We start from the raw sequence: 55690 nt of genomic DNA on the forward strand, positions 1-55690 counted from the left end.
AGGTGGAACTCGTGCAGGACGGCGTAACCGGCCTGACGGTCCCCGCCCAGCCGGACGTGCTGGCTCGAGCGTTGCACGCCCTCGCGGCGCACCCCGATCGCACGCGGGAACTCGGGCGGGCCGCCCGTGAATTCGTGTTGAGCCGACACACGCTGGAACACACCGTCGCCAAGGTGCGGGACGTGCTGCTGAACGCCCCGGTGCCCCATGCCTGAACCGCTGCGGCTGGCGGTCCTGACCGACGCGCCGCGCGTGGCCGGTAGTGAACTGTGGCTGCTGTACGTCCTGCCGCGCCTCCTGCCGGGCGGCGTGCAGCCCACCATGTTCCTGCGGGTGGGGGAGAGCCTGGACCGACTGGCCGCGCAGTTCGGGGAGGCCGGGATTCCGGTGCGGCGCTACGCGGACCCGTCGAGGCTGCCGGAGCTGACCGGTGAATTCGACCTGCGCCTGCTTCAGGCCTGGGACCCCGGCACGTACCTGCGCGTGCTGCCGGGGCTGGCCGCGCCGACGCTGGTCGTGTCGCACGATCAGCTGGACTACCACTACGCGCCGCCACTGCGGGCGCTGTACCGCGAGACGTACCGTTTCACGAAGGCGATCCCCCTGCGCCGCGCGGGGCACCTGCTGACCGTGTCCCGCTGGGGCGCGGACTTCCTGCGCGGCCCGATGGGCCTGCGGGACACGACCTTCGTCACGAACGGCGTGGACCCCAAGCAGTTCCGGCCCGCCAACCCTGAGGACCGCGCCGCGCTGCGTGAAGCGTTGGGCTTTACGCGCTTCACGGTCCTGATTCCGGGTCGGTTCACGCCCGAGAAGAACCAGTGGATGAGCGTCCGCGCCGCGCGGCACGCCCCGGACCTGGATTTCGTGTTCGTCGGGGACATGGATTCCAGCGTCGGGAAGCTGGTCCAGGGTTACGCGGCGCGGCTGGGGCTGCGGAACGTCCGGTTCCTGGGTCGCCGCTGGGACATGCCGGAGCTGTACCGCGCGGCGGACGCACTGCTGCAACCCACGCTGGCGGAGAACCAGTCCTTGGTCACTCTGGAGGCGATGGCGTCCGGCCTCCCGGTCGTCACCACGGACATTCCGGCGCAGGCGGAACTCGTGCAGGACAGCGTGACCGGCCTGACGGTCCCCGCGCAGCCGGACGTGCTGGCGCGCGCGCTCCGGGCCCTCGCGGCGCACCCGGAGCGCACGGCGGCGTTCGGGCAGGCTGCGCGGCAGTTCGTGCTCGACCACCACACCACCGACCACACCGCCGCGCTCGTCCTGGCCCAACTGCGCCGAATTGTTCCCACCCCCTCACCTGCGGCGCACGCCGCGAAGGAGTAAACCTCATGCCTGAAGCTGTCATCGTCTCCACGGCCCGCACCCCCATCGGCAAGGCCTACCGCGGCTTCCTGAACGACACGCACGGCAGTGACCTGGGCGCGCACGCCGTCACGCACGCCATCGCCCGCGCGGGCGTGGACCCCGCCGAGATCGAGGACGTCATCATGGGTGCCGGGAACCCCGAGGGGGCCACCGGCAGCAACATCGCCCGGCAGATCGCCCTGCGCGCCGGACTGCCGGTCAGCGTGGCGGGGCAGACCGTGAACCGCTTCTGCTCCAGCGGCCTGCAGACCATCGCCACCGCCGCGAACAGCGTCATGGCCGGCCAGGGCGACGTGTACGTCGCGGGCGGTCTGGAAAGCATCACGCTGACGCAGAACGAACACGCGAACAAGTACCGCCTGCGCGGCGAGTGGCTGCAATCGAACAAGCCTGCCATCTACATGCCCATGCTGGAAACCGCCGAGATCGTCGCCAAACGCTACGGCATCACGCGCGAGCAGCAGGACGAGTACGCGTACCACTCGCAGATGCGCACCGCCCGCGCCCAGCAGGCCGGACTGTTCGAGCACGAGATCGTCCCCATGACCGCCACCATGAAGGTGCAGGACAAGGCCACCGGCGAGATCAGCGACCAGACCGTCACCCGCACCCTGGACGAGGGGAACCGCGCCGACACCACCCTGGAGGGCCTGGGCAAATTGAAACCCGTGTTCGAGGGCGGCGTGATCACCGCCGGGAACGCCAGCCAGCTCAGCGACGGCGCGGCCGCCGTGGTCGTCATGAACGCCGACGTCGCCCGCGAACGCGGCCTCGCCCCGCTGGGCCTGTTCAAGGGCTTCGCCATCGCCGGGTGCGAACCCGACGAGATGGGCATCGGCCCGGTGTTCGCCGTGCCGAAACTCCTCAAGCGGCACGGCCTCAGCGTGGACGACATCGACCTGTGGGAACTGAACGAGGCGTTCGCCGTGCAGGCCCTGTACTGCCGCGATCACCTGGGGATCGACCCGGATAAGTACAACGTGAACGGCGGCTCCATCAGCATCGGGCACCCGTACGGCATGAGCGGCGCGCGCCTGACCGGGCACGCCCTGCTGGAAGGTAAACGCCGCGGCGCGAAGCATGTCGTGGTGACCATGTGCATCGGCGGCGGCATGGGCGCGGCGGGCCTGTTCGAGGTGCTGTAACGGCGTTCAGGGCCGCGCCCTGAACGAGTGGAACGAGCAGTCGTCAGGGGCGGTGGTTGGAAGTGGAGGTCGCGGGAGTGCGGTTCTCCCGTGACCGGAACTGAACACCATCGCCAGGGAAGTCGGCAGTCGGGAGTGGGGCGTGGGGGTGATCCTGCGGCCCGCTCTCCTGTTGTGCTGTTGTGGGGTGGGTAGAGTGCGGTATGGATCTGCTGGAGCGGCTGCTGGGGCACGACGCGTGGACGACGGGGCGGCTGCTGGATCAGGCCCGCGTGCTGGACGAGGCGGGGCTGGATCAGCCGTTCGACCTGGGCTGGCGGACGGTGCGGGCGACCCTGGCCCATATCGTGGGGAACATGGAGGTCTGGACGGACCTTATGAGCGGCGTCCCGCCCCGCGAGGGGCCGGGGGACCGGGTGGGTCTGGATGAGCTGGCGCGGCGGCTGGGAGTGGTGGGACCGCAACTGGCGGCGCTGGCGTGTCGGATGCAGGCGGAGGGGCGGCTGGACGACACCTGGGTGGATGTACTGGACGTTCCGCCCCGTCGGAAGTCGTTCGGGGGCGGGATCGCGCATGTGATCACGCATTCCATGCATCACCGGGCGCAGCTGATTCACATGTTGCGGGTGCTGGGCGTGCCGGACGTCGAGGAGGGGGACGTGCTGGGCTGGGAGCGTCGGGTGGTGCGGGGCGGCGCGTGGGACGTGGGCGGGGAGGCGTGACGGCTGTCGGCTCGTTACAATCGCTTAACATCAAACGAATTAGAGTGTGGGCATGACCACCACGCCCCTCACCCCGCACGGCCTGCACCACGTCACCGCCGTCACCGCCGACGCCCGCGCCAACCTCGGGTACTACACCCAGACGCTCGGCCTGCGCCTGGTGAAGAAGACCGTCAACCAGGACGACGTCACCGCCTACCACCTCTTCTACGCCGACCGGGACGGCACCCCCGGCAGCGACCTGACCTTCTTCCAGTGGGACGTGCCCCGCGAACAGCCCGGCAACAACAGCGTCAGCCGCACCAGCCTGCGCGTCCCCACCGGCACCCTCGACTGGTGGCAGGCGCACCTGACCGCCAGCGGCACCCCCGCCACCCCCGTGACCCGCCACGGTCGCCCCCACCTGGACTTCAGCGACCCCGAGGGCCAGCGCCTCAGCCTCGTCGAGGGCGGCCCCGACGGCACCCCCTGGGACGCCAGCCCCATCCCCACCGAGAAGCAGATCCTGGGGCTGGGACCTGCCGAACTGACCCTCCCGAACCTGTTCCCCACCACCCGCGTCCTCGAACGCGCCTACCACCTCACGCCCGCAGGCACGTACCCCGACCCCGAACAACCAGGGCGCACCATTCACGTGTACGCCATGAACGGCGGCGGCCCGCACGCGGAACTGCACCTCCGCATCGACCCGACCATCCCACCCGCCCGGCCTGGCGCGGGCGGCGTGCACCACATCGCCCTGCGCGTCCACGACGACCAGTACCACGACTGGAACACCCACCTGAGCAGCCTGGGCCTGCGCACCAGCGGCGAGGTGGACCGCCACTGGTTCCACAGCATCTACTACCGCGAACCGCAGGGCGTCCTGATCGAACTCGCCACCGACGGCCCCGGCTTCGCCGTCGACGAGCACCCCGACCACCTGGGCGAGACGCTGATCCTCGCACCCTTCCTGGAACCGCACCGCGCGCAGATAGAGGCGGGCCTCACCCCCCTGAGCTGAACGCACAACGAGACGCGCCGCCCCGGTGGCCTGGGGCGGCGCGTCCTGCTGTGGTTCGATCAGAGGGTGCAGTCGGCGACAGGCAGCGCCTGAACGCTCTGAACCATGTTGGATTTCGTGCCGTCAGACGATTGCGCCTGGAGATCCACGAAGGTCGCTCCCTTGACCGTGAACGTGTTCACGGGCGTCACGACGATAGCCTGGCTGCTCAGGCGCTTGCTCTCCACGCTGAGGGGAGCGGTGTTCGGGCCCACCACGAACTCGAAGGTCGTGGGGCGGCTGGAGTACAGGTCACCCAGTGCCGAGGAGTACACCGTGCGGGTCTGGCCAGTGTCCCGCCCGACCAGTCGCGCCCCGATCATGTTGATCGAGCCGTCCCAGGTCAGGTCAACACTCAGGCGGGTGTTGAGGTTGTCGCAGATGATGGACGTCCCCTTGGAATATGTGGTGCCCGTCGCCGTGTCGGTGTAGTCCGCCGGCAGCGTGTACTGACTCTGATAGGCGCTCAGTTTCAGGTTCCGGACCGGGTCCGTCGTGCCGACCACCACCGTACTGCCACAACTTGCCAGAAGTCCCACGAGCCCCAGACCGATCAGAACACTGTTTTTCATGCCTCTCACTCTGCCCTCCCAACCTGATGCTCTCGTGATGTCTGCCTGATCTGACGTGAGAAAAAAGCCAACCCTCGCTGATGGACGCGGGTCGGCTCAGTGGGAAGGTCAGCGGCTCAGCGGCTGGGCAGTCGCGCTGTAACAGCTGGAATACACGTCTACTGTGCCCAGGCCCCGGCTGGAGATGGCGATGCTGGACGTATCCGTCTTGACGAGCAGGTCCGCGTAGAACGCCCCGACCCTGTCAGCGGCATTCACGGTGACGGTCTTCACCGGCCGGATCGCAGGCTGCGTGGGCGTGACCACGATGGACGCCGGAAGCACCTTCCCGCTGCTCGAATCGAAATCGAAGACGGCGCTGTAGTTGCCGTCCTGATCCTTGGTCAACTGAGACGACGGGATGGTCACGGCATCGTTGTTCGCCGCGCTGGTCACGCCACGCAGCGTGACCTGCACGTTCTGAATACTGCCCGCCGCCGCGAACTTCACCACGACCTGCGTCACGCTGCTCTCGCTGGTGGCGTTCTTCACCAGGTCGCAGCCCACGTACCGCGCGGGGCTGGAACCCTGCACCGTGTACTCCGTCCGCACCTCGACCACCCGGGCGCTGCCGCTGCCGTCCGGCGCCACGCCGGATGACCCACAACTCGCCAGGAATCCCGTCAGTCCGACTGCCGCCAGCATCAACTTCTTCATGCCTCTCACTGTGTCGCCCGCACCGCGCCCGATCATGACGGGCAGCTTGACCCTCCCTGCACAAATGAAGGAACGGCCGTCAGCGACTCTCACCGCAGCGACCGACTCCTGGCCGCAGGGAACAGGACGGCCGCTGGTACATGGGGACCTCCGGCTGAAGAGACACTCCGGCGGACCACCGTTACCCGGTCACGGCGCACCCCAGCGGAGCCGGTACAGCCTGTCGGATGACCAGAACGGCAGACCCCCCGCAGCACGCGGGGGATCAGAGGAGCGGGATTTACTTCGCGCAGGAGGCGTACACCGGCAGGGTGACCGTGCTGGCGAGCGGCACGGCGCTGCGGCTGCGGTTGATCACGATGTCGGTCTTCAGCGTGCCGACGGGCGCGCCGCTGACCGTGACCGCCGACGTCGAGGCCACCGCCTTGTCGACCGTGAGGGTGCCCGTCGCCTTGCGCGTCACGGGCAGGAGGTACTCGCCGTCCTTGGCGCCCTTGATCAGGTAGCTGCCGGCCACGTCAGTGGTGCTGACGACCTTCCCGGCGTCATCCTTCAGGGTCACGCGAACGTTCTGAATCGTGCCGCCCGCCGCGAGCCCGATCACGATCTGCGTGCCGCTGTCCGCGCCGTTCACGGCGTTGCACAGTACCGGGGCGCCCGCGGCCGTGGCGCTGCTGGTGAGGGTCAGGAACTTTTCACTGCCGTCGGTGCCGCCCAGCGCGGTGCCGCAGGAGGCGAGGACGAGAGGGGTGGCGAGCGCGGCGAGGATCACTTTCTTCATGCGGTTCACTTTCGCGTCTGAGCGCAGCTTTAACATGATGGTTCCCTGAGAACTGGCCCCATGTGCCCCGTTCGCAGGTGCCGTTCCACCTGATCCCATGAGGCAGCAAGCACGGCTCAGGCCATCGCCAGTGGCGACGTCAACGCGGCGGCCTCCGGGTTCAGTTTCGGCAGTTCCGGCAGGTCGTTCCCGTGGGCGTCCACGAGTTTCGCGTACATCATGTGCGGCGTCGCGTGCTCGATCCGTGCCAGATGCACGCCGGGACCGGTCACGCCGACCGCCTTGGGTACCACGGTAGGGTGGTTCCCGCGCGTGTGGCCTTCCAGGAAACCACTGTCGTGCGCCTCGCCGCGCAGCAGCAGCTCCTGGATGGTGCCGACCTTCGCGGCGTTCTTCCGGGCGCTCCACTCCTTCTGCCGCGCGATCAGCCGCTCCAGCCGCTCGGTCTTCACCTCGCGCGGCAGGTCATCGAAGTGCTTGTAACTGGGCGTGCCGGGGCGGGGCGAGTACGCGAACATGTACGCACTGTCGAACCCCACCTCGTCGTACAGGCTCAGCGTGTCTTGGAAGTCCTCCTCGGTCTCGCCGGGGAACCCCACGATGATGTCCGTCGCCAGGACCGCGTGCGGCAGGTGCTTGCGGATGTCCGCCACGTGCCGCAGGTAATCCTCGCGCGTGTACTCGCGCGCCATGCGCCGCAGCACCCGGTTACTGCCGCTCTGCACCGGCAGGTGCACGTACTCGCAGATCGCCGGGGTCTCGGCCATGGCCGCCGCGACGTCCTCCGTGAAGTTCATCGGGTGACTCGTCGTGAACTTCACGCGCCGCACCCCACTGCGCCCCACCAGCCGCAACAGGTTCGCGAAACTCGGGTACCCGCCCACCCGCGCGCCCTGATCCACGCCGTACGCGTTCACGTTCTGACCCAGCAGCGTCACCTCCTGCACCCCCGTCACCAGCAGCGAATCCAGTTCCCGCAGGATGTCGTCCGGATGACGGCTCACCTGCGGCCCGCGCGTCGTCGGCACGATGCAGTACGTGCAGTGATGATCACACCCCCGCATGATCGTCAGGTGCGCCTGCAACTGCCCCGCCGGAGCAGGCGGCACGTGATCGTGCAGCTCATCCCGGAACGCCAGACCCCAGAAACGCTCGTTGCTCTCCAGCGCCTTCCCGATATCCAGCAGGCTGCCCGGCCCCAGCAGGATGTCCACGCCAAACTTGCGCGCCATCTGCTGCCCTTCCTCCAGCTGCGCCAGGCAGCCCATCATGCCGATCACCAGGGGGCGGCGGGCCCTGATCTTGCGCAGGTCGCCCAGCAGACTGCGGACCTTCTCGACGGGCTTCCCGCGAATGGCGCAGGTGTTCAGCAGCACGAAATCGGCCACGTCCACGCTGTCCACGATGTCCGCCCCGAAACTCACGAGCTGCGACTGCACCAGATGCGTGTCGTACTCGTTCATCTGACACCCGTAGGTGACGATCATTGCCTTCATGTGTGTCTCTCCTCTCAGCCTGACGGATGGATTCCGGGGCCTTCCCCACGCCCCCGCGCAGGCAGGGGCAGCGACAGGGATTCTAGCCGGTCGGGGAGGAGGCGCAGCAGGTGAGGTCCCGTGCCGACGCCGTGCGAGGCACACTGGAGGCGTGACCAGCCTGAACGCTGCCCCCGCCGAACCCGCCCTGACGGCCAGTCCGTTCTGGCGGCGGCTGATGTTCACCTTCCCCGCGTCGTACGTGTTCCTGTCGCTGGGTGTCGGCACGCAACCGATCCTGCATCTGGAAGGTCTGCCCGCCTTACGGCAGCTCGCGGACGTGGTCAGCCGCGCGGTCTTTCAGGTGCCGGTGCCGCCCATTCCCCAACCGACAGGCAGTGGGGATACGGCGTTCGACTGGGCGTGGACGCTGTGCCTGCTGCTGCTGGCGGTGGCCGCCGGGCTGATCTGGGCCGCGCGGCAGCGGACCGCGCCCACGGCAGGCCAGCGGGCGGCCCTGCGGACGTTCCTGCGGGCGGTGCTGATCTGGTGGCTGACCATGTACGGCCTGAGAAAGTTCGCGTTCTCGCAGTTCGGACTGCTGAACAGCTGGCAGCTGGCGGGCACGCACGGCGAGTCCAGTCCGATGGGTCTGCTGTGGCGGATCATGGCGGCCAGCCCCGGGTATCAGCTCGTGGCGGGCGTGGCCGAGGTGCTGCCCGCGCTGCTGCTCCTGCACCGCCGCACCGTGACGGCAGGCGCACTGGTCGCGGCGATCACCATGACGAACGTGTTCGCGCTGAACCTCTTCTACGACGTGCCCGTGAAACTGTTCAGTGGTCACCTGCTGCTGGCGGCGCTGCTGCTCCTGGCGCTGGACGCGCGTCGGCTGCTGGCCGCGTTCACCGGAGGTGCGGTGGCGGCGGCTCCGTGGGCGCCGCGTCCGGTGTGGCGGCGGGTGCTGCCGTGGCTGCTCACGGCGCTGGTCACGGTGCAGGTGGGGCTCAGCCTCCGTACGGGCCTCCAGACGCTGCGGGAGGACCGGATGTTCACCCAGTTCAGTCCGGCTCCGCTCAAGTCCCGTGGGTTCAATCTCATTCAGGAGAAGCCGTTCAACCGGTAGGCAGGGTCAGGGCTGCGCGGGGACGGGGCGCAGGCTGACGCCATAGCTGAGGGCTTCGCGGCCCAGCAGGACGGTCCGCAGGTGCCCGTCCAGGCTGACCTGCCCGTTCGTGTCGTGGCGGACGACGTACAGGTTCGCGCGGTGAGCACCGTTCTCGAACAGCTGCAGGGTGATCTCGGTGCCGTCCACGAAGCGTTTGAAGGTGCCGCTTCCGGCGTACACCTTGCGGCTTTCCAGGTTCACGAGGCTGCCGCTGGCGCGCCCGTCGCGTTCCACGAGGCCCAGCGTCAGGCGGTACGGGACGCGTCCGGTGGGGCCGTTGCCTTCACCCTCGTACACGCCGTTGACCTGCCGTTCCAGGGGCGTGATGGCGGGGAAGTACGCGCCCCAGGCGCAGCCGCTCAGGGCGGGTGTCAGCAGGAGCAGGGCGGCGGTCAGCGCGGGGCGGGCGTGCGGGAGGGGGCGCATGGGGGGAGGGTACGCGCGCCTCATGAAGCGCGGCTGACGGGTTCAGCGCACGCGGTTCAGGGTGACGGGGTAGCTGAGGCCGTTCACGCGCAGGGTGCCGATCAGGCGGGTGGCGGTGACGGTGGCGGACAGGGTGCCGCTGGCCTTCAGGGGCACGTTGCTGATCCCGAAGCCCAGCAGGCTGGCGTTCAGGCGCGGGGTGTCGCCGGGGTCGATCTTCGCGGTGAGCGTCTCGCCGTCCGGGCCAGTCAGTTGCGTGCCGGTCAGGGTGAAGGTGTCGCGGCTGCTGAGGTTGCGGTACTCGCCTCTGACCTCGTGCGTGCCTGGGTTCACGGTGTACGTGACGCGCAGCTTCTGCGGGAGGAGCAGGAAGCGGGCCTCGCCCTCGTAGGTGGAGGTGGGCTGGGTCTGGGTGGCGGGCGCGCACGCGCTCAGCAGCGCCAGGACAGGGAGGAGGTGAAGAGGTTTCATGCGAGTCCCAGGGTACGTTCCAGCGTGCGGGCCAGTCCCAGCAGGCGGTCGTCCTGTCCGTGCGGGGCGATCAGCTGCGCACCTATGAGCGCGGTGCGGGTCGGCAGGGCCACCACGGGCGCGCCCAGCAGACTGAACGGCGCGGTGAGGCGCAGCACCGCGCGGCGCAGCGGGGTGGGGCCGTCCGGCAGCAGGACCTCGTCCTGGCCCTGCGCGGGGGGCGGGGTGGGCACCGCCGGGGCGAGGATCAGATCGAAACGCGTGAACAGGTCGTCCAGCTGCGCGCGGTACGCGGCGCGGCGCTCCTGCGCGGCCCTCACCTCTGTGTCCGTCAGGGCCGCGCCCTGCCGCAGCGAGGCCAGCGTGAACGGCAGGAAGCCCGGGTCGTCGTGGCGCAGCGCATCGCGGTGAACGTGCGCCGCCTCGCTCAGCACGATCGGGGAGTACGCGTCGAGCACCTCGGGGAAGTCCATGTCCTCCACGGTCGCGCCCGCGCCGGTCAGGGTACCCGCCACATCTCGCAGCGCCACGCGGACGTCCTCCGTGACCCAGCCGCCCGGCAGCCACAGCCCCACCCGCAGGCCACCCAGGGCCACCTCCGACACCGCCCGCCCGGTCAGGGCCTCGTGGACGCGCGTGACGGTCGCCACGTCCCGCGCCAGCGGCCCCGCGTGATCACACGTCACGGACAGCGGCAGCACGCCGCCCGTCGGCCACGCAGGGTGCCCCTTGGTGGGTTTGAAGCCCACCACGCCGCACCACGCGGCGGGCACGCGGATGCTGCCGCCCGTGTCCGTCCCCAGCGCGAAGTCCACCTGCCCCAGCGCCACGCTGACCGCCGCGCCGCTGCTGCTCCCGCCCGGCACGCGGCCCGGCAGGAACGGATGGTCCGTGCCGCTGAAGCCGTTCACGCCCGTGATGCCCAGCGCGATCTCATGCAGGTGCGTCTTCCCGACCGCGGACGCGCCCAGCGCCAGCAGCCGCGTGACCAGCGGACTCGGGCCGGGGTCCGGTACGGGCGCGCGGGTACTGGCCCGCAGCGGCCAGCCCGTCACGCCGAACAGGTCCTTCACGCTGAACGTCAATCCCGACAGCGGCCCACCGGGCGCGCCGGGCAGGGGAGAGGCCGGACGGAACGCCCAGGCCCGCTGCGGGTCCGGAACGGCAGAAGTGGCGTCGGTCACGCCCGCAGGGTAGCGCGCAGCCCGCAGCAGCCTTCAGCAGTTCTGTCGGGAGGTCTGAACACCTCTGGACGGGTGGGGTGAATCCATGAACGGGACAGCGGTGGGCAGTGAAGCCCTCAGGAGTGCCGGTTGCTCCGGGGCGCACCTGAAGATCGCGGTCAGAACGGCACGATGGGATTCTGCTTCCACTGGCCCTGCGACAGCGTGAACGGCCCGAACTGCTGCAGGCCCAGCGGACCGAAGTCCGCCGTGAACCCCCCGTCCACCCGGTACGTGACCAGCTGCCCCCGCGCGACCTTCAGGAACGACGCGGCCGTGTTCAGGGTGACGGGCACGCTGACCTGCGCCAGCTGCTCCGAGCTGCCCCGCGCGGGAATCGCCACGTTCGGGAAGTTCACGTCCCCCACGTTCGCCCCATCGATGATCAGCGAGCCCGCCAGGTTCGCCACGCGCAGCGGCAGCGGATTCGGGTTCGTGACCCACAGGTTCATGGTCAGGTTCGCCACGGGGGCGCTGCCGAAGCCGCCGGGGAGGGTCAGGCTGGTCAGGCGCACGCCCTGCACCTCCACCTGCGGAACCTGCACGATCTGTTGCAGGGGCGCGCAGGCTCCCAGGGCCAGGGCGGGCAGCACGGCGGTCACGGCCAGAAGGGGTCGCATACCGCGCAGGGTACGCCCCGCACCTCACGCGAAGCTGACCGGTTCGTGAAGGCGGGGTGCGCCGGCGCCGGGGAGCCTGCTACGCTGCCCGGTATGCCGCTCCGCCTGACCCTGCGTGCCGCCCTGCTGGGCACGCTGCTCGCCGCCCCAGCCCTGAGCGCCGCGCAGGCCACCAGCGTGAACTTCGGCGTGGCCTACGTACGCCCCGCCGACCCGTGGACCTGGCCCGCCTGGGCGCAGCTGGGCGTGGACGACGTGAGCCTGGGCGGCGGCACCCTGAGTGCCAGCGTCTCCACCCGCACCCTGAGTGTCGGGTACCGACAGGGCCTGAGCCTGCCCCCCCTGGCGACCGTCACCGCCCGCACCGACCTAACCGTCACCGTGAACCGCGAATTCCGCGTGAGCAGCCGCGCCAGCGGCAGCGCCGGGCCGGTGGCCGTGACGGCCGGGGGCGCGTACTTCACCCTGCCGGCCACGGGCAGTGATCCGCTGGCCGCGTACGCGGAGGCCCCCGCCGACCTGCGCCTGCGCGGCTGGACGGCCGACCTGAGTGTCCGCTACCGCGTGAACCGCGATCTGGTGGCTGTGCTGGGCGGCGAGTTCGGGCCGCAGCAGCACGCGGCACTGGGAGTGGAGGGCCGCCGCGCCCTGACCCGCGTGCTGCCGCCCGACCCGGCCGACGTGCCCGGGGACAGCGGGGACGGCAGCGACCCCGCGCCCATGCCCGAACCGGAAACCGAGGTGACCGGCACCGTGACCTGGCGCGCGGGCGTGCGCGGCGGGCCGGACCTGCTGGCCGTGACCGGCGGCGTCGGGTACGCCACTCCGGCCGGCGTCACGCTGAACCTGGACGCTCTGGCCGGCGTGACCGACTGGCGCAGCCGCCCGAACACCGCCTCCGCCCACATGACCTGGGGCCTGACCGGCAGTGTCGGTGCCCCCGACCTGCTGGGCGAGGGCAGCACCCTGCGCGCCTACGCGGCCTACGAGCCGTGGCGGGCGGTCTCGTCGCCCCTGCGGGCGGGCGTGAACGCCACGGTGCCCGCCGGGCCCGGTACGCTGAACCTGGATCTGGCCGGTGGCCGCGGGCTGGACGGCACCATGGGCTTTGGGGTGCGCATGGGGTACCGCCTGGACCTGAGCCGGCCCTGAACGCCTGACGCGATTGTGACGGTAGATCCCGTCCTGGCGCGACATTAAACCTGCCGTCAGCCGCGCACCCTCCTTCTCATGAGGGTGCGCGGGATACTGCTGCCCATGAGCAAACGCCTGACCCTGACCCTCCTCGCGGGCCTCCTGAGCGTCGTGGGTGCACAGACCGCGCAGGACATCGTAAGTAAAGTCGACGCCGCGCAGAAGGCCGCGAAGGACGTCTCGTTCCGCCTGAGCGGCAACGCCAGTTTCGACAGCGCCGCGCAGAAGATCGACCTGACCGTCAAGGCCATCCCCGCCCAGAGCCTCGCCCGCGTGCAGTTCATGGCGCCCGACGCGCTGGCCGACAACGTGATCGTGGCCGACAAGACCGAAATCCGCCAGTACATGTACCTCACCAACCAGATCACCGTGACCAGCGCGCAGAAAGCCGCCGAGCAGGCCGGGCTGGGCCTGGACTTCACGCAGCTGACCAACACGGCCAGCATGCTCGCCCGGTACAACGTCAAGCTCCTGGGCACCACCGGCACCGCTGGGAAGCGCGTGTACCAGCTGGAAGCCACCCCCAAGACCGGCGGCAGCGACAGCAGCCGCGTGTGGATCACCGAGGCCGGCTGGCGTCCCACCCGCATCCAGCTGCTCAGCGGCGGTAAGACCATCGCCGACCTGACCGTCAGCAGCTACAAGGTCAACAGCGGCCTGACCGCCACCGCGATCCGTCAACTGCCCAAGGACGCGCAGATCATCAAGCAGTAACCCGCATCAGTCCCCGCCGCCCGCGCCTCGTGCCGGGCGGCGCCTGCATGCCGTCACGCGAAATCCGGCGCCTCGTCCGTGAACTGCCCGTCCAGCAGATGCAGCGTCCGGTCCGCGTACCGGGTCAGGCGGTCGTCGTGCGTGACCAGCAGCACCCCCGCCCCTTCCTCCCGCGCGAGGTTCACGAGCAGCTGCGCGACCGCCTGCGCATTCGCCCGGTCCAGACTCCCGGTCGGTTCATCCGCCAGCACCGCCGCCGGGTGCGCCGCCAGGGCCCGCGCCACCGCCACCCGCTGCCGCTCCCCGCCACTCAGGACCGCCGGGTACGCCGACTCACGGCCCGTCAGGCCCACCCGGCCCAGCAGCGCGCGCGCCCGGCTCTCGTCTCCCCGGCCCGACAGACGCGTGGGAATCAGCACGTTCTCCAGCACCGTCAGGTCCTCCAGCAGGTAATGATGCTGGAACACCAGCCCCAGCTGCGCCGCGCGCCGCTGCGCGCGCACCTGCGTCCCCAGGACGTCCACGCGCTCGCCCGCCCAGTGCACCTCACCGCTCTGCGGAGCGTCCAGTCCCCCCAGCAGGTGCAGCAGCGTACTCTTCCCGCTGCCCGACGGCCCCGTCACGGCCACCACCTCGCCCGGCTGGACGGCCACGGACACGCCGCGCAGCACGACCTGCGGCCCGAACGCCTGCATCAGGTCTCGGCCCTCCAGGGCAGCGGGGCGGGCAGGCAGGCTCGTCACGCGGGGCATGCTACAGCGGAACGCCCCCCCTGTCGCGCGCCGCCGCCCGCCTGGTCAGGTCGGTGACTGTTCAGGCGTGCCAGGACAGGCTAGGATGGGCAGGCGATGGCCCGGCTGGACGACCTCAAACTCTCCCCACTCTTTCAGAACGTGCCCCAGGAGGCGCTGCTGGAAGCGTCCCAGGTCACCACGGAACGCCACTTCCGGGCCGGGCAGGTCATCCTGGAACAGGACGCCGAAGGGGAAGCCCTTCACCTGCTCACCCGCGGCGTGGTGCGCGTCTCCCGCGTCAGCCTGGGCAGCCGCGAACGCGTCATGGGTGACGTGTACGCCCCCGCCGTCGTCGGCGAGACCGCCGTGCTCGGCGGCGGCGAACGCAGCGCCACCGTCCGCGCCCTGAGCGACGTGACCACCCTGATGCTGTACCGCACGCACTTCCAGCAGATCCTGCGCCGCTACCCCGACGTCCTGTGGAACCTCAGCGCCATGCTCGTCCGGCGCGTCACATTCCTGAACGACGAACTCATCGCCTTCGGCCTGAACACCGAAGCGGCCCTGAGCCACGTCTTCACGAACCTCTACCAGCAGCGCGTCCGCGCCGGCGTGCCCGACCCCGAAGTGCTGCCCCTGACCACCCAGGACATCATGGCCCGCATCTCCTCCAGTCGCGAAACCGTCTCACGCGTCATGCGGCGCCTGCAGCAGGCGAACCTCGTGAAGAGCAACGGCCAGCAGGTCATGCTGCTCGACGTCGACGGCCTGCTGGGCATCACGCTCGAAGAAGCCGAGCAGTTCGAATAACACCGCCCCCACCCACAGGGTACGCTGCGGCATGCAACGGCGGTCGGTCGGAACGAGACCTGATCGCCGGCGACCACGTCCTGCACCTGACCATGATCAGCCGGGACTGGCGCAGCAACGTCGGCCCGACCGACGCGACCTGGACCGACCTCACCGGACGCCCCACCACCGGCCCCTACGGCCAGGCCACTGACCTGTTGCTGGGGCCGCTGTATGCCATCGACTTCGTGATCAGCGGCGGCGTGCGCTGGGCGGTGGACTTCAACACCAGCCCTGGCGCCACCGACGCGCCCGTTTACCAGTTGCCCGGCGGAAGCATCATGGGAGCCGTGCAGAACTGGCGCGGCTGGACCGCCTGACGGACGCGCAGTCCCGCCGGGGTCAGGCGGGCCGCCGCTGCATCAGCGCGGTCCGTTTGCACTTCGCGACGACCTCGCCCCGCTGGTTCAGCGCGCGGTGCTCCACGATGACGATCCCCGCGTCGGGGCGGCTGCGGCTCTCGCGGACCTCCAGCACCTCCGACTCCGCGCGGATGGTATCCCCGTGGAACACCGGTTTCGGGAACACCACGTCCGTCAGTCCCAGGTTCGCGACCAGCGTGCCCAGCGTCAGCTCATGCACGCTCAGGCCCACCAGCAGACTCAGGGTCAGCAGGCTGTTCACCAGCGGCCGCCCGAACTCGGACGCGGCCGCGTACTCGTGATCCAGGTGCAGCGGCTGCGGATTCATCGTCATGGTCGTGAAGAACACGTTGTCCGCCTCCGTGACCGTGCGCGTCACGCGGTGCCGGATCACGGTGCCGGGCGTCAGTTCCTCCAGGTAACGCCCCTGCGGGCGGTTCAGATCCTCATTCATGCGTGCCTCCAGTGTGCGGGAGTCCGGCGTGATCCTGCGCCAGGATGGCGCGCGCGGCGGCGAGCATGGGTTCGTCCACCATCTGGCCCTCGAAGCTGAACGCGCCGTGGCCCTGCGTGGCGGCGTCGTGCGCGGCGGCGAGCAGGGCGCGGGCGCGGGCGGTCTCGGCGGGCGTCGCGCCGAACAGCTCGTGCGCCAGTTCGACCTGCGCAGGGTGGATGCACAGCTTTCCGGCGTAGCCCAGCGCGCGGCCCAGTCGGGCGTCCTCGCGGAAGCGTTCCGGGTCGTTCAGGGCGGTCACGACGATGTCCAGCGCGGGCACGCCGGTCAGGCGCGCGGCGAGCGCCACCTGAGAGCGGGCGTACAGGACCTCCAGACCCCCGGGCGTGCGGCGCCCGCCCAGGTCGGTGGTGTAGTCCTCCGCGCCGAAGTACGCCCACTTCACGGCGTCCTCGCGCAGGATCTCGTGCGCGTGCCATACCCCGGCGCCGGTCTCCAGGCCCGCCAGGATCGGCAGGGTCAGGCCGAAGGTCGCCAGGGCGTTCACGACCTGCCGCACGTCATCCGCACGCTCCAGTTTCGGGACGACCACCCCCGCCAGTTCGGGCGTCAGGACATGCAGGTCATCCGCGAAGTACGGCGAGTGCACGGCGTTCACGCGCAGGAACACCGGCAGGTGCGGCGCGGCGGCGATCAGGTCCCGCGCGGCGTCCCGCGCGACCGGGCGGGCCGCGGCCTTCGCCTCGGGCGTGCCGGGAATGGCGTCCTCCAGGTCGATCACGACCGCGTCGGGCGCACTGCGGGGCAGTTTGGCGATCAGGTCGGCGCGGTTCCCCGGCGCGAACAGCAGGCTGCGGGGCCGCGCCAGCCCAGCGGGACGCCCGGCCAAACGAACGTTCGTTGACATGAGCAGCAGGATAGCGGCTGAGCGTCCCGCGTACCTACCCGGCCTGGGACGCCTCGCCGGATGGGGGACCGACCGGCGCGTCCAGGCGGCGCAGGGCCGGGGACAGGAAACCCGCCAGAGCCGCCGCGCCGCTCAGGACGCCGCCCACCACGAACACGCCCCGCACGCCGATCCACTCGCCCAGCGGGGCTGCCAGCGCCAGCCCCACCGGCCCGGCCAGCCCCATGACCATGTTCAGCAGGGACAGCGCGCGGCCCTGCAACTCGTTCGGGATGACCCGCTGAAGCAGCGCCGTCATGGGTGCGTTCCCGAACGAGAACGTCACGCCACTCACGACCCACCACACGACCGCCAGCCAGAACGCATCCCCGGGCGCCAGGGCCGTCAGGGCCACCGTCAGGCACGACGCGGCGAACGACAGGAGGATCGTCACCACCGGACGGCGCGGATTCAGGGCCGCGACGAGCACGCCACCCGCGATCATGCCCACCCCCGACAGGCCCTCCATGAGGGCCACCTGCCCCGCCCCTCCGGCGAAGTGGGTCTTGACCAGCAGCGGCGTGAGCGTGAAGGTCGGCATGACGGCCAGCACCACCGCGCCCAGCAGCAGGTACAGGCGGCGCAGGCCCGCGTCGCGCCACACCACGTTCACGCCCGCCCGGAAGTCCGAGAGGACACCCGCCCCGGCCAGCCGGGTCACGCGGGGTTGCGGCACCGCGTAGCGCAGCAGCGGCGCGACTCCCAGCAGCGCGGTGGCCACATCGATCCCCAGGGCCGCGCCCAGCGGCAGCACACTGATCGCCAGGGCGCCCAGCGGCGCGGCGGCCACCGTCATGATGCCCTGGAGGGTCTGGTTCAGGCCCGCCGCGCGCGGCAGGAAACTGGCAGGCACCAGCATGGCGGTACTCGCCCCCGCTGCCGGAGTCTGGAAGGCCTGCATGGCGCTGCGCACCGCCATCATGGTGTAGACGTGCCACAGCTGCACGCCGCCGCTGGCGAACAGGCTGATCAGCACGAGCATGCACGCGGCGCTGATCACGTCGGCCGTGATCATGATCGCGCGTCGGCTGTAGCGGTCGGCGAGAATCCCGCCCAGCGGGGACAGCAGCGCCTGCGGCAGCAGCGCCGCCACGCCCGCCACGCCCAGCGCGGCGGCGCTGCCGGTCGTATCGGTGATCCACCACAGCAGTACGAACTGCGTCATGGCCGACCCGATCAGCGACAGCGCCTGCCCGCCGAAGATGCTCCAGAAGCGCCGCTGCCAGCCGGCGCCCGGATCGTCCCCGTGGGCCGGGGGGCTGAGCTGGTCCCCTGAGTTCAGCGGGTCCATGCGCTGAGCGTCTCCCGCAGGGACTGCGCCTGCGTGTCGTTCAGGCGCGGCAGGCCGGTCAGGTCACCCATCCAGTAGCCGTCGCAGGCGAGCCGGATGGCGTGCGCGGTGCCGGGCGGCACGCCGTCCGCCTCGGCGTCGGTCAGCAGGAACGCCTGTGCCTCGCTCAGTCCGGCCAGCAGCGCCGGGTGCCCGGCCAGTGGCACTAGGGCCGCGTGCAGCGCCTCGCCGTCCTGGTCGGGGGTGAAGGTCAGGCTGATGTACGCGCGCAGCCACGCGCCGCGCGCCGGACCGTGCGCGGCCAGTTCGGCGGCGTGTGCTGCGTCCAGCTTGTGGCGGAAATCGTCGATCAGCGCGAATCCCAGGGCCCGCAACAGCGCGTCGCGGGTGGGGTAGTGATGCAGCAGGCCGCCCTTGCTGACCCCGGCGGCGCGGGCGACGGCATCCAGTGAGAGGGCGGCGCCGTGGTCACGCAGGACGGCCAGGGCCGCGTCGAGCAGGGCGGCGCGTGTGAGTTCGGGCTGACGGGTACGGGCCATACTCAGAGCATACCGTCTGGTCGGTCGGTAAATGTGGGTCGCTGTGTCACGCGCGCCTGCCTAGCCGCCCGCGTTGACCACCCCCGCCGGGCGCGCGTACACTGCCCCGCATGATCGCGGCGAACAACAACGTGAATGATGATCCCTGCTAGGGGACGTCACGCCGCATACCGCGCCCCCGACCCCACACACGGAGTCGGGGGCTTTTCAATGAACAAGGAGCCCGCATGACCACCCCAGCCACCCCCGAACAGCCCGCCCAGCAACGCCTGCCCCGCACCCTCACCCGCGACCTCAGCAACCACGACGGTCAGACCGTGCGCCTCCAGGGCTTCGTGCACGCCCGGCGCGACCTGGGCGGCGTGCAGTTCCTGGTGCTGCGCGACGTGAGCGGCGTCACCCAGTGCGTCGGCAGCGGCCTGACCCTGCCCCTGGCCGAGAGCAGCGTCGAGGTCACCGGGAAGGTCAAGGCGCACCCCAAAGCCCCCGGCGGGTTCGAGGTGCAGGTCGAGGACTTCCGCGTCATCAGCGCCGCCGTGGAACCCGCCCCGGTCGAGATTCCCAAGATGGAATGGAACGTCAACCCGGAAACCATGCTCGACTACCGCGTCGTCACCGTCCGCGGCCTGAAGGAACGCGCCGCGCTGAAAGTCCAGGCGGAACTCGTCGCCGCGTTCCGCGACCACCTGATGACCGAGGGCTTCACCGAGATCAGCACCCCCAAGATCGTCTCGGCAGGCGCTGAGGGCGGCGCGAACCTGTTCCCCATCGACTACTTCGGGCACCCCGCGTACCTCGCGCAGAGCCCGCAGCTGTACAAGCAGATCATGGTCGGCGTCTTCGAGCGGGTCTTCGAGGTCGCGCCCGTCTACCGCGCCGAGGAACACGCCACCAGCCGCCACCTCAACGAGTACCTGAGCCTGGACGTCGAGATGGGCTTCATCGAGGACGAGGAAGACGTCATGAGCCTGGAAAACCGCCTCCTGGCCGCCATCATGACCCGCCTGAAGACCACCGCGCAGGCCGAGTTCGACCTGCTCGGCGCCCACATCCCCGACGTGCCCGCCCACATCCCCCGCATCACCCTGATGGACGCCCGCGCGCTGGTCACCGAGAAGTACGGGCACGCGGTGGGCGGCAAGGACCTCGACCCGGAAGCGGAACGCCTGCTGTGCCAGCACTACGCGGAAACCGAGGGCAGCGACTTTGTGTTCGTCACCAAGTACCCCCGCGCCGCCCGCCCCTTCTACGCCCACCCCGACAGCAACGCCGACGGCACCCCCAGCAGCGAGATCACGCGCGGCTTCGACCTGCTGTTCCGCGGCATCGAGATCACGAGCGGCGGCCAGCGCATCCACGACCACGCCATGCTCATGGACTCCATCGCCACGTACAAACTCAAGCCCGAGACCCTGGAAGGCTATACCGAGGTCTTCAAGTACGGCATGCCCCCCCACGGCGGCTTCGCCATCGGCGCCGAACGCCTGACCGCCAAACTGCTGGGCATCAGCAACGTCCGCTACGCCCGCGCGTTCCCCCGCGACCGCCACCGCCTGACGCCCTGAGAGGCGTGGCTGATGCCTCATGAACTGTCGGCCGAGCTGATCCAGGCTTAAGGCACCATGAACCGAAGCACAGGCTCACCCCCAGGGGCGGGCCTGTCTTCACATCTTCCGGCGGCTACCCTGACGGCACGACCCATCACCGCAACTCACAGGAGGACACCCCATGCGTCCACTCACCCGTTTCATCCTGACCGCCACCCTCGCCGCCGTTGCCAGCCCCGCCGCTCAGGCCGCCTGCACCCTGAAAGACATGTTCCCCAGCGGAACCTACACCTACCAGATGACCGGAGCCGCCAAGGGCACCGTCACCACCACCAACGCCGTCAAGGGCGACAGCGTGACATCCACGAGTACCGTAGCCGGAACCACCACCACCACCACTTGGACGTGCACTGCAAAAGGCATCACCAGCACGCTGTCCAGCGGCGGCGCCAGCAGCGTCACCACCAGCACCGCCGCCATGCCCCCCCTGAACACCTGGCGGCCCGGCTACACCTGGAAGAGCGCCCAGGATCTCAAGATGGACGGCGGCATCACCGCCAAGAGCACCAGCGTCAGCAAGATCGTGAACCGCGAGTCCGTCAAGGTGCCCGCCGGGACGTTCAACGCCTGGCGCCTGGACACCACGACGACCGTGACCATGAAACTCCCCAGCAGCAGCACACCGAAAACCACCACCGTCAAGACCAGCGTCTGGTACGCGCCCGGCACCGGCATGATCCGCACCAGCCTGAGCGGCGTGACCATGGAACTGCTCAAGGTCAAACGCTGACCCCCCGCCCGGCGCGCCTGTAGCATCGGCGCATGACCGACCGCGCCCGAGGCAGCAACGAACAGGCCCTGAACGAGGAATTCGCGCAGTTCAGCGTCGGCGGGCAGCGCGTGTACGGCATGCTGCACCGCCCCGCAGGCGACGCGCCCACGCACGGCTGGACCAGCGTGATCCTCTTGCACGGCTTCACCGGCAGCCGTACCAGCGACCATCGCCTCTTCCCGCTGTTCTCCCGGCACCTCGCCGCGCGGGGCGTCGCCAGCCTGCGCTTCGACTTCCGCGGCAGCGGCGAGAGTCAGGGGGACTTCAGCGAGATGACCGTCACCCGCGAGGTCGAGGACACCCTCGCCGCTTTCGAGTACGTGCGCCGCCAGCCGGGCCTTGACCCGCAGCGCGTCATGCTCCTCGGCTTCAGCATGGGCGGCCTCGTCGCTGCCATGAGCGCCGCTCAGGCCCGCCCCCACCGCCTCGCCCTGTGGGCGCCCGCCCTGCCGGAGCTGTGGCTGCCCTTCCTGCGCGGCGGCTTCCTCCCGGCCACGATTACGGATTACAACGGCTGGCCGCTGGGCCGCGACTTCCTCCAGGAAGTCACCCGCCTGCGCCCCCTCGACGCAGCCGCCACGTGGGGCGGCGAGGCCCGCGTCTTCCACGGCGACCAGGACAGAACATGCCCCCCCGAGTACGGCGTCCGCTACGCCCAGGCCCTGCGCTGCGACGCCGTCGCCATCCCCGGCGCAGGCCACACCTTCGACAACCTGGAGCAGGTGGACCTGCTCTTCCGCGAGACGACGCGGTTCCTCACCGGGGGGTGAGGAGGGGAGTGGGAAGTAGGCAGTGGGTTGGGCGGAGGTGGGCGGGCAAGTCCGTTCGCTGCCTTCAGTTCGATTGAACTGGATCACCGGCAATCCACTCCCCACTTCCCACGAACCGCTACCCGCCTTTCCGCCCCGTCCAGACGGTGTGTTTGCCGCCTTTGCCGTGGCGGGCGCGGGGGTGGTGCACGTGGGTGGTGAATCCGGCGCGGGTCAGGGCGTCGGTGAAGCGGGGGACGTGTTCGACGCTCCACACGGCCAGCACCCCGCCGGGGCGCAGGGCGGCGCGGGCGGTGGCGAGGCCGCGCGGGCCGTACAGGGCGTCGTTCGCGGCGCGGGTCATGCCCTCGGGGCCGTTGTCCACGTCCAGCAGGATCGCGTCGAATCCGGCGGGGTGGGCGCGCATGACCTCGCCCACGTCGGCCACCGCGACGGTCACGCGCGGGTCGTTCAGGGGGTGCCCGGCCACCTCGCCGAGGGGGCCGTGATTCCAGGTGACGACCTCCGGCACGAGTTCCGCCACCGTCACCTGCGCCGCGCCGGGCAGGGTGCGCAGCGCGGCGGCGAGGGTGAAGCCCATGCCCAGCCCGCCGATCAGCACGCGCGGCGCGGCGGCCGTGAGTCCAGTCAGGGCGAGGTCGGCCAGGGCCTCCTCGCTGCCGTGCTGGCGGGAGTTCATCAGGTCGTACGGGGTGCCGCGCACGCGGATGCTGAACTCGGTGTCCCGCTGCCACAGTTGCAGTTCGTCGCGGCTGCCGGGCACGGGCGCGGAGCCCAGGTGGACCCAGGGTTTCAAGGGTGGCTCCGGGGGGCGTGGGGGAGGAGCGGCATCCGGTCAGTGTAGCCGAGTGGTTACAGTCTGAGGACGGCGCCCAGCACGGCGGCCCCGACGACGATCACGGCGGCGTTGAGGCGGGTGCGCCACAGCAGCGCGAACGAGGCGGCGGCGATCAGCGCCCCGGTCCAGCTGTGGATGCTGCCGCGGGCGAGGACCAGCACGCCCGCCAGCAGCACGCCCGCGCCGAAGGGGAGCAGCGCGCTCCGGAGTGCGGGCAGCCAGCGCCAGCGGCTGAGGCGTTGCCACGCGGTCATCGCGGCGGCGCTGAGCAGCGCGGTGGGGCCGTAGAAGCCCAGCGTGGCGGCGAAGGCGCCCAGCCAGCCCCCAGCAGCGAAGCCGTAGTGGGTCATGGCGAGCATGTTCGGCCCCGGCATGACCTGTCCCAGCGCGAAGCCGTTCGCGAGGAGCTGCGGCGTGATCCAGCCCTTCTGTTCGACCAGCACGCGTTCGATCTCGGGGAGGTTCGCGCCGCCGAAACTCACGAGGCCCAGCCGCGCGAACGTGAGCAGGATGTCGAGCGGTTCGGCCGTCATTCGCCGCTCCGGGGGCGGTGGATGATCAGGCCGACGATGACGGTGCCTGCCAGCACGAGGAGCAGGTCAGCGCGCAGCGCGGCCAGCAGCAGGAAGGTGATGATCGCCAGCGTGGGGCCGAAGCGGATGCCGGCCGTGACCTTAAGGACGGGCAGCGCGGCGGTCAGCATGACGCCCAGCGCTGCGCAGGCTGCGCCCCGCAGGCCACTCTGCACGCCACTGGGCAGGCCGCCGGGGAGGCCGAGGGTGACGGCGGTGACGGTCAGCATGGCGATCAGGCCAGGCGTGAGGATGCCCACGACCGAGAGCGCCGCGCCCATACCGCCGAGGAGTCTGGCGCCGATCATCGCGGCGAGGTTCACGGCGTTCGGGCCGGGGGTCAGCTGCGCCAGGGTGTAGGCTTCCGCGAATTCCGCGTCGGTCATCCAGCCGCGTGCGTTCAGGGCGCGGCGGGTGTGGGCGGGCAGGCCCCCGCCGATCCCGACCAGCGCGACCCCCACGAACAGGCGCAGCAGGCCCGCCGGGGTGGGTGGGGCCGGGTGGGTTGTGGGGGTCGCGGCGCTGGCGGCCGGTGTGGTGGGCGCGCTCATGCCCTGAGCGTAGCGCTCACACAGTCGAAATTATGCAACTACTCCAGGGACAACACTGAACGGAATGCACAGAATGGACGGGTCGAGGAATGACGATGCCTGAGTGAGTCGGGCGATGTTCCTGCTGATTCCTGCCCTGACGGCGTGTGGACCAGCTGATCTCAGCAGCAGCGCCGTGACGCCCTGCCAGGAGGTCGCGTCGCTGAATCTGGCTCGGACGGTGCCCTACGACACGGAACGCTTCAAGTCGCTGCCTGGTGGGGGAGAGTCCGAGCGGTTCCGCGGCACGCTGCGGGAGCAGGGGGCGGTCGTGAGCCGCTTCGAGTTCACCTGCCGGGAGTCGGCAACGGGGTCGGTGGAGCTGACCTGGACCCCGCTCCCCTGACGCTACTGGCCGCCTGCGGCCACGCGTTCCAGTTGCGCACGGAACACGCCGGGGTCGCTGGTGGGCAGGTCGCAGGTGTGGTGCAGGCACACGTACCCGCGCCCGTCACCGGGGCGGTCCTGAAGGACGGGCAGGTCGCCGCCCGCTTCCGTGAAGGCCAGCGCGGCGAAGGGGAGGAACACGCCCGCCGCGACTGCCTCCAGCGGGGCGCGTTCATCGGGCGTGCCGATGACGGCGACCTCGGTGTGTGGAGCGTGGAGGAACGCGGCGGCCAGCCACAGCCCGCCGAAGCCGCCCGCGGCGGCCAGCATGTCGCTCCGGAAGGCGTTCACGGTGCGGCGTGCCATCGCCTCGGCCTCGGTGTCGGCGTAATAACGGTGCATCCACAGGGCCAAGAGCGCGCCCGCCGCGTTCTCGGACAGGACGGCACTGTCGAAACCCGGAGCCTGCCGCGCCAGCAGGGGCTCGGCGCGGCCTCCGGAGGCCATGAACACGCCCGCCTCCTCGTTCCAGAAGTCGCGGCGCACGACCTCCCACAGTGCCCGCGCGCGGTGCAGGTGCGTCAGGTCGCCGCCCGCCTGGAACAGCGCCACGAGCCCCAGCGCGTACAGCGCGTGGTCCTCCATCAGGCCCTCCACGCGCGCCTGCCCGCCGCCCCAGGTGTGCCGCAGCGTGCCGTCCGGCAGGGCGAGGTGCTCCTCGATGAACGCCGCGTTCCGGCGCGCGACCTCCAGGTACTCGGGTTCGCGCAGGATGCGGGCGGCGTCCGCGAAGGCCGCCAGTGCCAGCCCGTTCCACGACGTGAGCACCTTGTCGTCCGTGCCCGGCTGGGGCCTCTGCGCGCGGGCGGCGAGGAGGCGGGCCTTCAGGGTGTCCAGGCGCGCCGCGACCTCGACTTCCGTCTGCCGGAGGTCCAGCGCCAGGTCCGGGACGGGCAGGGCCACGAACGGCACGCTGCGGCGGCCCACCTCGGGCCGGTGCGGGTCGAGGAAGTTGCCGGGGTCCGCGATGCCCAGGTGACGGCACAGCAGGTCGCCGTCCGCGTCGCCCAGCACGTCCCGGACCTCGGCGGGCGTCCAGGTGAAGGTCAGGCCCTCCACGCCCCCCGTGTCCGCGTCCTGCGCGGAGTAGAACCCGCCGTCCGGGGCGAGCATCTCGCGCCGCAGGTACGCCAGCGTCCCGCGCGCCGCCTGCGCGAACGCCGTGTCCCCGCTGAGCTGGTAGGCGCGCAGCAGCGTGCGGGTCAGCTGGGCGTTGTCGTACAGCATCTTCTCGAAGTGCGGCACCCGCCACGCCTCGTCCACGCTGTAGCGGTGGAACCCGCCGCCCAGCTGATCGTGAAGGCCGCCCGCCAGCATGCGCCGCAGCGTGTACAGCGCCATCAGGCGGCCCGTGGGCTGCGTCAACAGAAAATCCAGGGTGGTCGGGGCGGGGAACTTCGGTGCGCCGCCAAACCCGCCCAGCGCCTCGTCGAACACCCGCCGCAGGTTCCCCACCGCGCGCTCCAGCAGCCCGGCGTCCACCTCACCCTCCGCCGCGCGCGGGCGGCTGGCCTCGCGGACATGCTCGGTCAGCGCCTCGGCGTTCCCCAGCAGCTTGGGCCGCTCCTCGCGCCACGCTCGCTCCACGCTCGCCATCACCCGCGTGAAACTCGGCATCCCGTGCCCGTCGCGCGGCGGGAAGTACGTCCCGGCGTAGAAGGGCGCGCCGTCCGGCGTCAGGAACACCGTCATGGGCCAGCCGCCCTGCCCGGTCAGGGCCTGCGTGGCCGCCATGTACACCGCGTCCACGTCCGGGCGTTCCTCGCGGTCCACCTTCACGTTCACGAAGTGCGCGTTCATGTACCCGGCGGTCGCCTCGTCCTCGAAACTCTCGTGCGCCATCACGTGACACCAGTGGCACGTCGAGTACCCCACCGACAGCAGCACCGGCACGTCCCGCTCGCGCGCCTCCCGGAACGCGCCTTCGCCCCACGGCCACCACGCCACCGGGTTGTCCGCGTGCTGACGGAGGTACGGGCTGCTCTCCTGACCCAGACGGTTCATGCCCAGAGGGTACCGCCGCGCCCACCGGCGAGCGGGGAACATGAACGCAGAGCGGGACGCACCTCACACCGCCCCGGGCCGCCGCGCCTCACACTGAGGCACATGGCCCAGCCCGACGCTCCCGCCGCCGACCCGCAGAGTTCCTTCGACCGTCCCGTCCGCGTGCGCGCCGGCTTCCAGCTGACCTTCGACGTGCCCTACCCCACGCCCATGCTGTTCGTCGTGCAGCCCCGCGACCGCCTGGAACCCACCGGCACCCGCCAGCGCATCATCGACCAGCGGCCCATCGGCGCCGCGCAGGGCATCCATACGTACACCGACACGCACGGGAACGTCGTGTGGCGCACCGTCGCGCAGCCCGGCACGTTCACCATCGGGCACGACCTGATCGCCGAGATCACCCGCAACGCCGACCCCGCCCACCCCGACCTGCCCAAGACTCCCGTCGAGGCCCTGCCGGACGACACCATCACGTACCTGCTGCCCAGCCGTTACGTGGACAGCGACCTGGTCAGCGCGGACGCCTGGGAACGGTTCGGGCACATCCAGGGCGGCTGGGCGCAGGTGCAGGCCATCAGCGACTACCTGAACGACACCTGCACGTACGGGTACGGGTCCACCAGCGCCACCACCGCCTTCCAGGCGCTCGGCAGCGGCCGCGCCGTGTGCCGCGACTTCGCGCACATGGGCGTCGCGTTCTGCCGCGCGCTGAACATCCCCGCCCGGTACGTGTGCGGGTACCTGCCGGACATCGACATCACGCCCGACCCGGTCCCCATGGACTTCCACGCGTGGTTCGAGGCGTTCATCGACGGGCAGTGGCGCACCTTCGACGCGCGGCACAACCGCCCCCGCGCGGGCCGCATCCTGATCGCGCAGGGCCGCGACGCGTCCGACGTGGCGTTCACGACCTCGTTCGGCAGCGCCCGCCTGATGCACATGAAAGTCTGGGCGGACGAGGCCGCGCCCGACATGACGCTGGACACCCCACCCAACCCGCGCATCTTCTGACCGTCCCTGAAGGCCGCCCGGGCGGGTCGTTCCGCCGGGCGGTTTCCCGTACACTTTTCAGTTATGGACTTGAAGGCTCGACTCAAGACGGCAGTGGAGGCCGCCGCCGCGCAGATGGGCGCCCCGCTGGACGTCGCCATCCAGGAAACACCCGCGAACAAACCCGGCGATTACGGCACGCCCGCCGCGTTCCAGATCGCCAAGGCGCTGGGGCAGAACCCCGTGCAGGTCGCGCAGACGCTCGCGCAGACCGTGCAGCTGCCCGACGGCATCGAGCGCGTGGAGGCCGCCGGGCCGTTCCTGAACTTCTTCGTGGACGTCGGCGGTTTCGTGCGCGGCGTCGTGCAGACGCCCCTGAGCCTCCCCGCGCAGGAGGGCAAGGTCGTCATCGAGCACACCAGCGTGAACCCCAACAAGGAACTCCACGTGGGGCACCTGCGCAACGTCGTGCTGGGCGACAGCATGGCCCGCATCTTCCGCGCCGCCGGGTACCAGGTCGAGGTGCAGAACTACATCGACGACACCGGCCGTCAGGCCGCCGAGAGCCTGTTCGCCATGGACCACTACGGCCGCGAGTGGAACGGCGAGCAGAAGTACGACCACTGGCTGGGCGAGGGTTATGTGCAGCTGAACGCCGACCCCGCCAAGGCCGACATGGAAGCGGGCATCCGCGAGGTCATGCACAAGCTCGAAGAGGGCCTGCTGCGCCCCCTGGTCGAGCAGACCGTGAAGGCCCAGCTGGAGACCTGCTTCCGCATCGGCGCGACGTACGACCTGCTCGTGTGGGAGTCCGACGTGGTCGGCAGCGGCTTCCTGAACCGCGCCATGGACATCCTCGAGGGCAGCCGGTACACCTCGCACCCCACGGAAGGGAAGTTCGCGGGCGCGTTCATCATGGACGTCAGCGAATTCATGCCCGGCCTGGAGGAATCCAACGTGGTGCTGCGCCGCAGTGACGGCACCGCCATGTACGTGGCGAAGGACATCGGCTTCCAGTTCTGGAAGTTCGGTCTGTTCGAGGGCATGACCTTCAAGCCCTTCATGACCGACCCCGCCGGGAACACCATCTGGACCAGCGACCCGACCGGCGACAGCGCCCAGGCGGCCCGCTTCGGGCACGCGCACGAGGTCATCAACGTCATCGACTCCCGCCAGAAGCACCCCCAGATGCTCGTGCGCAGCAGCCTGGGCGTCGCCGGGGAGACCGAGAAGGAAGCGCGCAGCATCCACCTCAGCTACGAGTTCGTGAACCTGAACGGGCAGACCATCAGCGGCCGCAAGGGCATCACCCTGGCCGTGGACAGCGCGCTGGAACAGGCCGCCGCGCGGGGCTTCGCGGAACTCAGCGCGAAGAACCCCGACCTCGCCACGCGTGACGACGCGCAGGAAATCGCCCGCCGCATCGGCGTGGGCGCGCTGCGCTTCGCCATGCTGCGCAACGAACCCAACCGCGCCTTCGACTTCGACCTGGAAAAAGCCAGCAGCCTGCAGGGCGACACCGCCCCGTACATCCAGTACGCCGCCGTGCGCGCCGCGAACATCCTGCGCAAGGCCCAGGACGCCGGGCACGCCACGGACGGTACCGGCGCCGCCTGGGACGCCCTGCCGGACGTGGACCTGATCCTCGCCAAGCAGGTCGCCAAACTCCCCGAGGTCGTCGAACAGGCCGTCCGCGCGCACTCCCCGCACGGCGTCGCGCAGTACGCGCTGGACCTCGCCACGTCCTTCAACGCCTGGTACAACGCCAAGGACAAGCAGGGCAAACCCGCCACGAACGTCCTCGCCAGCCCCGAAGGCCTGCGCGAGGCTCGCCTAGCCCTGGTCGCCCGTGTCCGCACCGCGTTCGAGGACACCCTCGACCTGATCGGCATCGAGATCCCCCCCGCGATGTAATCCGGGGCGGCTTCAGTGCCGCTGCCCTGACTGGAGGCTGCCCGGATTCGTCGGGGCAGCCTCCAGACGTTGTGCTCAGCAGCAGTCCCAGTTGTACGCCACGCGGCTGAAGTCCCTCCGGGCCAGGTCGTCCGGGTGAATGAAGAAGTTGCCGATCCCCGAATCCCCCCACATCACACCACGCGGCCAGTCCGAATCCAGCTGGAACAGGAGGACGCGCGGATCGTCCGGCAGGCGTGGATCCTCCTGCGTGAACGTCGGATGCCCGCCCACCTGATGCCCGAACAGCGTGGCCTCGTCGTACCGTTCCTCCAGCCACTCGCCCTTCGAGAGATCCTCATCGGGAGAAGACCCCTCGTCGAGAAAATCAATTCCGATCGCCTGCGCGAACAGCCGGTCTCTGTCCGACATCGGGTGCTCGGCCAGCTCACCCGTGATGCCCATCCCGCGCCCGGCAGGCAGCGGTGAAAAGTCTCCGGCGTGGTCTGGGACCGTGTCGTCCAGAAGGGCCGGATCCGTGATGGGCTGCGCCGTCCAGCGCACCTCGTATACAGCAGGGTTCGCCCGACTGGGCCGCATGAAATCACAGCCGTACAGGTCGTCCTTGCCGATAAAGAATTGCAGGAGGCCCGACGTGGGAAACCCCGGTAATTCCGGTAATTCCGCGAAATTCAGTTGCGCGAGAAACGTCATGGGCGTCCCGTCCGGCGCGGCGGGCCAGGATTCCCCCTGTCGCCGGTAGGGTATGCCCCCGACCATGCTGCCCATCGGCCCCGGTGCCGATTCGGTGAGCGTCAGGAACATCACGGGTTTCAGCGTGGCCTCAATCTGCGCCCGGTAGGGTTCCAGGGTCCGGTGGAGTCTGACCCGGGGTTTCTCGACGGCTTTCCTGGCCGTCTGGCCCGGCACGGCGTCCGAGTAGCCCTTGCGGCGCTTCTCGGTCAGTTTCTTCACGGCCTCTCGCTCTGCCTCGACTGGCGAAGCGGTGGTGATGGTCTTCGACTGCCCTTCGGTCCCGATGCGGCCATAGCGGATCGTGAGGGCAGCACCGGTCAAGGTCACCTCGTAGAACTTGTGCTCACGCCCCTCACTGAGTTCCAGATACGTCACCTGCGAATCCATCCACCCAGGCTAGCAACGCCCCTGTCCCCTTGCTGCTCAGATGGCGGATGGCGGGCCGCGCAGGTTCTGCGCTACACTTCCCCCATGATCCGCTCTGCGCTTACCACCCGGGGACGCCTCGACTGACTTACGGTCCGTTCGAGCGTCCCCGGCTGGCTGCCGGGGCGATTTTTTTTGTTGATGGTGGATGGTCAATGGTTGATAGGCCAGCCTCAGCACTGGCAGACGCAACGGCTTCCGTCAACCATCAACTTTCACCCATCACCCTTCCGAAGGAGTCCAGATGAACAACGAGCACCCCATCAATATTCCCGAGCCGCGCATGGAGCGGTACAACCCGCACGCCATCGAGAAGAAATGGCAGACCGCCTGGGAGCAGAGCGGCCTGTACAGGTTCAACGAGGACGCGCCGGGTGAGAAGTTCTACGCCCTGACGATGTTCCCGTACCCCAGCGGGAACCTGCATATCGGGCACTGGTACGCGAACGTCGCGCCGGACGCCCGGGCGCGCTGGCTGCGGATGCGCGGGTACAACGTGCTGTTCCCGATGGGGTTCGATGCGTTCGGCCTGCCCGCCGAGAACGCCGCCATCAAGAACAGGACGAATCCGGCGACGTGGACGTACGCGAACATCGAGCGGATGACCGGGCAGTTCCAGGCGATGGGCACCATGATCGACTGGAGCCGACAGTTCGCCACGTGCGACCCGGAGTACTACCGCTGGAACCAGTGGTTCTTCATCGAGTTCTACAAGCGCGGCCTGGCGTACAAGAAGGGCGGGCTGGTGAACTGGTGCCCGAAGGACCAGACGGTGCTGGCGAACGAGCAGGTCGTGAACGGCCACTGCGAACGCTGCGGCACGGCCGTCGAGAAACGCAACCTGAGCCAGTGGTACATGAAGATCACGGACTACGCCGACGAGCTGCTGGACTTCAGTGACACGGACATGCCCGAGAAGGTCCGCCTGATGCAGACGAACTGGATCGGGAAGTCCGTGGGGGCCGAGGTGACCTTCGACACGCCCGCCGGGCCGGAGACGGTGTTCACGACCCGTCCGGACACCCTGATGGGCGCGACGTTCATGGTGCTGGCCCCCGAGCACGCCAAGGTGGCCCAGCTGACCACCGACGAGCAGCGCGCGGAGGTCGAGGCGTACGTGGCGGCAGCGGGCCGCAAGACGGACGTGGAACGCCAGCAGGAGGGCGAGAAGACCGGCGTGTTCACCGGCAGTTACGCCACGCACCCCATCACCGGTCATCAGCTGCCGATCTGGGTGGCGGACTACGTGCTGGTCACGTACGGCACCGGGTCGATCATGGCCGTGCCCGCGCACGACGACCGTGACTTCGCGTTCGCGCGCAAGTTCGGCCTGGACGTCGTGGAGGTCATCCGCGCCGAGGGCGCCGAGCCGATGGCCGAGGACGCGACGGAACCCTACACCGGCGAGGGCGTCATCGTGAACAGCGGCGAGTTCGACGGATTGAGCGGCGGGAAGGCCAGCATCGCCGGGATCGTCGAGCAGCTGGAGGCGCGCGGGATCGCGAAGGCGAAGACCACGTACCGCCTGCGCGACTGGCTGTTCGCCCGCCAGCGCTACTGGGGCACCCCGATCCCGTTCGTGCACTGCCCCGAGCACGGCGCGCAGCCCGTCCCCGAGGACCAGCTGCCCGTGCGCCTGCCGGAGAACGTGGAGTTCACCCCGACCGGCCAGAGCCCCCTGAAACTGGACACCGAGTGGCTGAAGACCACCTGCCCCGTCTGCGGGGGGGAAGCCGAGCGTGACACGGACACCATGGACACCTTCGTGGATTCGTCATGGTACATGTACCGCTACCTGAGCCCCGACTACCACGAGGGCCCCTTCGATCCCGCCAAGGACCCCATGATGCCCGTGGACCTGTACACGGGCGGCATCGAGCACGCGATCCTGCACCTGCTGTACTCGCGCTTCTGGATCAAGGTCATGCGCGACATGGGACTGACGAAGCACAGCGAACCCTTCGCGCACCTGCGCAACCAGGGCATGATTCTGGGCGAGGACGGCGAGAAGATGAGCAAGTCGCGCGGCAACGTCGTCGATCCGGACGACCTGGTGCGCGAGTACGGCGCGGACACCGTGCGCACGTACCTGATGTTCATCGCCCCGTGGGAACTGGGCGGCCCGTGGGACCCGCAGGGCATCAACGGCCCGGCCAAGTGGCTGAGCCGCGTGTGGACCCTGTTCACCGACGACAAGGTCACCGGCCCCGCCGAGACCGTCAGTGAAGCGGACCTGCGCTTCGCGGTGCACAGCACCCTGAAGAAGGTCACCGGGGACTTCGAACGCCTGAGCTTCAACACCATCGTCGCGTCGCTGATGGAACTGACGAACACCCTGGTCAAGGCCAAGCGCGCCCCGGTGTTCGGCACGCCCGCCTGGGACGAGGCGCTGGACATCTTCAACCGCCTGCTGGCCCCCGTGGTGCCGCACATCGCTGAGGAGATCTGGGCCGCGCGCGGTCAGGAGGGCAGCGTGCACACCGCCGCGTGGCCCGCCGTGGACGAGCAGGCCGCGACCCGCGACACCGTCACCATGGGCGTGCAGGTCAGTGGCAAGGTGCGCGGGCAGGTCACGATCAGCAAGAGCGCCACGCAGGACGAGGCGATGGCCGCCGCGAAGGAGAACGCCGACGTGGCCCGCTTCATCGAGGGCAAGCAGATCGTCAAGGAGATCTACGTGCCCGGCCGCATCATCAACATCGTCGTGAAGTGAAGCCGACGCGCCGGATCCGACTGTCCTGACGGCAGTCAGGTCCGGCGCGGACGGGGAGCCGGGGCCGGATGGGGAGACGATCAACTCCTATCCAGCTCCGGCTCCCTGTTGGTGAAGCAAATCAGTGTTCAGGCTGCCGGGCGGCCTGCGTGCCCCCCCCACTCCACGCTCGTTCGCAAAGCTGCTCGGCGTGCTGCGGTGGCGTAGGAGCCTGGGAATGCTGTGGTCAGTCGTGGTCGCTGACGTTGTTGCGGCCCTCTCGTTTCACCTGGTACAGGCGGCGGTCCGCGTCGCCGACCAGTTGCGTGAAATCTGGGCGGGTCACCTGCGCCACGCCGATGCTCAGCGTCACGCGCAGGCCGGCCGCCACCTCGTGCCAGGGGTGCAGGCGGATCAGCTGCTGCAGGTCGTGGCAGCTGTCGCGCAGGTCCTCGACCGGCGCGGCGCGCAGCAGCACGAATTCCTCACCGCCGTACCGGGCGGCGATGTCGCCGGGGCGGGCCACATCGAGAATCATGCGTGCCACGCGCTGCAGGACCAGGTCGCCCGTCTGGTGGCCCCAGGTGTCGTTCACGACCTTGAAGTGATCCACGTCGATCAGCGCGGCGCTGACCGGCGTGTCCTCGGTGGCCGTCTGGGCGAGGTGCTCGCCTTCCGTGAACAGGTGCTCGCGGTTGGACAGCCGCGTCAGGTGATCGGTGCGGCCCAGTTCGCGGATGCGGGCGTTCAGGGCACGGAGTTCCTGCAGGTGAGCCTGGAGTTCCTGGTTGCGCTGGCGTTCCTCACGTGCCTGGTCCTGCAGCGCGTGAATGCGGGACAGGACTTCGAACGTCTGGATGTTCTGGCGGCGTTCGGCGGCGTGGGTGCGGCGGGTGTAGGCCAGGGTCTCCCGCAGGTGCGTCAGGGCCTGCGGCAGGTCGCCCAGCTGCTCGAACGCGCTGCTCAGCTGCTCGTGCAGGTCGGGCAACAGGACGTGGTCGCCCAGGACGCGCAGGTCGTTCAGCGCGGTGCTCAGCAGCCCGACCCGGCGGTCCGGTTCGGTGCGGGCGGCCAGGGTCAGCGCGACCGAGGCCCGCAGCTCCGGGTTGCGGCTGGCTGCCTGCAGGTCCCACAGGCGCTGTTCTGTCCGGGCGGCCTCAGGGTCCGCGAGGGGCAGCTGGAGTTCCAGTTGCGTGCAGCGCAGGCTGGCTTCCAGATGCGGGTGCTGGTCGAGGTGCGGGTACCGCAGCGCCTCCGTGAGGTGCTGGCTGGCCCCGGTCAGGTCGCCCTGATCGCGGGCGAACTCCGCGAGGTTCGCGTGCGCGATGGCCACGCCGAACGGGTAGTCCAGCTGCCGGAAGGTGCTCAGCGCCTCGGTGATGTGCGCGTGGGCGCGGTGGGGGTCACTGTGGCGCAGCTCGACGGCCAGGTCGTGCAGGGCCGTGGCAGTCAGCTCGGCGTCCTCAATGTGGCGGGCCAGGGCCACCTGCTCCTCGTACAGTTCCACGGCGCGGTCGGCGCGGTTCAGGGTGCTCTGCAGCGCCGCGAGGATGTTCAGGCCGCGCCCCAGCCAGACACTTGGCGCGCCGAGGCGCAGCGTGCTGATGGCGGCGGTCACCTCCTCGGTCGCCTGGGGCAGCTGACCGTCCCGCCAGTCGAGGTAGGCCCGCAGGACGCTGGCCTGCGCGTGCGCGGGCGTATGAAGGTGCGCCACGGCGCTGGTCCGTGCCCGGGCGGGCTCGCTGTCGCGGTAATCCCAGGCGTCTCCCAGGGACAGAGGTGGGGGGGGTGGCTCGTCGGGCGTCACGGTGCCCTCACGATACGTGCTCGTGGGACGTTCGCGGTCCCGTGTGCCGTCGCCCCCGTCAGGGGGTCGCCCAGAACGACCGCAGGGCGGTGACCACCTCGGCCGTCTTCTCGAAGTGGGGCAGGCCGTCGGTGCCCTCGATCCGTACGGCGCGCACGCCGGGCTGCGCCGTGAACTGGGGCAGTCGGTCGAAGGACACGAACGCGTCCTGGTCGTACAGGACCAGCGTGGGCACCGTCAGGCGGCTGTAGAGGTCCGCGTAGGCGTCGGCAGTGAACAGCTGCCCGCTGATGAAGTACAGCGGGGCGTACTTCGCGCCGGGCTGCCGGGTGGTGTCCAGCGAGTAGTTCACGAGGCCCTGATCGACCGGGCCGCGGAAGGAGCGGCTCAGGAAGTACTCGATGCTGATGCGGGTGCGCAGCAGCGCGTACAGCGGCGTGCTGAATGTGTTCAGGCGGCTATACAGCGTCTGCCCGCCGTCCTCGTTGGTGGCCCGCTGCGTGCCGCCGCGCGGCTGGCCCAGCCCGCTGGGGCTGATGAGGGCGAGGCTGCGGATGCGCGGCTCCTGCAGCGCGGCCCGCGCGGCGAATTCACTACCGAGGCTCAGGGCGACGACGTCCACGTCGCGGCCCAGTTCGGCGACCAGGGCGGTGAGCGCGGCCGTCATCAGGGCGGGCGTGTACTTCACGTCCGGGCGGTCACTGCTGCCGAACCCCGGCCATTCCAGCGCGTACACCGGGCGCGTCCCTGCGAAGGCGTCCCAGAGCGGTTTCATCTCGTAGGCACTCGCGGCGGCGTTCACGCTGACCGTCAGGACCAGCGGGCGGCCCTCGCCGCGCGTGTCGGCGGAGTACGCGACCCGCCCGAAGCCCGGCAGGGTCAGGAACCGCCGCTCGCCGCTCAGGGCGGGCCGCAGCGCCGGGGCGGTCGCGGCCGTCTGGGCGGGCGGCGTCTGGGTGGCCTGGGCGGCCGCCACCGCGCCCACCGTCAATCCGGCGAGCAGCAGGGTGAGGGTCGCGGCGCGGCGCAGTCGGGAGGACGTCATGCCCTCATCCTCCCGGCCTCACCGGCCCGGAACTGTCCGGAGGCACCCACTGTGCCTTCATGGGGCCTTCGGCGACGCCGCTGCACTATGCTGCCCGGCGATGCGTGCCGAACTGCTGTCCCGCGTGCTGTCCCTGCTGCCCGACCCCGCCAGCGCCCCCCGCGCGGAACTCGCCGCGTACCACGCCATGCTGCGCGACTACCCCCAGCGGGGCGGCAAGGGCATCCGCAGCGACCTGCTCCTCGCCAGCGCCCGCGCGCACGGCGTGCAGCCCGGCACGCCCGCCTGGGACGGCGCGCTGTGGCTCGCGGCGGCCCTGGAACTGTTCCAGAACTGGGTGCTGATCCACGACGACATCGAGGACGACAGCGAGGAACGCCGCGGCCGCCCGGCCCTGCACCGCCTGCACGGCGTGCCCCTGGCGATCAACGTCGGGGACGGCCTGCACGCGTACATGTGGGCCGCCGTGCACCGCGCGGGCGTCCCGGGCGCCATGCAGGCGTTCCTGGACATGATCCACCGCACCGCCGAGGGTCAGCACCTCGACCTGGGCTGGGTGGAGGCCCGCGAGTGGACCCTCACGGAGGGCGATTACTTGGACATGGTGCGCCTGAAGACCGCGTACTACACGGTCGTCGTGCCGTTGCAACTGGGCGCGCTGGCCGCGGGGGCCGCGCCGCACCCGGACTTCCTGCCCGCCGGGCTGGCGCTGGGCGCGGCCTTCCAGATCCGCGACGACGTGCTGAACCTGAACGGCGACCCCGCCAAATACGGGAAGGAGATCGGCGGGGACCTGCTGGAAGGCAAACGCACCCTCATCGTCCTGCACTGGCTGGCGCACGCCCCGGCCGACCAGCGCGACGCGTTCCTGGCTCAGATGCACCGCGCTCGCCCTGACAAGGACCTGGAGGTGATCGCGGACATCCACCGCTGGCTGCTGGACAGCGGGAGCGTCGCCTACGCGCAGGCCTACGCGGACCGCGAGGCCGTCACCGGGCTGAATGCGCTGGAAGGCGCACTGGCTGGCGTGGCCGACCCGCAGGCGGCGCAGGACCTGCTGGGCGCCATGCGGACCCTCGCCACCCGCGACCACTGAACCCGAATCCCGATAGGAGGGGGCCGCGCCGCCCCTCCTGTCTGTCCGCTCAGCCCTGCGCGAGACTCAGCGCCTGCGGCGCGAAGCGGGCAAAGGCCTCGTTCAGCGCCCGGATCACTTCGTGTCGCGGGGTGCCGTCCGCGTGCAGGTACAGCCCGGAATTCATCTCGATGCCGAACGCCGCGCGGCCCGGTGCGCCGTACGTGGCGCTGATGGTGTCGGTCTCCCACGGCACGCCCACCTGCACGTCCGGGTACGGGGTGCCCGCCAAGACCGGCGCGAACGCCGCGGCGCAGGCGTCCCGCAGCGCCGCCCACCGCGCCTGTGGGTAGGTCGGCGCGTCCGGCGTGCCAGTCATCAGGCACACGCCGGGCCGGGGCGTGCCGGTGTCGTGACTCAGGGCCGGGCCACTGGGCGCCATGCAGTGGCCCACGATCACCAGTGTCGCCTCCCTGGCCTCCTGCGCCACCAGCGCGTGGAAGGGATCCCAGTAGCGGCGCAGCCGGGCCTCCCGCGCGGCCGCCGACAGCGTGAACCCCGCCGGGTACAGCGGCTCGCGGTCGAAGGTGCTCAGCTTGATCACACCGTTCTCGTCCCGGTCACCGCGCTCGCGGTTCAGGTCCACCGCGAACCGGCTCCAGGAGGCCTGCACGGTCCGCGCGCCCGGCAGGTGAAAGATCAGGTCCGTGAAGGGGTCGCCGTCGAGAAAGACGCGGCTCAGGAGCGACTCGCGCGCCCCGGCGTTCAGGAGGTCCGGGCCGAGCATGTCACCCAGCACCTCGGCGGGCAGCGCGCCGGACGGGTGCGGCGTCACGACCAGCAGTCGGTCAAGTTCAGGCACGTCCGGAGCATAGCCCGCCCGGTCGGCGGTGCGTGAGGTCAGCGGGGCCACAGGCGGCCGGTCCACCCGGCCGGGTTGGTGCCCTCGCCCCGCACGCGGATCTCGAGGTGCAGGTGCGCCCCGGCGCTCAGGCCGGTGTTGCCCACCTCGCCCACCCTGTCGCCCCGCTTCACCTTCTGCCCCACTTTGGCCGTCACGCGGCTCTGGTGGAAGTACAGGCTCACGACCCCCGCTCCGTGGTCGATGACGACCAGCCCGCCGCGCACCGGGTACTGCCCGGCGATCACGACCGTGCCGTCGTTCACGGCCAGCACGGGCGTCCCGGCCCTCGCGGAGTAGTCGGTGCCGAAGTGGTACGCGACCGGGCCGCCCGCCACGTACGTGCGCGGCTGCCCGAACGACGAACTGCTCGGCGTGACGCCCCTGAGCGCGGGTGCGAACGGTTTCGTCCAGGCCTGCGGGGTGCGGCGCGCGTATGCCTTCTCCACCAGCGCGTCCTCCGCTGCGCGGGCGGGGTCCACCAGCACCCGGCTCACGCTGGGCGGCAGGTTCAGGTGCTGGATGGGGTCCTCCAGGCCCAGCACCGGAATGCGCCCCCGGACCAGCTGCCCGTCCAGGCTCACCTCGTACACGACGGGGGTGGTCTTGCCCAGCACCACGCGTCCCACCACCACGAACTGCTCCGCGCCGCCCACAGGCCGCAGGACCTCGTTCGGCATCCGGACGTCCTCACCGACCTCGCTGGGGAACCGCACGGTCGCGAGTGCGGCGCGCGGGCCACTCAGGCTGATCAGGAACGCGTCGCCCATCCGCAGGCTGGTCGGCACCGTGATGTTCACGCCCGCGATCCGCGCCGTGGCGGGCGTGGGCGTCAACTGCCCCGCCGGGAGCGGCGCGGGCAGCCCCGGCTTCTCGGTCGCGGTGGGCGGCACCGCACCCTTTACGGGGAGTTGAATGGTCTGCCCGACCTCCAGCGTGGTGCCGGGCAACTGGTTCAGCCGTAGCAGGGCGTCCACGGTCGTCCCGTTCGCCCGCGCGATCGAGTACAGCGTGTCCCCGGCCCGCACCACGTACGGGGCCGCCAGGGCAGGCAGCGCGGTCAGGAGCAGCAGGGCGGCCAGCGTTCGGCGCGTCATGAGCCCCAGACTACGCGTAGGACGTGAGAAGCCGCCCCCGCGCCCACATCCGGAGGCGGCGCCCTCGTGCCTGCTCAGTCGAGGTCGAGGGTCAGGGTGACGGGGCCGTCGTTGGTCAGGTCGATCACCATGTGCGCGCCGAAGACGCCCTCGCCGACCGGGAGGCCCAGGGCGCGCAGCGCGGCGTTGAAGGTGTGGTACAGCGCGCGGGCGTGGTCGGGGGGCGCGGCGGCGGTGAAGCTGGGGCGGTTGCCGCCGCGCGTGTCGGCGTACAGCGTGAACTGACTGACGCTCAGGATGCCGCCGCCGATGTCCTGCACGCTGCGGTTCATGCGGCCCTGGTCGTCGCCGAAGATGCGCAGCTTGGCGATCTTGGCGGCCATGGCGTGGGCGGTGGCGTCGGTATCGCCGGGCGCGACACCCAGCAGGACGAGCAGGCCCGGGCCGGTCTGGCCGGTCAGTTCACCGTCGACGGTGCAGGTGGCGCGGGTGACGCGCTGGAGGGTGGCCCGCACGTCAGTTGGTGTCAGTGCTGCTGGGCGCGGCGAGGCGTTCGCGGACGCTGGCGATCGCGTCGGTGAGCAGGTCCGCCTCGGTGAAGTCCAGGTTGCCGCGGGTCTTCTCGGCAAGCATGGTCAGGAGTTTCAGGCTGCGTTCGGCGGTCTGGCGGGCGCGGCGTTCTTCGAGCAGGCCGTCGCGGGCGGCGCTGGCGGTCGCGGCGTTCAGGTCGCCTAGGGCGGCCTCGGCGGTCGCCTGCAGGGAATTCACGAGTCCGACGAATTCGGGGTTCGACATGGCTGGAAGTGTAGCGGCTGCCAGTGGTTCGCCGCCCGCCTGCGGGGCAGGAGGCCTGCATACGGGTTCCGTCTGTTTCGTTCACAAACAGGAAGGACACCGGTTTGCCAACTCCACGCCCGGAACCCGTTTCTCTCCTGCTCGCTCTGCTCGGGTTGAAAGGTCTGCAAACCTTGCAACCGGAGTCCGTCTCAGCTCAGGCGGGGGCGTTTGCTGCGGGCCTCGCGGCGGGTTTTGGGGTCCAGCCCGATGAGCAGGAAGAAGTTCTCCAGAGCGTTTTCCTGGCCCTTGATGTCCGGGTGTTCGTGTTCGGGTGTGCCGGTGACGAAGGGCAGGGTGCGGTACAGCTCCAGGGCGTGGGTGATGACCTCGTCGGGGCCGTGGTCGTCGGCGAACGCGCCGAGGCGGGTGTAGACCTCGCGGCGGCTCTCGGCGTGTTTCAGGAACGCGTCGGGGTGGGGGGTTTCGCCCGCGCGGAGCATGTCCTGCCGGGCGATGCGGCGGTAGTGCTTGAGTCCGGTCTGGATCTGCTCGGTGGAGAGGATTTCCTTCATGCCGTCCTCCAGGGTACCCCGTGGGGTCGGGGGTGGGTCGGATGTGTCTGTTGGGTCGAGTATAGGCGGGCGTGTGGGGCGCCGGGTCGTGGAGCGCCCGGCGGATGGGGGGCATCGTGAGATCGTGCCCCCTCTGCATGATGATGTGCATGATGTGTAAGAAGTGACCGATGTGGCTGGGTGGATGAGGCGACCGGTCATCATCCGTTTGGGGGATGCTCATCACGGGTGCCGACGCGCCGTGAGAATCCTGAGGATGTGCCCTTTTCGCCAAATCCTGTCTGAGCTGTGCTGAACAGGCTTTCGGTCGCAATCTCATGCATGAGCTGGTTTCTGAGAATCATGGCCAGAACACTGATCGGCTGACTCATAAATCAGACTCAGAGGCGCATAGAGGACGTATAGGCGCATACTGCGCCCCCGAATGCGGATGAATTAAGGACGAATAAATAAAGGTAGGTTAAACTTTGCCTACCGATGAAAGCCACACGCACCCTCCTGACCCTCCTGGCCCTGTGCGGGACCGCCACCGCCGCCACCTACACCGTCAAGCCCGGCGACACCCTGTACTCCATCGCCAAGAGCACCGGCGTCGACGCCGCCAAACTGATGCAGATGAACAAACTGGGCAGCAGCACCATCCAGGTCGGTCAGAAACTGAGCACCGGCGGCGCGGCCCCCACTGCCCCCGCCGCGCGTCCCCAGGCCGCCGCGCCCGCCCCGGCCGCGACCGGCGGCGTCACCATCCGCGCCGCCGCCAGCCGCTTCCTCGGCGCCCGCTACGTCCTCGGCGCCACCGGCGGAGGCGCGCTTGACTGCAGCAGCTACACCATGAGCGTCTTCCGCCAGATGGGCATCAACCTGCCCCGCACCGCCGCCGCCCAGTGGCGCGTGGGCAGCGCCGTCAGCCGCCGCGACCTGCGCGCCGGGGACCTCGTGTTCTTCAACACCATGGGCCGCACCGCCAGCCACGTCGGCGTGTACCTGGGCGACGGCATGATGGCCAACGCCAACAGCTACCACGGCCGCACCATGATCGAACCCCTGTTCAGCAACTCGTACTGGGCCAGCCGATACGACGGCGCCCGCCGCGTCCTGAACTGAATCCAGCGCAGCGCTTTCATCGGACCCCCGCCCCCACCAGGGCGGGGGCGCTGCTTTTGTCCTCCGACCCGGTCGCTGATCCTGACCATGCGAGGTCGAGCCAAACCGACGCCGCGTCCATGGTCTGCACACACTCTCCCATCCGGGCGGAACTGCCGGATCCCGTCCTCAGCCCGGAGAGTGAGGTGTTGAATCCCGGTGTGCCACCGTGAGGGTGGTGTCCACCTCATCCTGCACCTTCGCGACCGGGTGGGGGAGACGGGGCACACGCCGTAGGCTCAGGCTGTCCGAGCCCCTGAATGACTGACCGGGTGCCAGGGGAACCCTGGCGGATCTGGTGAGCCCCTCGATCACCTGAATGCCTGCAGGATGCGGCGTCCCGTCCGAATCGGTCACTTCTCGGCGGCCCGGTAGAGTTCCTGCGCGTCAGCGTTGGCCGGACGAACTGAGCGTCACGAAGGTCCCCTCGCCCTGGTGCGCGGCGGTGTACAGGACGGTCTCGCCCGCGCGGGTCAGCATCGCCTCGACCTGAATTCCATCGTCGGGGCGGGCCCGCGTCACGGTGAATCCCTCTGCGACCAGGGCGTCCTGCAGGGCGCGCGGCTGCCAGGTGGACAGCGTGAACTGCTCCACGCGCGTCTCGCCGCGGCGCACCTCACGCCGCACCCCCTGGGACGCAGGGCAGGACGGAGTCGCCCCTGCGGGCATCGGCGCGGTCCCCCACACGCGGCCCGGCTGCGTGAAACAGTACTGGTCACCGCGCCACCGGGAACCGGTCTGCCACCAGGCCGTTACGCCGACCACGACGAGCAGGATGAACGCGGTGACCAGGGCAGCAGGGCGCATGCGCCGCAGCCTAGCGGACGCTGGCGTGACCGTGTGTCCTGCCCGGTGTGCGACTCTGTGGGGGTGACGCGCAGGCCCAAGCAGAAAATCCGTTTCAAGAATGACCGCCCCACCCCGGACCGTTCCCCGCAGGACCGCCCGTCGGTCCGCGCCGAGGGACAGCGGACCGAGCCGGCGCCCCCCGTGCAGTACTTCGAGGTGCGCCCCGCGAACCTCCCGCCCCGCCTGGACTCCCTGAAGGCCCTCACGAAGAGTGGCGTGCGCGGCTACCCGGAGGTGGACGCCGCGCAGGCCCTGCTGGCGGGCGTGATGCGCAAGGACCGCGTGCGCGGCGACGTGCTGGACCTGAGTGCCATGGGCGGCCTGCTGGGCAGCCTGCCCGGCGTGACCCTGCGCGCCGTGGAGGGCAGCGCCGCCGCCCTGACCGCACTGGCGGCAGCGGGACTGGACGCACACGCCGCCGTGCCCGGCGAGCCCCTGACGGACCGCTGGCCGGACCGCGCCCGGACGGTCGCGCTGATCCTGGCCGGCGACCGCGGGAATGCGTACGCGGCCGCGCAGGTCGCCTGGGCGCACGCGTGCACGCCCCCCGGCGGGACGCTGTACCTCGCCGGGGACCGCGACAAGGGCTTCGACCGCTACGTGCGGCTGGCCGGGAACGCGTTCGGTGCGGGCGAGGTCGTGGCCCGTGACGGCGGGATGCGCGTGGCGAAACTCATCCGCCGCCCCGGACCCACCCCGGCCCTGCCGGACCCCGAGCGTTTCGAGGCGTTCGGCGTGACCGTCGTGGGTCTGCCCGGCGTGTTCAGCGCCGCGAAACCCGACAAGGCCACCGCGCTGATGCTGGGCGCCCTGGAGCGCCTCGACCCGCACGGCGACGCGCTGAACGGGAAGGACGTGCTGGACCTGGGTTGCGGCACGGGTCTGATCGGCGCGTGGGCGGCGCGGCGCGGCGCGACCGTGACCCTGGTGGACGGCGACCTGCCCAGCGTCCGCAGCGCCGAGGCGACCCTGGCCGGCAGTGGCCTCAGCGGCGCGGCCGTTCACTCGGACGTGGACGCCGCCCTGGACCCGGAGGCGACCTTCGACGTGATCCTCACCAACCCGCCCTTCCACGTGGGGCGCGGCGTGGTGCTGGACGTCGCGCGGGAATTCATCGCCGCCGCCGCGCGCCGCCTGCGCCCCGGCGGGACGCTGCACCTCGTCGCGAACGACTTCCTGCCCTACGAGGCGGACCTGCGCGCCCTCGGGGAGGTCCGCGAGACACTGCGCGAGGCGGGCTTCAAGGTGCTGAGCGTCACGCGCTCCTGACCCCCGACCGGGGGGGTGGGAACCACACCCGACCCGCCCGCGTATTCCCCCTGTTGGCCCGGCGTTCCCCAGCCCCCCTCCCGCGTCACGACGCGGTGCGAGACGCGTTTGCTAGACTGACGCGTTCAGGTGCCCGGCGCACGGCCTGCCGCCCGCCGCCCGGACACCCCCCAACCCCACACGCACCCGCCCCGACCCCACCCCAGGAGGCCGCATGGCAGATTCCACAACCGCCCGCACCCGCAAGACCACCGACGTGAGCGCCGAAGGCAGCGACACGCCCAAACCCGCCGCGCGCGCCCGCACCCGCGTGGCCCCCGGTACCACCCCCAAACCCGTCACGACCGCCACCAGCCCCCTGCCCGCCAAACCGGCCCCCGCGAAGAAGGCCGCCAAGGCCGAGGCGGCCCCTGCCGAACCCGTCGCCGCCAAACCCGCTCCCAGCGCCGCGGCCCCCGTCGTGCCCGCCGAGACGGTCGAGGCCCCCACCAAGAAGGCGCCCGCGAAGAAGGCGGGTCCGAAGGCCGACGCGGCCGAGAAGCCTGCCAAGAAGCCTGCGGCGAAGAAAGCCGACGCCGCGGCGGACGCCCCCGAGAAACCCGCCAAGGCCGCCAAGCCCAGCGCCCGCGCGGCCAAACCGGCCGCGAAGCCCGCTGCGGGCCCCGCCAAGGGCGGCCCGGCCGAGAAGCCGTACTACGCGCACGCCAGCATTCAGGAGCTCCTGAAGGCGGGCCGCGCGGCTGGCGTGCTCTCCAGCGAGGACATCGCCACCGCGCTGGCCAGCGCCCTGGAAGCCAACGGCCTGGACCCTGAGAGCCCCGACGCCTTCGAGGACATGCAGCTGTTCCTCGCCGCGCAGAACATCGAGGTGCAGGACCTCGACGAGGACGAGGAAGAAGGCGAGGAGGAGGCCGCCGAGGACGGCCCGGCCGCCGCGCAGGACGACGACGAGGAGAAATACTTCGACGACATGCCCCGCGCCGTGTCCAACGACCCGGTCCGTCAGTACCTGCACGAGATCGGCCGCGTGCCCCTGCTGACCCTCGAGGAGGAAATCGCCCTGGCGCGCCGCATCGAGGAAGGCGAGGAGGCCCGCAAGGTGCTCGAGGAGGACCTCGAACTCGAGGACCGCGCCCGCCGCCGCCTGATGCGCCAGACCGAGGACGGCGCCGCCGCCCGCCAGGGCCTGATCGAAGCGAACCTGCGACTGGTCGTCAGCATCGCCAAGAAGTACACCGGGCGCGGCCTGGGCTTCCTGGACCTGATTCAGGAAGGCAACCAGGGCCTGATCCGCGCGGTCGAGAAATTCGAGTACCGCCGCCGCTACAAATTCAGCACGTACGCCACGTGGTGGATCCGGCAGGCCATCAACCGCGCCATTGCCGACCAGGCCCGCACCATCCGCATCCCGGTGCACATGGTCGAGACGATCAACAAACTGACCCGCACCGCCCGGCAGCTGCAGCAGGAACTGTCCCGCGAGGCCACCTACGAGGAGATCGCCGAGGCCATGGGTCCCGGCTGGGACGCCGCGAAGGTCGAGGAAGTGCAGAAGGTCAGCCAGGAACCCGTCTCGCTGGAAACCCCCATCGGGGACGAGAAGGACTCCTTCTACGGCGACTTCATCCCCGATGAGAACCTCGACAGTCCCGTCGAGAACGCCGCCAAGACCCTCCTCAGCGAGGAACTGGAAAAGGCCCTGTCGAAACTCACCGAGCGTGAGGCGATGGTCCTGAAGTTCCGCAAGGGCCTCGTGGACGGCCGCGAGCACACCCTGGAGGAGGTCGGGCAGCGCTTCAGCGTCACGCGTGAACGCATCCGCCAGATCGAGAACAAGGCGCTGCGCAAACTCAAGTACCACGAGAGCCGCACCCGCAAACTCCGCGACTTCCTCGACTGAAGTCTGTTTATCAGCGCCGCCCCGCGTCCTCACCGGACCGGGGCGGTCGTCTGCTGGTCCGGTCCGGCGGGGACGCGGGGCGCCCAGGATGTGCGGCAACTTCCACAAAGGTCCACGCGTATTCTCTGCCAGACATGACCGAACTGACCTCTCCGGTGCCGGACGACCTCGCCGCGCCCCGCACCGGCCCACCCCTGACCGCGTACGGCCTGGCGCTGCTGCCACTGGGGCTCGCGGGCCTGCTGCCCCTGTGGGGTGCGGCGCTCCTCTGCGGCCTGTTCGCCCTGGGCGTCCGCTTCCCCGTGTGGGCGCAGGCGCGGCTGCTCGGCACGCAGCTGATCGTCGGGCTGAGCGTCGCCGCGCAGGCCCCCGCCGCGCTCGGGCAGCCACGGCAACTGCTGGCTCTGGCCGGGACGTACCTGCTACTGAGCATGTCCGGGTTCGCCCTGAGTGCCGGAGCGCACGCACTGGAGGACGGCCGCCGCCGGGGCCTTCTGGCCCTGCTGCCGGGCCTGCTCGCGCCGCAGCCGGGGCTGATCGTGGCGCTGGCCGGGGGCGCCCTGGCGCGGCCCGCGCGGGACGCCCGCCACGCGCCTCAGGCGGCGCCCGGCTGGTGGACCTGGGTGGCGGGCGCCGCCCTGGCCGCCGCGCTGCTCGGCACCCTGCTGCCCATGCCACGCCCGGACATCGCGGGGGCCTTCCTGCCGACCACCACGCCGTCTGCCCAGGCCACCCGCGATGCCCAGGCGGCCCCGCCAGCGCCAGCGGTCCCCACGGCACCCTCCCGTCCCGGTACCGAGACCAGCTGGCTCGGCGTGCAGCTCGATGTGGGCGTGCCGCTGCTTCCGCCGGAGCTGGCGCTGGGCGTGGGCCTGCTGTGCCTGCTGGCGGCGGCAGGCGTGCCCCAGCTGCGCCGCCGCGCGGGCCGCCCGCCTCATCCCTCCGAGGTGCTGATGGCGGCCGGGTTGATCCTCACGGGCCTGCTGTGGTTCGCCTCCGCCGTCCTGCTGAACCTGGGGGGGAGCGCCCCCGGTTCGGCCGATTCGGGCGCGGCGCCGCCCCCGGATGAGGCGGCCCGTATGGCCGAGGCCGCCACGGAACCGGCGGCGCAGGTCATCAGCGTGAGCTGGCTCGCCCCGCTGGCTCAGCTGCTGGCGCTGGCAGGGCTGCTGATCGTTGGAGCCGTGCTGCTGGCCAACCGGCGCCGCACCGCTGCGCCCGTGACGGGCACCCCGGAGCATGACGACCTCCCCACTGCCTCCGCCCCGCCTGCCCCGCTGCACCGGGTCCGCGTCGCGTACCGCGAGGCGCTGGCTGCGTTGTCCGACGCTGGTCTGGGCCGCGCCGCGCACGAGACGCCCAGCGGGTACGCCGCGCGGCTCGGTGCCCGGCATCCGGACCTGGCGGACCCGCTGGGCACGCTGACCGCCCTGTACGAACCTGTCCGCTACGGCGGGCAGCTGACTGACGAGCAGGCCGGACAGGCCGAGCAGGCCGCCCGCGCTGTCCTCCAGATTATTCCGACCCTCCCACCCGAAGACTCCGCCGATCATAAGGACCTGTCATGACCCACACTGCACCCACGCCCGCCTTCGCCCGCTCGATTCTCGACAACGTCGCCCAGGTCCTGGTCGGCAAGGAGGACGTCACGCGCCTCGCGCTGGCGGGCGTCCTGGCCGGGGGGCACGTCCTGCTGGAGGACGCCCCGGGGACCGGCAAGACCATGCTGGCGCGCGCGCTGGCCGTCAGCCTGGGGCTGGACTTCCGGCGCGTGCAGTTCACGCCGGACCTGCTGCCCGGCGACGTGACCGGCGTGAGCGTGTACCGCCCGGACACCCACGAGTTCCGCTTCGTGCCGGGCCCGATCTTCACCGGGGTGCTGCTCGCGGACGAGATCAACCGCGCCACGCCCAAGACGCAGTCCGCGCTGCTGGAGGCCATGGCCGAGGGGCAGGTCACGGAGTCCGGCGTGACCCACCCACTGCCCGCGCCGTTCGTGGTGATCGCCACGCAGAACCCCGTCGAGCACGAGGGCACCTACCGCCTGCCCGAGGCGCAGCTGGACCGCTTCCTGCTGAAACTCTCGGTCGGGTACCCCACGCCGGAAGAAGAGGTGCGGATGCTGGGCCGCCTGCAGGGCGAGCATCCCATCGGCGCGCTGCGGGCGGTGACGACCCCGGCGGCGCTGCTGGACGCGCAGGAGGCCGTGCGGCGCGTGTTCGTGTCGGAACCCGTGCGGGCGTACGTCGCGGGCCTGAGCGCCGCCACGCGGGCGCACCCCCTGGTCACGCTGGGCGGCGGGCCGCGCGCCAGCCTGGGATTGCAGGGCACGGCGCAGGCGCTCGCGTGGCTCGCGGGGCGGACGTTCGTCACGCCGGACGACGTGCAGCGCGCCGCGACCGGCGTCCTCGCGCACCGCCTGAGCCTGCGCATCGAGGCGCGCCTCCAGGGGCAGAGTGCCGAAGGCATCGTCGCGGAGGTCCTGCGCGCCCAGCCGGTCCCGGTCGAGGACGCCGCGCACGCATGACCGCCGCGCTGCTGTGGCTGGCCCTGATCCTCGCGGTGACGGGCGGCCTGTGGGGGCTGGCCCGCCGCCCGCCCCGCGTGACCGTCACGCGTGACGTCCCGGGCAGCGGCTTCGAGGGCGGCCAGCTGCCCCTGACCGTCACCGTCACCGTGCAGTCGCGCCGACCCCTGCGCGTGACGCTCAGCGACCCCACCCCGCGCGGCGTGGTGCCCGGCCATGAACTGACCGCCGCCGCGCTGCACGTCGGGCAGACCACGCACACCTTCACGACCACGCTGCGCCTGAACCGCCGTGGCCATTTCGAGTGGCCGGGCCTGGACCTCGCCTGGGCAGACCCGCTGGGGCTGTTCTGGCGGCAGACCACCCTGCCCGCCACGACCGCCGTCACCGTGTACCCCGGCACGCACGGCCTGCTCCTGCCGGACCTGCTGCGCCCCCTCCTCTCCGAGGGGACCCTGTCGCGCCAGCTGGGCCTGGACGACCCCCTCAGCCTGCGCAGCGCCCGCGAGTACGTCACCGGGGACGCGCCGGGCCGCATCCACTGGCGCCTCAGCGCCCGCCGGGGCGAACTAGTCGTCCGGGAACCCGAACGCACCGCCGCCAGCAGCCTGACCGTCTTCGTGGACGCCAGCGCCGGGGGCAGCACCTTCGTGGACAGCGCCGCCCGACTCGCCGCCAGCCTCCTGCGCGAGGGCCAGACCCTGGGCCTCCCGGTCGCCGCTGCCGCCGGGGGAGAGGTCACGCCCGCCGGGCGCGGCACCGACGCCCTGCACGCCGCGCTGCACCTGCTCGCCTGCGTGCAACCGGACCCTGACCAGCCCCGCCTGCCCGCCACGCGCGCCGGGGGGAACCTGATCATCCTCACCGCCCGCCCCAGCGCCGACCTGACCACCCAGGCGCTGCACGCCCGCGCGACCGCCAGCCGCGTCAGCATCGTCGCCATTCCCGAGGGCTTCTACCTGGAACCCGGCGAGCAGCCCCGGCGGCAGTGGGCGGGCCTGCCGGACGCCGTACGGGATCTGGAACGCCGCGCCGCTGTGCTGGCCGAATCCGGCATCCTGGTGTACGTCCTGCGCGGCAACCAGAGCGTCCTGACCCTGGCCGGCTGACCCTGACGGCACGAGGCGGCGGGCGGCCCCGGATCAGAGGGGCCGCCCGCCACATGTCTCTCTGAAGTCAGCGGCGGGGCGTCACGTTCACGCTGGTGCTCAGGCTGACCTTCCCACCCGTGAGCTTCATCACGTACAGCTTCGCGCTCTGCCGGTCCCCGCGCGCATCGAACGTCACGCTGCCAGACAGCAGGCCGGCGTACGTTCCGGCGCGCACCGCCGATTCCACCTGCGCGCGGCTGGGCACCTTCCCGCCGTTCGTCTTGGCGGCGTTCAGGATGCCCTGCAGCGCCACGCGGGCCGCGTCGTACGCGAACGCCGCGAAGCCCTGCGGGTCGGTCCCGAACGCCTTGCGGTACGACCCAGCGAACGTCTTCGCGGCCGGCAGGGCACTCAGCGGCGCGGACACGGTCGTGTAGTACACGTTCGTGCCGCCCACCCCGGCCACGCGCGCCAGGTCCGGGCTGTCCAGGCCGTCGCCGCCCACCACGGGCGCCGTGACGCCCGCGCCGCGTAGCTGCGCCAAGAACACGCCCACCTGGTTGTACACACCGCCGAAGTAGATCGCGTCCGGCTTCTGCAGGCGGATCTTGGCGATCACGCCGCTGAAGTCGCTCTTCTCCTCGGTGCCCTCGTTCGCCAGGACCTTCACGCCGCGCGCCCTGAGGGTCTTCTCGACCTCGGCGGCCAGCCCCTCGCCGTACGCGGTCTTGTCGTTCAGGACGTACACCCGCTTCGCCTTCAGCGTTCCGGCCAGGAACGCCGCTCCGGCCGGACCCTGCGCGTCGTCACGTGGGACGATCCGACTCACGTTCTTCAGGCCGCGGTCCGTCACCTGATTCGCGGTGCTGCCCGAGTTCACGACCGCCACGCGGCTGGCACTCAGCGCGGCGGTCGCGGGGATGGTCACGCCGCTGTTCAGCGCGCCCACCACCGCGAGCACCTGACGGTCGGCGGCGATCTTGCGCGCGGCGGCCGTGCCGGTCGCGGGGTCCGCCTGATCGTCGAAAGCCACGAGGCTCAGGCGGAAGCCCAGCTTCGCGAAGCGGGGCGCGTACTCGTTCACGGCCAGCTGCGCGCCGTTGCGGACCTGCACGCCCAGGTTGCTGATCGAACCGGACAGCGGACTGATCGTTGCGAGCTTCACGGTCGTGGTCTGGGCGGAGGCGCCGGCACTCAGGGCCAGCAGGGACAGGGTCAGGATGCGCTTCATGGGAACTCCTCGGGGACCGCCGGCCCCCGGGGGCTGACGAGACAGGGATCAGGATTGTGGAGCGGCAGCGGGATCAGGCCCACTGCCGGGCCGAGGGTCCAAGATAGGCGGCCCGGGCGGGTTCGCCCAGGGATGTCCGGACAAATGCACCCGCGTGAAGGCCGGTGTGTCTACACAGCTGTGCGCCACGCCTGCTGACGAGTGCCGGACCCCACCAGCAAAAACCCCCACCGCCAGGGTGGGGGAGGGGCTGAACGCCGAGGTCAGTCGCGGTCGACGTTGCGCAGGAACGCGGGAATGTCGTAGTCCTTCGGGTCGTAGCTGCTGCCGCCCCGCACCGGTTTGACGATCGTGTCGATCACGCTGGACCGCGGCCCGCCGGCGACGGTGACCGGCATATCGTTGAAACCGGTGGCGATGACGGTGACGCGCACCTCGTCCCCAGCGTCCTCGTCGGGGGTGATGCCGAACAGGATGTCGGGTTCCTCGAAGCCCGTGGCCTCGCGGATCTTCTCGACGATCTCGTTCGCGTCCGTCATGCTCAGGTCGTAGCTGCCGGTCACGTTCACCAGAATGCGGCGCGCGCCCTCGATGCCACGTTCGAGCAGCGGGCTGTGGATGGCGCTCATGGCGGCTTCCTCGGCGACCTTCTCGCCGCGCCCGGCGCCGATGCCCATCAGGACCGTGCCGCTGTTCGCGAGGAGGTTGCGGACGTCCGCGAAGTCCAGGTTGATCATGCCCTCGACGTTGATCACGTCGCTGATGCCCTTCACGCCGTAGTACAGCACGCGGTCGGCGATCAGGAACGCCTCGCGGAACGAGACCTTCTTGTCCACGGCAGTCAGCAGCTTCTCGTTGTTCACGACGATCATGCCGTCCACGCGGTCCGCGAGCTTGCTGATGCCTTCTTCCGCCACGCGCAGGCGCTTGGGTCCCTCGAAGCGGAAGGGGCGGGTGACGATCGCGACCGTCAGGATGCCCATCTCACGGGCGATCTCCGCGACGACGGGCGCGCTGCCGGTCCCGGTCCCGCCGCCCATCCCGGCGGTGATGAACAGCATGTCGGTCCCCTCGAGGTACTCCTTGATGCGCTCGCGGTCTTCCAGGGCGGCCTTCTCGCCCACTTCGGGGTCCGCACCGGCGCCCAGGCCGCGGGTCAGGCGGTCGCCGAGCTGAATGCGGATCTCCGCGTGACTCTTGGCGAGCACCTGCGCGTCCGTGTTCCCGGCGATGAACTCCACGCCTTCAAGTCCCGATTCAATCATGCGGTTGACGGCATTGTTGCCCGCCCCGCCCAAGCCGATCACGCGAATTCTGGCCGCTTGCATCATCTCTCCTTACCACGGGCCGCCTGAAGTTCAGGCTGGCCCCGTTGACTGCTTGGCAGTTTAGCGCACGATAGCAGCCGCGCCCCCGCAAGTGGCGGGCGGGGAGCAGGGGCTGAACCGAGCGGTCCGCACACCTGCTCCCCGCAGGGAACGGTTACATCCAGTCCTTGAACCAGTTGCGCATCTTGTCGATCAGACTCGGACTGTCCTTATCCTTGTCCCGGGCGGCCGGGCGCGGCTCGCTCACGTCCGGGGTGGCGGCGGGCGGCGCCGTCACGTTCACCGGGGGCGGTGCCGGAGGCTGGGCGGCCGGCGCCACGCTGTCCACGAAGGTCATGGTCGGCAGGCGGCCGTCCTCCCCGATGCCGTACAGCACCAGGCCGACGCTGCCCGCGTGCCCGGGTCCACTGACGATGTCGGTCAGTCCACCGATGCCGCGCGGACGGCCCACCCGCACCGGCAGGCGGAAGCGGTCACGGGCGAGTTCCGGCGTGCCGCGCAGCAGCGCCGCGCCGCCCGTGAGGATCACGCCGTTCGCGACGAGTTCCACGGGCCCGAGGGTCTGGTCGATCTCGTCGCGGATCATGCCGAAGATCTCCGCCAGACGCGGCTTGATCACGCGGGACAGTTCGAACGCCGTGATGGCGTGCGTGCTGCCCGACGAGGTCGTGATCTCCAGCGTGAGGTCCTGATCGGCCAGTTCCGGCAGGGCCGCGCCGTAGCGCCGCTTGACGTTCTCGGCCTCCTCCATGGGGATCTTCAGGATCTGTGCGAGGTCCGCCGTGACGTGATCCCCGCCGATCGGAATGCACGCCGAGTGCGCGAGGTTCCCGCGCTTGAACACGGCCACGTCGGTCGTCCCGCCGCCCATGTCCACCACGATGACCGTCTGCGCCTGCTCACCGGCCTCCAGGGTGGCCAGGCCGCTGGCCAGCGCGTGCAGCGCGAAGCCCTCGACCCGCAGGCCCGCCTCCTGCACGCAGCGGCGCAGGTTCAGCAGCGGCCCGGCCGTCCCGGCGACGATGTGCACGTCGACCTCCAGGCGCACGCCGTGCATACCGACCGGGTTCTTGATGCCCTCCTGGCCGTCCACGACGTACTCCTGCGGAAGGGTGTGGATGATCTCCAGGTTGGGGTCGAGCGGCACGGCGCGGGCGTTCTCGATGGCGCGGTCCACGTCGGTCTGTCCGATCTCCTGATTGCGGCGGATGGCGGCCAGGCCGTGGCTGGTGATGGCCTTGGCGTGATTGCCGGCCACAGTCACGAACACCGACTCGACCTTGACGCCGCTGACCCGCTCGGCGCTCTGCACCGACTGCCGGATGGCGTGCGTGGCCCGCTCGAGGTTCACGACCGAGCCGCGTTTCATGCCCTCGCTGGGCACGGTTCCTTCGCCGATGATGTCGACGTTGCCGTTCTGGCCGACCTCGCCGATCACGGTGGTGATTTTCGTGGTCCCGATGTCCAGGCCGACGATGATGCTGTTTTCCTTCATTCCTGGACGCTCACCCCCCAGGGGTAGATGTAAATGTCACTGTCTGGATACATGCTGATACTCCCAGCATACTTCACGAGGGCGCGCAGGTCGCCACTCCACACCGATGAGGAGCGGAGTTTCACGGTCACGCCCGAGGGCGTATACATGACCGACTGCACATTGTAGCGGGCCAGAGTGTCCAGGAGGTGCAACACTTCCGGTACCCGGTCCGGTCCCCACCCACGGATCAGAGGCAGCTGAGCGGTGCCCGTCGCGCCCGGCAGCACCGTCCCGTCCCGGGCCAGGGTCACGACGACACCGTCCCGCCGCTGATACCGGGCGCGGGGGGTACGCTCCGTCACCTGAATCGCCACCCTGTCCGGGAAGGTCCGCGTGACCACCGCCGACTGCACCCACGGACTGTCCAGCAGCCCCCGCGCACGCCAGCGGCCGTAGTACAGCCAGCCGAACTCGCCGTCCAGTCCGGCCAGCGCGCGCACCCGCGCCTCGCTCAGACGCGACTGACCGGCGACCGTGACGGTCCTCACCGGCAGCGCGAACCAGGCGCCCACCCCCGCGCCCACCAGCAGCAGGGCCGCCAGGGCGCCATACAGCGGCCGACGTGACCGGCGACGCCGCTGCGGCGGAACCGCCTCTGACGCCGAATCCGGGTCGGGTTCGGGAAGCGGACGGCCGGGAAAGGACAGGTCCACCACCGACCCCGCCTCGGCGGGCAGAGGATCGGCCGACGATTCCAGGCGCCGGTTGCGGGGCCGGTCCCCCCGGACCGGGCCGGTCATGCTGGGGTCACCTCCGGCCACAGTTCGTACTCCAGTTCCATCGGGACCGGCACGCGCTCGCGGATGATGCCCAGCAGGGCGTGCACATCGGCGGCGGTCGCGCCGCCCAGGTTCACGATGAAGTTCGCGTGTTCCGGCGCGATCAGCGCGTTGCCGACGCGGGTGCCCTTCAGGCCCGCCTCGTCGATGAGCTTCCCGGCGCTGACGCCACCGGGGTTCTTGAACGCGCAGCCCGGCGTCTTCATCTTCGGCTGGCCCTTGCGGGCCTGATCCGCGAAGTCCATCTTCGCCAGGACCTCGTCGGGCGCGGCGCGGCGCAGTTTCAGGCGCACGCGGGTCACGACGTGATTGCGCGGGATGCCGCTGTTGCGGTACCCCCAGTTCAGGTCGTCCGGCGTGACCTGCCGCAACCCCTCGGGCGTGACGATCTCCAGGGTGTGCAGGCCGTCGAACATCTCGCCGTAGCGGGTCCCGGCGTTCATCCACACCGCGCCGCCCACCTGCGCCGGAATGCCGACGGTGCCCTCCAGGCCGCTCAGGCCCATTTTCTGCAGCTGGCGGATCAATCCAGGCAGGGGCACGCCGCCGCCCACCCAGCCGGTCACGATCCAGGTGTCGTCACTCAGGGCCGGGTCCGGGGTCAGGTCACGCTCGGCCAGCGGGCCGCTCAGACGGATCACTCGCTCCGGCACGCCCTCATCCGCGATCACGAGGTTGCTGCCGCCCCCCAGCACGCGGTAGGGCTGCTCCATGGCCTCGCGCAGCTGCTCGTGCGTCTCGACGAACCACACCTCGGCCTCGCCGCCCACGCCCAGCGTCGTGAAGCGCGCCAGGGGCAGCCGCTCCACGCGCGCGCCCGCGCGGCTGAGCGTGCCGGTCACAGCGTCCCCACCAGTTCACGCGACAGTTTCCACACGTCGCCCGCGCCCATCGTGACGATCAGGTCGCCGGGCCCGGCAGTCTCGCGCAGCACGCGCAGCACCTCGGCGCGGTCGGGCAGGTAGCGCACGCCCGCGTGACCCCCGGCGATCATGCGGTCACTGATCAGCGTGGCGTGAATGCCGGGAATGGGCGTCTCGCTGGCCGCCGCGATGTCCAGCAGCAGCACCTCGTCCGCGTCCATCAGCGCGTCCGCCAGGCGCGGCCAGGACTGCTGCGTGCGCAGGTACCGGTGAGGCTGGAACACCACCCGCACGCGCCGCCCCGTCTGCCGGGCCGCCTGCACCGCCGCCGCGACCTTCGTGGCGTTGTGCGCGTAATCGTCGATCACCAGCGCACCGTTCAGTTCCCCGATGCGCTGCCAGCGCCGCCCCGGACCTCGGAACTCCGCCAGCGCCGCCGCCGCCTGCGCCACATTCCCGCCGTGCAGGTCCACGACCGCCAGCGCCGCCAGCGCGTTCAGGACGTTATGCAGGCCAGGCAGCGCCACGCGCGCCTCTGCCAGCGGCTCACCCCGGCGCAGCACCGTGAACGTCGTGCCGTCCGCGTCCGGGCGCAGGTTCACCGCGCGGTAGTCCGCCCCCTCGGCCTGCCCGTACGTCAGGCGCTCACGGGCGCCCCCGCACAGTTCATCCAGGCCGGGCCAGTCGGCGCACAGCAGCACCCGGCCCGACTGCGCCACGAAACGCGCGAACGCCGCGTGCTGCTCCTCCACCGTCTCCCAGTAGGTGGCCTGGTTGCCGCCCACATGGTCGTCCTCGGCGTTCGTG

At 70.6% G+C, this 55690-nt stretch carries 56 protein-coding genes (2 of these 56 running past the window's edge); 24 read left to right on the forward strand and 32 right to left on the reverse strand.

Features of this window, described 5'->3' with window-relative positions; translation table 11 throughout:
• The 5 genes from IEY69_RS01960 to IEY69_RS01980 form a co-directional block, all read left to right on the forward strand.
• Positions 1-215, forward strand: the end of a protein-coding gene (locus IEY69_RS01960) for a glycosyltransferase family 4 protein (protein ID WP_229783561.1). 919 nt of this gene lie to the left of the window's left edge; the window shows 215 of its 1134 coding nt (coding positions 920-1134); its start codon lies beyond the left edge, outside the window; its stop codon occupies positions 213-215.
• A complete protein-coding gene (locus IEY69_RS01965) occupies positions 208-1332 on the forward strand; it encodes a glycosyltransferase family 4 protein (RefSeq protein WP_189071464.1) in 1125 nt (374 codons plus the stop codon). Before IEY69_RS01960 ends, IEY69_RS01965 begins: the two co-directional genes overlap by 8 nt.
• A gap of 5 nt (positions 1333-1337) precedes the next feature.
• The gene (locus tag IEY69_RS01970; protein WP_189071465.1) at positions 1338-2519 is read left to right on the forward strand and encodes an acetyl-CoA C-acyltransferase; all 1182 of its coding nucleotides are present in this window, start codon (positions 1338-1340) and stop codon (positions 2517-2519) included.
• Positions 2520-2722: 203 nt separating this feature from the next.
• Positions 2723-3241 carry a DinB family protein gene (locus tag IEY69_RS01975; protein WP_189071466.1) on the forward strand — a complete coding sequence of 173 codons (519 nt, stop codon included), beginning with the start codon at positions 2723-2725 and terminating at the stop codon, positions 3239-3241.
• A gap of 52 nt (positions 3242-3293) precedes the next feature.
• Positions 3294-4244 (forward strand): ring-cleaving dioxygenase, encoded by a 951-nt coding sequence (locus IEY69_RS01980; RefSeq protein ID WP_189071467.1) that lies wholly within the window; start codon positions 3294-3296, stop codon positions 4242-4244.
• 59 nt (positions 4245-4303) lie between these two features.
• On the opposite strand, the gene IEY69_RS01985 is transcribed toward IEY69_RS01980, so the two are convergent.
• From IEY69_RS01985 to miaB, 4 genes are all read right to left on the reverse strand, one after another.
• The gene (locus tag IEY69_RS01985; RefSeq protein WP_189071468.1) at positions 4304-4855 is read right to left on the reverse strand and encodes a hypothetical protein; all 552 of its coding nucleotides are present in this window, start codon (positions 4853-4855) and stop codon (positions 4304-4306) included.
• A 108-nt stretch (positions 4856-4963) separates the two neighbouring features.
• On the reverse strand, positions 4964-5551 hold the full coding sequence (locus IEY69_RS01990) for a hypothetical protein (protein ID WP_189071469.1): 588 nt from the start codon (positions 5549-5551) through the stop codon (positions 4964-4966).
• A 280-nt stretch (positions 5552-5831) separates the two neighbouring features.
• Positions 5832-6332, reverse strand: coding sequence for a hypothetical protein (locus IEY69_RS01995; RefSeq protein ID WP_189071470.1), 501 nt, complete (start codon positions 6330-6332; stop codon positions 5832-5834).
• Between the two features lie 116 nt (positions 6333-6448).
• On the reverse strand, positions 6449-7828 hold the full coding sequence (miaB, locus tag IEY69_RS02000; RefSeq protein WP_189071471.1) for a tRNA (N6-isopentenyl adenosine(37)-C2)-methylthiotransferase MiaB: 1380 nt from the start codon (positions 7826-7828) through the stop codon (positions 6449-6451).
• Positions 7829-7979: 151 nt separating this feature from the next.
• Between miaB and IEY69_RS02005 the strand changes: the two genes are divergently transcribed.
• Positions 7980-8930, forward strand: coding sequence for a hypothetical protein (locus IEY69_RS02005; RefSeq protein ID WP_189071472.1), 951 nt, complete (start codon positions 7980-7982; stop codon positions 8928-8930).
• 6 nt (positions 8931-8936) lie between these two features.
• On the opposite strand, the gene IEY69_RS02010 is transcribed toward IEY69_RS02005, so the two are convergent.
• From IEY69_RS02010 to IEY69_RS02025, 4 genes are all read right to left on the reverse strand, one after another.
• Positions 8937-9398, reverse strand: coding sequence for a hypothetical protein (locus IEY69_RS02010; RefSeq protein ID WP_189071473.1), 462 nt, complete (start codon positions 9396-9398; stop codon positions 8937-8939).
• Between the two features lie 42 nt (positions 9399-9440).
• Positions 9441-9869 (reverse strand): hypothetical protein, encoded by a 429-nt coding sequence (locus IEY69_RS02015; protein WP_189071474.1) that lies wholly within the window; start codon positions 9867-9869, stop codon positions 9441-9443.
• Positions 9866-11053, reverse strand: a complete 1188-nt coding sequence (locus IEY69_RS02020; protein WP_189071475.1) for an amidase — start codon at positions 11051-11053, stop codon at positions 9866-9868. The genes IEY69_RS02015 and IEY69_RS02020 overlap by 4 nt, the downstream gene beginning before the upstream one ends.
• Positions 11054-11211: 158 nt before the next feature.
• Positions 11212-11712 carry an LEA/WHy family protein gene (locus IEY69_RS02025; RefSeq protein WP_189071476.1) on the reverse strand — a complete coding sequence of 167 codons (501 nt, stop codon included), beginning with the start codon at positions 11710-11712 and terminating at the stop codon, positions 11212-11214.
• 93 nt (positions 11713-11805) lie between these two features.
• On the opposite strand from IEY69_RS02025, the gene IEY69_RS02030 reads away from it, so the two are divergent.
• Together IEY69_RS02030 and IEY69_RS02035 are read left to right on the forward strand one after the other, a co-directional pair.
• Positions 11806-12864 carry a hypothetical protein gene (locus IEY69_RS02030; protein ID WP_189071477.1) on the forward strand — a complete coding sequence of 353 codons (1059 nt, stop codon included), beginning with the start codon at positions 11806-11808 and terminating at the stop codon, positions 12862-12864.
• A 105-nt stretch (positions 12865-12969) separates the two neighbouring features.
• Positions 12970-13620: an outer membrane lipoprotein carrier protein LolA gene (locus IEY69_RS02035; RefSeq protein WP_189071478.1), complete on the forward strand. Its 651-nt coding sequence runs from the start codon at positions 12970-12972 to the stop codon at positions 13618-13620.
• Between the two features lie 53 nt (positions 13621-13673).
• On the opposite strand, the gene IEY69_RS02040 is transcribed toward IEY69_RS02035, so the two are convergent.
• Positions 13674-14372, reverse strand: coding sequence for an ABC transporter ATP-binding protein (locus tag IEY69_RS02040; protein ID WP_189071479.1), 699 nt, complete (start codon positions 14370-14372; stop codon positions 13674-13676).
• Positions 14373-14468: 96 nt separating this feature from the next.
• Here IEY69_RS02040 and IEY69_RS02045 point away from each other — a divergent pair, with 96 nt between their 5' ends.
• Both IEY69_RS02045 and IEY69_RS02050 read left to right on the forward strand, forming a co-directional pair.
• Positions 14469-15164, forward strand: coding sequence for a Crp/Fnr family transcriptional regulator (locus IEY69_RS02045; protein WP_189071480.1), 696 nt, complete (start codon positions 14469-14471; stop codon positions 15162-15164).
• A 92-nt stretch (positions 15165-15256) separates the two neighbouring features.
• On the forward strand, positions 15257-15523 hold the full coding sequence (locus tag IEY69_RS02050) for a hypothetical protein (protein WP_189071481.1): 267 nt from the start codon (positions 15257-15259) through the stop codon (positions 15521-15523).
• Positions 15524-15545: 22 nt separating this feature from the next.
• On the opposite strand, the gene IEY69_RS02055 is transcribed toward IEY69_RS02050, so the two are convergent.
• From IEY69_RS02055 to IEY69_RS02070, 4 genes are read right to left on the reverse strand one after another with little or no spacing between them, the layout of a single operon-like run.
• On the reverse strand, positions 15546-16019 hold the full coding sequence (locus tag IEY69_RS02055; protein WP_189071482.1) for a MaoC family dehydratase: 474 nt from the start codon (positions 16017-16019) through the stop codon (positions 15546-15548).
• Positions 16012-16926 (reverse strand): HpcH/HpaI aldolase/citrate lyase family protein, encoded by a 915-nt coding sequence (locus IEY69_RS02060; protein WP_189071483.1) that lies wholly within the window; start codon positions 16924-16926, stop codon positions 16012-16014. The genes IEY69_RS02055 and IEY69_RS02060 overlap by 8 nt, the downstream gene beginning before the upstream one ends.
• A gap of 34 nt (positions 16927-16960) precedes the next feature.
• A complete protein-coding gene (locus IEY69_RS02065) occupies positions 16961-18256 on the reverse strand; it encodes an MFS transporter (RefSeq protein WP_189071484.1) in 1296 nt (431 codons plus the stop codon).
• Positions 18244-18795, reverse strand: a complete 552-nt coding sequence (locus tag IEY69_RS02070) for a TetR/AcrR family transcriptional regulator (protein WP_189071485.1) — start codon at positions 18793-18795, stop codon at positions 18244-18246. Before IEY69_RS02070 ends, IEY69_RS02065 begins: the two co-directional genes overlap by 13 nt.
• A 227-nt stretch (positions 18796-19022) precedes the next feature.
• Here IEY69_RS02070 and aspS point away from each other — a divergent pair, with 227 nt between their 5' ends.
• The 3 genes from aspS to IEY69_RS02085 all read left to right on the forward strand — a co-directional run bounded on the left by aspS (position 19023) and on the right by IEY69_RS02085 (position 21944).
• The gene (gene aspS, locus IEY69_RS02075) at positions 19023-20360 is read left to right on the forward strand and encodes an aspartate--tRNA(Asn) ligase (protein ID WP_189071486.1); all 1338 of its coding nucleotides are present in this window, start codon (positions 19023-19025) and stop codon (positions 20358-20360) included.
• 163 nt (positions 20361-20523) lie between these two features.
• On the forward strand, positions 20524-21132 hold the full coding sequence (locus IEY69_RS02080) for a TapB family protein (RefSeq protein ID WP_189071487.1): 609 nt from the start codon (positions 20524-20526) through the stop codon (positions 21130-21132).
• A gap of 32 nt (positions 21133-21164) precedes the next feature.
• On the forward strand, positions 21165-21944 hold the full coding sequence (locus IEY69_RS02085) for an alpha/beta hydrolase family protein (protein WP_189071488.1): 780 nt from the start codon (positions 21165-21167) through the stop codon (positions 21942-21944).
• 118 nt (positions 21945-22062) lie between these two features.
• Here IEY69_RS02085 and IEY69_RS02090 read toward each other — a convergent pair whose 3' ends face one another.
• Genes IEY69_RS02090 through IEY69_RS02100 form a run of 3 tightly spaced genes read right to left on the reverse strand, consistent with a single transcriptional unit; the run spans position 22063 to position 23905 of the window.
• A complete protein-coding gene (locus IEY69_RS02090) occupies positions 22063-22740 on the reverse strand; it encodes a spermidine synthase (RefSeq protein WP_189071489.1) in 678 nt (225 codons plus the stop codon).
• 56 nt (positions 22741-22796) lie between these two features.
• The gene (locus tag IEY69_RS02095) at positions 22797-23315 is read right to left on the reverse strand and encodes a chromate transporter (protein ID WP_189071490.1); all 519 of its coding nucleotides are present in this window, start codon (positions 23313-23315) and stop codon (positions 22797-22799) included.
• The gene (locus tag IEY69_RS02100) at positions 23312-23905 is read right to left on the reverse strand and encodes a chromate transporter (RefSeq protein WP_189071491.1); all 594 of its coding nucleotides are present in this window, start codon (positions 23903-23905) and stop codon (positions 23312-23314) included. Before IEY69_RS02100 ends, IEY69_RS02095 begins: the two co-directional genes overlap by 4 nt.
• A 103-nt stretch (positions 23906-24008) precedes the next feature.
• Here IEY69_RS02100 and IEY69_RS02105 point away from each other — a divergent pair, with 103 nt between their 5' ends.
• Complete coding sequence (locus IEY69_RS02105; RefSeq protein ID WP_189071492.1) at positions 24009-24290, forward strand: hypothetical protein; 282 nt, start codon at positions 24009-24011, stop codon at positions 24288-24290.
• Between the two features lie 2 nt (positions 24291-24292).
• Here the strand turns inward: IEY69_RS02105 and IEY69_RS02110 are convergent, their stop codons facing one another.
• Positions 24293-26335 carry a thioredoxin domain-containing protein gene (locus IEY69_RS02110; protein ID WP_189071493.1) on the reverse strand — a complete coding sequence of 681 codons (2043 nt, stop codon included), beginning with the start codon at positions 26333-26335 and terminating at the stop codon, positions 24293-24295.
• Between the two features lie 102 nt (positions 26336-26437).
• On the opposite strand from IEY69_RS02110, the gene IEY69_RS02115 reads away from it, so the two are divergent.
• Positions 26438-27346: a transglutaminase-like domain-containing protein gene (locus IEY69_RS02115; RefSeq protein ID WP_189071494.1), complete on the forward strand. Its 909-nt coding sequence runs from the start codon at positions 26438-26440 to the stop codon at positions 27344-27346.
• 63 nt (positions 27347-27409) lie between these two features.
• Entirely contained in the window at positions 27410-29239 is a 1830-nt protein-coding gene (locus IEY69_RS02120; protein WP_189071495.1) for an arginine--tRNA ligase, read from the forward strand.
• Between the two features lie 75 nt (positions 29240-29314).
• On the opposite strand, the gene IEY69_RS02125 is transcribed toward IEY69_RS02120, so the two are convergent.
• A complete protein-coding gene (locus tag IEY69_RS02125; RefSeq protein ID WP_189071496.1) occupies positions 29315-30361 on the reverse strand; it encodes a DUF1963 domain-containing protein in 1047 nt (348 codons plus the stop codon).
• Positions 30362-30644: 283 nt separating this feature from the next.
• On the opposite strand from IEY69_RS02125, the gene leuS reads away from it, so the two are divergent.
• The gene (gene leuS / locus IEY69_RS02130; protein ID WP_189071497.1) at positions 30645-33113 is read left to right on the forward strand and encodes a leucine--tRNA ligase; all 2469 of its coding nucleotides are present in this window, start codon (positions 30645-30647) and stop codon (positions 33111-33113) included.
• 226 nt (positions 33114-33339) lie between these two features.
• Here leuS and IEY69_RS02135 read toward each other — a convergent pair whose 3' ends face one another.
• Positions 33340-34899, reverse strand: a complete 1560-nt coding sequence (locus IEY69_RS02135) for a GGDEF domain-containing protein (protein WP_189071498.1) — start codon at positions 34897-34899, stop codon at positions 33340-33342.
• Between the two features lie 58 nt (positions 34900-34957).
• A complete protein-coding gene (locus IEY69_RS02140; RefSeq protein ID WP_189071499.1) occupies positions 34958-35944 on the reverse strand; it encodes an alpha/beta fold hydrolase in 987 nt (328 codons plus the stop codon).
• A gap of 100 nt (positions 35945-36044) precedes the next feature.
• On the opposite strand from IEY69_RS02140, the gene IEY69_RS02145 reads away from it, so the two are divergent.
• A complete protein-coding gene (locus IEY69_RS02145) occupies positions 36045-37040 on the forward strand; it encodes a polyprenyl synthetase family protein (protein ID WP_189071500.1) in 996 nt (331 codons plus the stop codon).
• 49 nt (positions 37041-37089) lie between these two features.
• Here the strand turns inward: IEY69_RS02145 and IEY69_RS02150 are convergent, their stop codons facing one another.
• The 5 genes from IEY69_RS02150 to IEY69_RS02170 form a co-directional block, all read right to left on the reverse strand.
• On the reverse strand, positions 37090-37881 hold the full coding sequence (locus IEY69_RS02150; RefSeq protein WP_189071501.1) for an N-formylglutamate amidohydrolase: 792 nt from the start codon (positions 37879-37881) through the stop codon (positions 37090-37092).
• Between the two features lie 38 nt (positions 37882-37919).
• A complete protein-coding gene (locus IEY69_RS02155) occupies positions 37920-39017 on the reverse strand; it encodes a LysM peptidoglycan-binding domain-containing M23 family metallopeptidase (RefSeq protein ID WP_189071502.1) in 1098 nt (365 codons plus the stop codon).
• Between the two features lie 74 nt (positions 39018-39091).
• A complete protein-coding gene (gene dtd / locus IEY69_RS02160; RefSeq protein WP_189071503.1) occupies positions 39092-39532 on the reverse strand; it encodes a D-aminoacyl-tRNA deacylase in 441 nt (146 codons plus the stop codon).
• 1 nt (position 39533) lies between these two features.
• Positions 39534-39812 carry a DUF1844 domain-containing protein gene (locus tag IEY69_RS02165; RefSeq protein WP_189071504.1) on the reverse strand — a complete coding sequence of 93 codons (279 nt, stop codon included), beginning with the start codon at positions 39810-39812 and terminating at the stop codon, positions 39534-39536.
• A 191-nt stretch (positions 39813-40003) separates the two neighbouring features.
• Positions 40004-40366 (reverse strand): hypothetical protein, encoded by a 363-nt coding sequence (locus IEY69_RS02170; RefSeq protein WP_189071505.1) that lies wholly within the window; start codon positions 40364-40366, stop codon positions 40004-40006.
• A 477-nt stretch (positions 40367-40843) separates the two neighbouring features.
• Here IEY69_RS02170 and IEY69_RS02175 point away from each other — a divergent pair, with 477 nt between their 5' ends.
• On the forward strand, positions 40844-41470 hold the full coding sequence (locus tag IEY69_RS02175; protein ID WP_189071506.1) for a C40 family peptidase: 627 nt from the start codon (positions 40844-40846) through the stop codon (positions 41468-41470).
• 426 nt (positions 41471-41896) lie between these two features.
• Here IEY69_RS02175 and IEY69_RS02180 read toward each other — a convergent pair whose 3' ends face one another.
• Positions 41897-42316, reverse strand: a complete 420-nt coding sequence (locus IEY69_RS02180) for a hypothetical protein (protein ID WP_189071507.1) — start codon at positions 42314-42316, stop codon at positions 41897-41899.
• Between the two features lie 63 nt (positions 42317-42379).
• Here IEY69_RS02180 and IEY69_RS02185 point away from each other — a divergent pair, with 63 nt between their 5' ends.
• The 5 genes from IEY69_RS02185 to IEY69_RS02205 all read left to right on the forward strand — a co-directional run bounded on the left by IEY69_RS02185 (position 42380) and on the right by IEY69_RS02205 (position 49163).
• Entirely contained in the window at positions 42380-43627 is a 1248-nt protein-coding gene (locus IEY69_RS02185) for a class I SAM-dependent methyltransferase (protein WP_189071508.1), read from the forward strand.
• Between the two features lie 460 nt (positions 43628-44087).
• Positions 44088-45527, forward strand: a complete 1440-nt coding sequence (gene rpoD, locus IEY69_RS02190) for an RNA polymerase sigma factor RpoD (protein WP_444542397.1) — start codon at positions 44088-44090, stop codon at positions 45525-45527.
• 134 nt (positions 45528-45661) lie between these two features.
• Positions 45662-47095, forward strand: a complete 1434-nt coding sequence (locus IEY69_RS02195; RefSeq protein ID WP_189071510.1) for a DUF4129 domain-containing protein — start codon at positions 45662-45664, stop codon at positions 47093-47095.
• On the forward strand, positions 47092-48054 hold the full coding sequence (locus IEY69_RS02200) for an AAA family ATPase (protein WP_189071511.1): 963 nt from the start codon (positions 47092-47094) through the stop codon (positions 48052-48054). Before IEY69_RS02195 ends, IEY69_RS02200 begins: the two co-directional genes overlap by 4 nt.
• Positions 48051-49163 carry a DUF58 domain-containing protein gene (locus tag IEY69_RS02205; RefSeq protein WP_189071512.1) on the forward strand — a complete coding sequence of 371 codons (1113 nt, stop codon included), beginning with the start codon at positions 48051-48053 and terminating at the stop codon, positions 49161-49163. The genes IEY69_RS02200 and IEY69_RS02205 overlap by 4 nt, the downstream gene beginning before the upstream one ends.
• Before the next feature lie 67 nt (positions 49164-49230).
• Here IEY69_RS02205 and IEY69_RS02210 read toward each other — a convergent pair whose 3' ends face one another.
• From IEY69_RS02210 to murC, 6 genes are all read right to left on the reverse strand, one after another.
• On the reverse strand, positions 49231-50376 hold the full coding sequence (locus IEY69_RS02210) for a branched-chain amino acid ABC transporter substrate-binding protein (protein WP_189071513.1): 1146 nt from the start codon (positions 50374-50376) through the stop codon (positions 49231-49233).
• A 263-nt stretch (positions 50377-50639) separates the two neighbouring features.
• The gene (ftsZ, locus tag IEY69_RS02215; protein ID WP_189072320.1) at positions 50640-51704 is read right to left on the reverse strand and encodes a cell division protein FtsZ; all 1065 of its coding nucleotides are present in this window, start codon (positions 51702-51704) and stop codon (positions 50640-50642) included.
• A 154-nt stretch (positions 51705-51858) separates the two neighbouring features.
• Positions 51859-53199: a cell division protein FtsA gene (ftsA, locus tag IEY69_RS02220; RefSeq protein ID WP_189071514.1), complete on the reverse strand. Its 1341-nt coding sequence runs from the start codon at positions 53197-53199 to the stop codon at positions 51859-51861.
• Positions 53196-53981, reverse strand: coding sequence for a cell division protein FtsQ/DivIB (locus tag IEY69_RS02225; protein ID WP_189071515.1), 786 nt, complete (start codon positions 53979-53981; stop codon positions 53196-53198). Before IEY69_RS02225 ends, ftsA begins: the two co-directional genes overlap by 4 nt.
• Positions 53978-54862, reverse strand: coding sequence for a UDP-N-acetylmuramate dehydrogenase (locus tag IEY69_RS02230; protein ID WP_189071516.1), 885 nt, complete (start codon positions 54860-54862; stop codon positions 53978-53980). Before IEY69_RS02230 ends, IEY69_RS02225 begins: the two co-directional genes overlap by 4 nt.
• A protein-coding gene (murC, locus tag IEY69_RS02235) for a UDP-N-acetylmuramate--L-alanine ligase (RefSeq protein ID WP_373290968.1) crosses the window boundary here: on the reverse strand, positions 54859-55690 show its 3' portion. Its footprint extends 608 nt past the window's final position; 832 of the gene's 1440 nt are visible here — the last part of the coding sequence; its start codon lies beyond the right edge, outside the window — the gene reads right to left on this strand; it ends in the stop codon at positions 54859-54861. Before murC ends, IEY69_RS02230 begins: the two co-directional genes overlap by 4 nt.

The organism is Deinococcus sedimenti, assembly GCF_014648135.1.
GTDB classification, from domain to species: Bacteria; Deinococcota; Deinococci; order Deinococcales; family Deinococcaceae; genus Deinococcus; species Deinococcus sedimenti.

Coding starts and splice junctions, on each gene's coding strand:
- ftsA (WP_189071514.1), bottom strand. CDS start 53,199: ATGAAGGAAAACAGCATCATCGTCGGCCTGGACATCGGGACCACGAAA.
- IEY69_RS02035 (WP_189071478.1), top strand. CDS start 12,970: ATGAGCAAACGCCTGACCCTGACCCTCCTCGCGGGCCTCCTGAGCGTC.
- IEY69_RS02025 (WP_189071476.1), bottom strand. CDS start 11,712: ATGCGACCCCTTCTGGCCGTGACCGCCGTGCTGCCCGCCCTGGCCCTG.
- IEY69_RS01985 (WP_189071468.1), bottom strand. CDS start 4,855: ATGAAAAACAGTGTTCTGATCGGTCTGGGGCTCGTGGGACTTCTGGCA.
- IEY69_RS01970 (WP_189071465.1), top strand. CDS start 1,338: ATGCCTGAAGCTGTCATCGTCTCCACGGCCCGCACCCCCATCGGCAAG.
- IEY69_RS02180 (WP_189071507.1), bottom strand. CDS start 42,316: ATGCGCCCTGCTGCCCTGGTCACCGCGTTCATCCTGCTCGTCGTGGTC.
- IEY69_RS02170 (WP_189071505.1), bottom strand. CDS start 40,366: ATGAAGGAAATCCTCTCCACCGAGCAGATCCAGACCGGACTCAAGCAC.
- IEY69_RS02115 (WP_189071494.1), top strand. CDS start 26,438: ATGGCCCAGCCCGACGCTCCCGCCGCCGACCCGCAGAGTTCCTTCGAC.
- IEY69_RS02015 (WP_189071474.1), bottom strand. CDS start 9,869: ATGAAACCTCTTCACCTCCTCCCTGTCCTGGCGCTGCTGAGCGCGTGC.
- IEY69_RS02060 (WP_189071483.1), bottom strand. CDS start 16,926: ATGTCAACGAACGTTCGTTTGGCCGGGCGTCCCGCTGGGCTGGCGCGG.
- leuS (WP_189071497.1), top strand. CDS start 30,645: ATGAACAACGAGCACCCCATCAATATTCCCGAGCCGCGCATGGAGCGG.
- IEY69_RS02065 (WP_189071484.1), bottom strand. CDS start 18,256: ATGGACCCGCTGAACTCAGGGGACCAGCTCAGCCCCCCGGCCCACGGG.
- IEY69_RS02110 (WP_189071493.1), bottom strand. CDS start 26,335: ATGAACCGTCTGGGTCAGGAGAGCAGCCCGTACCTCCGTCAGCACGCG.
- IEY69_RS02040 (WP_189071479.1), bottom strand. CDS start 14,372: ATGCCCCGCGTGACGAGCCTGCCTGCCCGCCCCGCTGCCCTGGAGGGC.
- IEY69_RS02140 (WP_189071499.1), bottom strand. CDS start 35,944: ATGACGTCCTCCCGACTGCGCCGCGCCGCGACCCTCACCCTGCTGCTC.
- ftsZ (WP_189072320.1), bottom strand. CDS start 51,704: ATGCAAGCGGCCAGAATTCGCGTGATCGGCTTGGGCGGGGCGGGCAAC.
- IEY69_RS01965 (WP_189071464.1), top strand. CDS start 208: ATGCCTGAACCGCTGCGGCTGGCGGTCCTGACCGACGCGCCGCGCGTG.
- IEY69_RS01995 (WP_189071470.1), bottom strand. CDS start 6,332: ATGAAGAAAGTGATCCTCGCCGCGCTCGCCACCCCTCTCGTCCTCGCC.
- IEY69_RS01990 (WP_189071469.1), bottom strand. CDS start 5,551: ATGAAGAAGTTGATGCTGGCGGCAGTCGGACTGACGGGATTCCTGGCG.
- IEY69_RS02205 (WP_189071512.1), top strand. CDS start 48,051: ATGACCGCCGCGCTGCTGTGGCTGGCCCTGATCCTCGCGGTGACGGGC.
- IEY69_RS02010 (WP_189071473.1), bottom strand. CDS start 9,398: ATGCGCCCCCTCCCGCACGCCCGCCCCGCGCTGACCGCCGCCCTGCTC.
- IEY69_RS02210 (WP_189071513.1), bottom strand. CDS start 50,376: ATGAAGCGCATCCTGACCCTGTCCCTGCTGGCCCTGAGTGCCGGCGCC.
- miaB (WP_189071471.1), bottom strand. CDS start 7,828: ATGAAGGCAATGATCGTCACCTACGGGTGTCAGATGAACGAGTACGAC.
- IEY69_RS02095 (WP_189071490.1), bottom strand. CDS start 23,315: ATGACGGCCGAACCGCTCGACATCCTGCTCACGTTCGCGCGGCTGGGC.
- IEY69_RS02045 (WP_189071480.1), top strand. CDS start 14,469: ATGGCCCGGCTGGACGACCTCAAACTCTCCCCACTCTTTCAGAACGTG.
- IEY69_RS02200 (WP_189071511.1), top strand. CDS start 47,092: ATGACCCACACTGCACCCACGCCCGCCTTCGCCCGCTCGATTCTCGAC.
- IEY69_RS01975 (WP_189071466.1), top strand. CDS start 2,723: ATGGATCTGCTGGAGCGGCTGCTGGGGCACGACGCGTGGACGACGGGG.
- IEY69_RS02080 (WP_189071487.1), top strand. CDS start 20,524: ATGCGTCCACTCACCCGTTTCATCCTGACCGCCACCCTCGCCGCCGTT.
- IEY69_RS02145 (WP_189071500.1), top strand. CDS start 36,045: ATGCGTGCCGAACTGCTGTCCCGCGTGCTGTCCCTGCTGCCCGACCCC.
- IEY69_RS02175 (WP_189071506.1), top strand. CDS start 40,844: ATGAAAGCCACACGCACCCTCCTGACCCTCCTGGCCCTGTGCGGGACC.
- IEY69_RS02165 (WP_189071504.1), bottom strand. CDS start 39,812: ATGTCGAACCCCGAATTCGTCGGACTCGTGAATTCCCTGCAGGCGACC.
- IEY69_RS02030 (WP_189071477.1), top strand. CDS start 11,806: ATGCCGCTCCGCCTGACCCTGCGTGCCGCCCTGCTGGGCACGCTGCTC.
- IEY69_RS02055 (WP_189071482.1), bottom strand. CDS start 16,019: ATGAATGAGGATCTGAACCGCCCGCAGGGGCGTTACCTGGAGGAACTG.
- IEY69_RS02225 (WP_189071515.1), bottom strand. CDS start 53,981: ATGACCGGCCCGGTCCGGGGGGACCGGCCCCGCAACCGGCGCCTGGAA.
- IEY69_RS02120 (WP_189071495.1), top strand. CDS start 27,410: ATGGACTTGAAGGCTCGACTCAAGACGGCAGTGGAGGCCGCCGCCGCG.
- IEY69_RS02050 (WP_189071481.1), top strand. CDS start 15,257: ATGATCAGCCGGGACTGGCGCAGCAACGTCGGCCCGACCGACGCGACC.
- IEY69_RS02085 (WP_189071488.1), top strand. CDS start 21,165: ATGACCGACCGCGCCCGAGGCAGCAACGAACAGGCCCTGAACGAGGAA.
- IEY69_RS02070 (WP_189071485.1), bottom strand. CDS start 18,795: ATGGCCCGTACCCGTCAGCCCGAACTCACACGCGCCGCCCTGCTCGAC.
- aspS (WP_189071486.1), top strand. CDS start 19,023: ATGACCACCCCAGCCACCCCCGAACAGCCCGCCCAGCAACGCCTGCCC.
- IEY69_RS01980 (WP_189071467.1), top strand. CDS start 3,294: ATGACCACCACGCCCCTCACCCCGCACGGCCTGCACCACGTCACCGCC.
- IEY69_RS02155 (WP_189071502.1), bottom strand. CDS start 39,017: ATGACGCGCCGAACGCTGGCCGCCCTGCTGCTCCTGACCGCGCTGCCT.
- IEY69_RS02125 (WP_189071496.1), bottom strand. CDS start 30,361: ATGGATTCGCAGGTGACGTATCTGGAACTCAGTGAGGGGCGTGAGCAC.
- IEY69_RS02100 (WP_189071491.1), bottom strand. CDS start 23,905: ATGAGCGCGCCCACCACACCGGCCGCCAGCGCCGCGACCCCCACAACC.
- IEY69_RS02195 (WP_189071510.1), top strand. CDS start 45,662: ATGACCGAACTGACCTCTCCGGTGCCGGACGACCTCGCCGCGCCCCGC.